At 69.8% G+C, this 57671-nt stretch carries 46 protein-coding genes and 1 pseudogene (1 of these 47 running past the window's edge); 23 read left to right on the top strand and 24 right to left on the bottom strand.

The features are described 5' to 3' along the window. Positions 1-1061, top strand: partial view of a sensor histidine kinase gene (locus ACYVO6_RS42375; RefSeq protein WP_461071073.1) — the 3' portion only. 427 nt of this gene lie to the left of the window's left edge; only the last 1061 of its 1488 coding nucleotides appear in the window; its start codon lies beyond the left edge, outside the window; it ends in the stop codon at positions 1059-1061. Continuing rightward, a complete protein-coding gene (locus ACYVO6_RS42370; RefSeq protein ID WP_461071071.1) occupies positions 1058-1762 on the top strand; it encodes a response regulator in 705 nt (234 codons plus the stop codon). Before ACYVO6_RS42375 ends, ACYVO6_RS42370 begins: the two co-directional genes overlap by 4 nt. A 42-nt stretch (positions 1763-1804) precedes the next feature. Here the strand turns inward: ACYVO6_RS42370 and ACYVO6_RS42365 are convergent, their stop codons facing one another. Both ACYVO6_RS42365 and ACYVO6_RS42360 read right to left on the bottom strand, forming a co-directional pair. Next, entirely contained in the window at positions 1805-2821 is a 1017-nt protein-coding gene (locus tag ACYVO6_RS42365; protein WP_461071069.1) for an aldo/keto reductase, read from the bottom strand. Continuing rightward, on the bottom strand, positions 2821-3291 hold the full coding sequence (locus ACYVO6_RS42360) for a MerR family transcriptional regulator (protein ID WP_461071067.1): 471 nt from the start codon (positions 3289-3291) through the stop codon (positions 2821-2823). The genes ACYVO6_RS42365 and ACYVO6_RS42360 overlap by 1 nt, the downstream gene beginning before the upstream one ends. A 96-nt stretch (positions 3292-3387) precedes the next feature. Between ACYVO6_RS42360 and ACYVO6_RS42355 the strand changes: the two genes are divergently transcribed. From ACYVO6_RS42355 to ACYVO6_RS42345, 3 genes are all read left to right on the top strand, one after another. Further along, on the top strand, positions 3388-3858 hold the full coding sequence (locus ACYVO6_RS42355; RefSeq protein WP_461071065.1) for a GNAT family N-acetyltransferase: 471 nt from the start codon (positions 3388-3390) through the stop codon (positions 3856-3858). A 19-nt stretch (positions 3859-3877) separates the two neighbouring features. After that, positions 3878-4705 carry a serine hydrolase domain-containing protein gene (locus ACYVO6_RS42350; RefSeq protein WP_461071063.1) on the top strand — a complete coding sequence of 276 codons (828 nt, stop codon included), beginning with the start codon at positions 3878-3880 and terminating at the stop codon, positions 4703-4705. Positions 4706-4785: 80 nt separating this feature from the next. After that, positions 4786-6600: a serine/threonine-protein kinase gene (locus tag ACYVO6_RS42345; RefSeq protein ID WP_461071061.1), complete on the top strand. Its 1815-nt coding sequence runs from the start codon at positions 4786-4788 to the stop codon at positions 6598-6600. A gap of 7 nt (positions 6601-6607) precedes the next feature. Here ACYVO6_RS42345 and ACYVO6_RS42340 read toward each other — a convergent pair whose 3' ends face one another. Then, positions 6608-7267, bottom strand: coding sequence for a pirin family protein (locus ACYVO6_RS42340; RefSeq protein ID WP_461071222.1), 660 nt, complete (start codon positions 7265-7267; stop codon positions 6608-6610). An 83-nt stretch (positions 7268-7350) separates the two neighbouring features. Between ACYVO6_RS42340 and fasR the strand changes: the two genes are divergently transcribed. From fasR to ACYVO6_RS42315, 5 genes are all read left to right on the top strand, one after another. Further along, positions 7351-8556, top strand: coding sequence for a fatty acid biosynthesis transcriptional regulator FasR (fasR, locus tag ACYVO6_RS42335; RefSeq protein WP_461071059.1), 1206 nt, complete (start codon positions 7351-7353; stop codon positions 8554-8556). A gap of 89 nt (positions 8557-8645) precedes the next feature. Next, the gene (locus ACYVO6_RS42330; protein WP_461071057.1) at positions 8646-9560 is read left to right on the top strand and encodes an ACP S-malonyltransferase; all 915 of its coding nucleotides are present in this window, start codon (positions 8646-8648) and stop codon (positions 9558-9560) included. Positions 9561-9576: 16 nt separating this feature from the next. Next, a complete protein-coding gene (locus ACYVO6_RS42325) occupies positions 9577-10608 on the top strand; it encodes a beta-ketoacyl-ACP synthase 3 (protein ID WP_461071055.1) in 1032 nt (343 codons plus the stop codon). 103 nt (positions 10609-10711) lie between these two features. Next, complete coding sequence (locus ACYVO6_RS42320) at positions 10712-10960, top strand: acyl carrier protein (protein WP_152775753.1); 249 nt, start codon at positions 10712-10714, stop codon at positions 10958-10960. Positions 10961-11046: 86 nt separating this feature from the next. Next, entirely contained in the window at positions 11047-12318 is a 1272-nt protein-coding gene (locus ACYVO6_RS42315) for a beta-ketoacyl-[acyl-carrier-protein] synthase family protein (RefSeq protein WP_461071053.1), read from the top strand. Between the two features lie 141 nt (positions 12319-12459). On the opposite strand, the gene ACYVO6_RS42310 is transcribed toward ACYVO6_RS42315, so the two are convergent. Beyond that, positions 12460-12954 carry a DUF3145 domain-containing protein gene (locus tag ACYVO6_RS42310; protein ID WP_461071051.1) on the bottom strand — a complete coding sequence of 165 codons (495 nt, stop codon included), beginning with the start codon at positions 12952-12954 and terminating at the stop codon, positions 12460-12462. A 357-nt stretch (positions 12955-13311) separates the two neighbouring features. Between ACYVO6_RS42310 and ACYVO6_RS42305 the strand changes: the two genes are divergently transcribed. Beyond that, positions 13312-14238 (top strand): SGNH/GDSL hydrolase family protein, encoded by a 927-nt coding sequence (locus ACYVO6_RS42305; protein ID WP_461071049.1) that lies wholly within the window; start codon positions 13312-13314, stop codon positions 14236-14238. Between the two features lie 42 nt (positions 14239-14280). On the opposite strand, the gene ACYVO6_RS42300 is transcribed toward ACYVO6_RS42305, so the two are convergent. Beyond that, a complete protein-coding gene (locus ACYVO6_RS42300; protein ID WP_461071047.1) occupies positions 14281-16743 on the bottom strand; it encodes a glycoside hydrolase family 3 protein in 2463 nt (820 codons plus the stop codon). Between the two features lie 113 nt (positions 16744-16856). Between ACYVO6_RS42300 and ACYVO6_RS42295 the strand changes: the two genes are divergently transcribed. Both ACYVO6_RS42295 and ACYVO6_RS42290 read left to right on the top strand, forming a co-directional pair. Next, complete coding sequence (locus ACYVO6_RS42295) at positions 16857-17444, top strand: TetR/AcrR family transcriptional regulator (RefSeq protein ID WP_461071045.1); 588 nt, start codon at positions 16857-16859, stop codon at positions 17442-17444. 111 nt (positions 17445-17555) lie between these two features. Continuing rightward, positions 17556-18812 (top strand): pyroglutamyl peptidase, encoded by a 1257-nt coding sequence (locus ACYVO6_RS42290; protein ID WP_461071043.1) that lies wholly within the window; start codon positions 17556-17558, stop codon positions 18810-18812. Between the two features lie 9 nt (positions 18813-18821). Here the strand turns inward: ACYVO6_RS42290 and ACYVO6_RS42285 are convergent, their stop codons facing one another. The 3 genes from ACYVO6_RS42285 to ACYVO6_RS42275 form a co-directional block, all read right to left on the bottom strand. Beyond that, a complete protein-coding gene (locus ACYVO6_RS42285) occupies positions 18822-19625 on the bottom strand; it encodes an EI24 domain-containing protein (RefSeq protein WP_461071041.1) in 804 nt (267 codons plus the stop codon). Positions 19626-20042: 417 nt separating this feature from the next. After that, the gene (locus tag ACYVO6_RS42280) at positions 20043-20549 is read right to left on the bottom strand and encodes a hypothetical protein (protein WP_461071039.1); all 507 of its coding nucleotides are present in this window, start codon (positions 20547-20549) and stop codon (positions 20043-20045) included. 77 nt (positions 20550-20626) lie between these two features. After that, positions 20627-22801: an RHS repeat-associated core domain-containing protein gene (locus tag ACYVO6_RS42275; protein ID WP_461071037.1), complete on the bottom strand. Its 2175-nt coding sequence runs from the start codon at positions 22799-22801 to the stop codon at positions 20627-20629. A 51-nt stretch (positions 22802-22852) separates the two neighbouring features. On the opposite strand from ACYVO6_RS42275, the gene ACYVO6_RS42270 reads away from it, so the two are divergent. Next, positions 22853-23008, top strand: coding sequence for a hypothetical protein (locus ACYVO6_RS42270; RefSeq protein ID WP_461071035.1), 156 nt, complete (start codon positions 22853-22855; stop codon positions 23006-23008). 285 nt (positions 23009-23293) lie between these two features. After that, on the top strand, positions 23294-23458 hold the full coding sequence (locus ACYVO6_RS42265; RefSeq protein ID WP_461071033.1) for a hypothetical protein: 165 nt from the start codon (positions 23294-23296) through the stop codon (positions 23456-23458). Between the two features lie 112 nt (positions 23459-23570). On the opposite strand, the gene recA is transcribed toward ACYVO6_RS42265, so the two are convergent. From recA to ACYVO6_RS42240, 5 genes are all read right to left on the bottom strand, one after another. Then, positions 23571-24623, bottom strand: a complete 1053-nt coding sequence (gene recA, locus ACYVO6_RS42260) for a recombinase RecA (protein ID WP_461071031.1) — start codon at positions 24621-24623, stop codon at positions 23571-23573. 58 nt (positions 24624-24681) lie between these two features. Further along, positions 24682-25164 (bottom strand): single-stranded DNA-binding protein, encoded by a 483-nt coding sequence (locus tag ACYVO6_RS42255; RefSeq protein ID WP_461071029.1) that lies wholly within the window; start codon positions 25162-25164, stop codon positions 24682-24684. 54 nt (positions 25165-25218) lie between these two features. Next, complete coding sequence (locus tag ACYVO6_RS42250; RefSeq protein WP_461071027.1) at positions 25219-25746, bottom strand: zinc finger domain-containing protein; 528 nt, start codon at positions 25744-25746, stop codon at positions 25219-25221. Between the two features lie 131 nt (positions 25747-25877). Then, entirely contained in the window at positions 25878-26393 is a 516-nt protein-coding gene (locus ACYVO6_RS42245) for a hypothetical protein (protein WP_461071025.1), read from the bottom strand. Next, the gene (locus tag ACYVO6_RS42240; protein WP_461071023.1) at positions 26390-27367 is read right to left on the bottom strand and encodes an ATP-binding protein; all 978 of its coding nucleotides are present in this window, start codon (positions 27365-27367) and stop codon (positions 26390-26392) included. The genes ACYVO6_RS42245 and ACYVO6_RS42240 overlap by 4 nt, the downstream gene beginning before the upstream one ends. Before the next feature lie 334 nt (positions 27368-27701). On the opposite strand from ACYVO6_RS42240, the gene ACYVO6_RS42235 reads away from it, so the two are divergent. After that, the gene (locus ACYVO6_RS42235; RefSeq protein WP_461071021.1) at positions 27702-28658 is read left to right on the top strand and encodes a RecB family exonuclease; all 957 of its coding nucleotides are present in this window, start codon (positions 27702-27704) and stop codon (positions 28656-28658) included. On the opposite strand, the gene ACYVO6_RS42230 is transcribed toward ACYVO6_RS42235, so the two are convergent. Then, positions 28550-29419 carry a hypothetical protein gene (locus ACYVO6_RS42230; protein ID WP_461071019.1) on the bottom strand — a complete coding sequence of 290 codons (870 nt, stop codon included), beginning with the start codon at positions 29417-29419 and terminating at the stop codon, positions 28550-28552. The two genes, ACYVO6_RS42235 and ACYVO6_RS42230, sit on opposite strands and share 109 nt — an antisense overlap. Positions 29420-29573: 154 nt before the next feature. Between ACYVO6_RS42230 and ACYVO6_RS42225 the strand changes: the two genes are divergently transcribed. Together ACYVO6_RS42225 and ACYVO6_RS42220 are read left to right on the top strand one after the other, a co-directional pair. Next, positions 29574-32114: a M14 family zinc carboxypeptidase gene (locus tag ACYVO6_RS42225; RefSeq protein WP_461071017.1), complete on the top strand. Its 2541-nt coding sequence runs from the start codon at positions 29574-29576 to the stop codon at positions 32112-32114. A 41-nt stretch (positions 32115-32155) separates the two neighbouring features. Beyond that, complete coding sequence (locus tag ACYVO6_RS42220; protein ID WP_461071015.1) at positions 32156-33331, top strand: serine hydrolase domain-containing protein; 1176 nt, start codon at positions 32156-32158, stop codon at positions 33329-33331. 141 nt (positions 33332-33472) lie between these two features. Here the strand turns inward: ACYVO6_RS42220 and ACYVO6_RS42215 are convergent. The 3 genes and pseudogenes from ACYVO6_RS42215 to ACYVO6_RS42205 form a co-directional block, all read right to left on the bottom strand. Then, positions 33473-33600 (bottom strand): annotated as a pseudogene (locus ACYVO6_RS42215) (IS701 family transposase); the annotation flags it as partial. Positions 33601-33740: 140 nt separating this feature from the next. Next, a complete protein-coding gene (locus ACYVO6_RS42210) occupies positions 33741-36011 on the bottom strand; it encodes a protein kinase domain-containing protein (RefSeq protein WP_461071013.1) in 2271 nt (756 codons plus the stop codon). Between the two features lie 42 nt (positions 36012-36053). After that, the gene (locus ACYVO6_RS42205) at positions 36054-38186 is read right to left on the bottom strand and encodes an outer membrane protein assembly factor BamB family protein (protein WP_461071011.1); all 2133 of its coding nucleotides are present in this window, start codon (positions 38184-38186) and stop codon (positions 36054-36056) included. Positions 38187-38758: 572 nt separating this feature from the next. On the opposite strand from ACYVO6_RS42205, the gene ACYVO6_RS42200 reads away from it, so the two are divergent. After that, positions 38759-43954: a family 43 glycosylhydrolase gene (locus ACYVO6_RS42200; RefSeq protein WP_461071009.1), complete on the top strand. Its 5196-nt coding sequence runs from the start codon at positions 38759-38761 to the stop codon at positions 43952-43954. Between the two features lie 359 nt (positions 43955-44313). Here the strand turns inward: ACYVO6_RS42200 and yjfF are convergent, their stop codons facing one another. The 6 genes from yjfF to ACYVO6_RS42170 form a co-directional block, all read right to left on the bottom strand. Next, entirely contained in the window at positions 44314-45342 is a 1029-nt protein-coding gene (gene yjfF, locus ACYVO6_RS42195; protein WP_461071007.1) for a galactofuranose ABC transporter, permease protein YjfF, read from the bottom strand. Then, positions 45342-46454: an ABC transporter permease gene (locus ACYVO6_RS42190; protein WP_461071005.1), complete on the bottom strand. Its 1113-nt coding sequence runs from the start codon at positions 46452-46454 to the stop codon at positions 45342-45344. Before ACYVO6_RS42190 ends, yjfF begins: the two co-directional genes overlap by 1 nt. Continuing rightward, entirely contained in the window at positions 46451-47989 is a 1539-nt protein-coding gene (locus ACYVO6_RS42185; RefSeq protein WP_461071003.1) for a sugar ABC transporter ATP-binding protein, read from the bottom strand. Before ACYVO6_RS42185 ends, ACYVO6_RS42190 begins: the two co-directional genes overlap by 4 nt. 108 nt (positions 47990-48097) lie before the next feature. After that, the gene (locus ACYVO6_RS42180) at positions 48098-49105 is read right to left on the bottom strand and encodes an ABC transporter substrate-binding protein (RefSeq protein ID WP_461071001.1); all 1008 of its coding nucleotides are present in this window, start codon (positions 49103-49105) and stop codon (positions 48098-48100) included. 150 nt (positions 49106-49255) lie between these two features. After that, positions 49256-50320 (bottom strand): LacI family DNA-binding transcriptional regulator, encoded by a 1065-nt coding sequence (locus ACYVO6_RS42175; protein ID WP_461070999.1) that lies wholly within the window; start codon positions 50318-50320, stop codon positions 49256-49258. 448 nt (positions 50321-50768) lie between these two features. Beyond that, positions 50769-51767, bottom strand: coding sequence for an NADP-dependent oxidoreductase (locus tag ACYVO6_RS42170; RefSeq protein WP_461070997.1), 999 nt, complete (start codon positions 51765-51767; stop codon positions 50769-50771). 87 nt (positions 51768-51854) lie between these two features. Between ACYVO6_RS42170 and ACYVO6_RS42165 the strand changes: the two genes are divergently transcribed. From ACYVO6_RS42165 to katG, 3 genes are all read left to right on the top strand, one after another. Next, positions 51855-52295 carry a MarR family winged helix-turn-helix transcriptional regulator gene (locus ACYVO6_RS42165; RefSeq protein WP_461070995.1) on the top strand — a complete coding sequence of 147 codons (441 nt, stop codon included), beginning with the start codon at positions 51855-51857 and terminating at the stop codon, positions 52293-52295. 292 nt (positions 52296-52587) lie between these two features. After that, complete coding sequence (locus ACYVO6_RS42160) at positions 52588-53025, top strand: Fur family transcriptional regulator (protein WP_461070993.1); 438 nt, start codon at positions 52588-52590, stop codon at positions 53023-53025. A gap of 41 nt (positions 53026-53066) precedes the next feature. Continuing rightward, a complete protein-coding gene (gene katG, locus ACYVO6_RS42155) occupies positions 53067-55283 on the top strand; it encodes a catalase/peroxidase HPI (protein ID WP_461070991.1) in 2217 nt (738 codons plus the stop codon). 134 nt (positions 55284-55417) lie between these two features. Here katG and ACYVO6_RS42150 read toward each other — a convergent pair whose 3' ends face one another. After that, entirely contained in the window at positions 55418-56137 is a 720-nt protein-coding gene (locus tag ACYVO6_RS42150; protein ID WP_461070989.1) for an SCO2400 family protein, read from the bottom strand. 262 nt (positions 56138-56399) lie between these two features. On the opposite strand from ACYVO6_RS42150, the gene ACYVO6_RS42145 reads away from it, so the two are divergent. Further along, the gene (locus ACYVO6_RS42145; protein WP_461070987.1) at positions 56400-57572 is read left to right on the top strand and encodes a mandelate racemase/muconate lactonizing enzyme family protein; all 1173 of its coding nucleotides are present in this window, start codon (positions 56400-56402) and stop codon (positions 57570-57572) included. Positions 57573-57671 lie beyond the last annotated feature (99 nt).

Raw genomic sequence — 57671 nt, 5'->3', positions numbered from 1 at the left:
CGTTCGTGGTGCTGAACCACGACGACGGCCAGCCGTCTCCCTTCACGCCCATGGTCATCGTGGGCTATCTGGTGCTGTGCCTGGCGCTCTCCCTGCGCGAGCCGCGCCGCACCGTGATCGGCGTGTGGGCGGCCACCGTGGCCGCGAGCCTCGTGCTGGGTGCGCTGCGGTCCGTGAACAGCCAGGACACCAGCGTGCTGATGATCGTCCTCAGCGGTGCCGCACTGCTGCTCGGCACCCTGCTGCGCGAGCGCGGTGAGACCCAGCAGCGGCTCGTCGAGCAGGAGACGATCAGCGAGGCCGAGCGCGCCCGGCGCACGCTGTTGGAGGAACGGGCCCGTATCGCAAGGGAGTTGCACGATGTGGTGGCGCACCACATGACGGTGATCTCGGTCCAGGCGGACTCGGCGCCGTACCGGCTCTCCGGCGTCTCCGACGACGTACGGGGGGAGTTCGAGTCGATAGCCGTCGGCGCCCGGGACTCGCTGGGCGAGATGCGGCGGCTTCTCGAGGTGCTGCGCAGTGAGGACGCGCGGGACGAGCGGGCCCCTCAGCCGGGCCTGGACAAACTGCGCCAGCTCGTCGAGGCGACCAGACGCGGCGGTGTCCCGGTCGAACTGTCGCTGCCGAAGCCGGTTCTCGAGAAGGACGAGCAGGAGTGGTCGAAGGTGTCACCGACCGTGGACCTGTCCGCGTACCGCATCGTGCAGGAGGCCCTGTCGAATGTGGTGCGGCACGCCCCCGGTGCCCCCACCCAGGTGTCGCTGTCCACCGACGGCCGACATCTGACGGTGCTGGTCGTCAACGGGCCCGCGGCGAAGCCGGTTTCGGGGCTGGAGTCGAGCGGCACCGGGCACGGGCTGGTCGGCATGGGCGAGCGCGTCCGGCTGGTCGGCGGCACGCTGGATGTCGGACCGCTGCCCGATGGCGGGTTCCGGGTGGCGGCCCGGCTGCCGGTGGCCGAGCCCTCGTCGTCCGCGGAGGAGCCCGCATCGTCCGCGGGGAAACCCATTGCCCCCATGGCGCCCGTCGATCCCGTAGAGGAGCCCGGCGCTTCATGACCATCCGTGTGATCATCGTCGACGACCAGGCCATGGTCCGCGCCGGTTTCGCGGCCCTGTTGGCAGCGCAGAGCGATATCGACGTGGTGGGCGAGGCGGCGGACGGCAGAAAGGGCGTCGAGCTGGCCCGTGGCACGCGCCCCGACGTCGTCCTCATGGACGTACGGATGCCGGAGATGGACGGCCTGGCCGCGGCGCGCGTACTGCTGGACCCACAGGAGGACCACAAGGACTACGTGGACCACGAGGACGCCGTGAGCCGGCCGAAGGTGCTGATGCTCACCACCTTCGACGCGGACGACTACGTCTACGAGGCGCTGCGCGCCGGAGCCTCCGGGTTCCTTCTCAAGGACGCGCCACCCGCCGATCTGATCGCGGCGGTGCGCGTGGTGGCCGCCGGGGACGCGTTGCTCGCCCCGAAGGTGACGCGCCGTCTGATCGCCGACTTCGCGCAGCAGCGTCCCGCCCCGCGCAGGAGACCCGCCGTTCAGCTGGAGGGCCTGACGCCGCGTGAGACGGAGGTGCTGGAGCTGGTCGCCCGTGGGCTGTCCAACCAGGAGATAGCGGACCACCTGGTGCTGGCCGAGCAGACGGTGAAGACCCACATCGGCCGCGTACTGGCGAAGCTGGACCTCCGCGACCGCGCGCAGGCCGTGATCTTCGCCTATGAGTCGGGGCTGGTCACGCCCGGCGACCGGTAGGGCCGTCGGGACGTGACCAGCGGGTTCACCGCCGGTTCGGGCTCACTCCCGGCCGGCGGAGGTGAACGTCATGTCGGCGTACCGGTTTCCGGCCACCTTGGAGGCGATCGGCTCCAGCAGGGCCATGTCCTCCTCGCCGAGGACGATGCGGGTGGCCGCCACGTTCTCCTCGATGCGGCTGCGCTTGCGGGTGCCCGGGATCGGTACGACCGGCAGCCCGTGCATGGCCGCCTGCTGCTGCACCCACGCCAGCGCGATCTGCCCGAGCGAGGCGCTGTGGGAGTCGGCGACCGCCCGTATCGGCTCAAGGAGGGCGACGTTCGCGGCCGCGTTCTCGCCCGTGAAGCGGGGCTGCATACGGCGGAAGTCGTCGGCCGTCAGGTCCTTCTCGGCGTTGGCGAAGGAGCCCGTGAGGAAGCCGCGGCCCAGCGGCGAGTACGGCACCAGGGCCACGCCCAGCTCACGGGCGGCCGGTACGACACCGGCCTCGATGTCGCGGCTGAACAACGACCACTCCGACTGCACGGCCGCGATCGGATGCACGGCCTGCGCCGCACGCAGCTCGCCGCCCGTGACCTCGCTCAGCCCCAGGTGCTTGACCTTGCCCTCGCGCACCAGCTCGGCCATGACGCCGACGGTCTCCTCGATGGGGACGTTCGGGTCGCGGCGGTGCATGTAGTAGAGGTCGATCACGTCGACGTCCAGGCGCTTCAGGCTCGCCTCCACGGCCTGGCGGATGTACGGCGGATCATTGCGGATGATGCGCTTCGTCGGCTCGTCCGGCGAGATGGCCAGGGCGAACTTCGTCGCGATGACGACCTCGTCGCGGTGGGCCTTGAAGAACGGGGAGAGGAACTTCTCGTTCTCGCCCTGGCCGTAGACATCGGCCGTGTCGTAGTGCGTCACGCCCAGTTCCAGCGCGCGCTCCAGGGTGGCCCGTGCCTCGTCGGCGTCCGTCGGGCCGTACGCGAAGCTCATCCCCATGCAGCCGAGGCCCTGTACACCGACCTCGGGGCCGCCCGTGCCGAGTTCCACCTTCGCGATCTTGCTGTCCGTCATCAGGACCTCTCCGACGCCAGGGCACGCCCGGCGTCCGCGTAGAAATTGATCTTGCGGTCGAGTACCGCGAGCGTGTCCTGCAGTTCGGCGATCCGGGACAGGACGTCCTGTCGGGTCGCCTTCAGGAGTTCGAAGCGGTCGCCATAGGTGTGGTCGCCCTCGCGCACCAGCTCCGCGTACCGCACCATGTCCGCGACCGGCATGCCGGTCAGCCGGAGCTTGCCGACGAGGTCGAGCCAGTCCAGGTCGCGGTTGCTGTAGCGGCGCTGCCCGGTGTGCGAGCGGTCGATGTGCGGCATCAGCCCGATGCGCTCGTACCAGCGCAGGGTGTGCGCCGTCAGACCGGTGAAGGCGACGACCTCGCTGATCGTGTACGTGTCCTGTCCGTCCGGGCGTCGGTCGACCTGCCGCGGGCCGGCGCAACTGTCGGTCCCTGTAGCCGTGGTGTGCGTGGTCTCCATCACCGTCATGGCCCCAACGCTAGAACCTTGGAGCGCACTCCAAGCAAGCGGAATCCGGTGAAATTCCGGCGACGCGGCCAGGCCTCGCTGACTACCGTGCGGCTCATGAGTCTTGTACGCCGTGCGGTGCCCGAGGACGCGGAGGAAGTGCTCCGGCTGCGTCAGGTGATGATCGACTCGGTCTTCGCCGTGGACAGTTCGACCGAGTGGCATGCGCAGTCCCTGCCGACGGTACGCACCAAACTCGCCGACGACGAAGGGGACTTCGCGGCGTTCGTCGTCGACCACCCCGACCGGCCGGGCGCGCTCGCGGCGCTCGTCGCCGGGACCATCGAGTACCGGATCGGGCGGGCGGGCAATCCGCACGGGTGCGTGGGATACGCCTTCAGCGTGGCCACCAACCCGGACGTACGGCGCCGGGGGTACGCGCGCGCATGCATGGAGAGCCTCCTCGACTGGTTCCGCGAGAAGGGCGCAACCCAGGTCGATCTGAACGCGTCCGCCGAGGCCGAGCCGCTGTACGCGTCGATGGGCTTCGTCCGCAAGCCCGACCCCTCGATGCGGCTGACGCTCTGAGCCGCATAACCTCGTACACATGTCCCTGCAGAACCTGGCGTTGATCGAGAACTGGCCGGTGTCCACCGCCGCGGCGGCCGTCGTACGAGCGGACGGCACCGTCCTCGGCTCGTACGGCCCGACCGGGCACCGCTTCCCGCTGGCCTCGGTCACCAAACCGCTCGCCGCGTACGCCGTGCTGGTCGCGTACGAGGAGGGGGCCGTCGACCTGGACGAACCGGCAGGACCGCCCGGCTCCACGGTCCGTCATCTGCTCGCCCACACCTCCGGACTGGCCTTCGACGAGCACCGGGTGACGTCCGCGCCCGGGGAGCGGCGGCTGTACTCCAACGCCGGGTTCGAGACGCTGGGAGATCATGTCGCGAAGGCGGCGGACATCCCGTTCGCGGAGTACGCGCGGCAGGCGGTCCTTGAGCCGCTGGGGATGACGTCGACCGCGCTCGACGGCTCGCCCGCCAAGGACGGCGTCTCGACCGTCGACGACCTGGTCCGCTTCGCGGCCGAGGTGCAGGCCCCGCGACTCCTCGACCCACGGACGGTCGCCGAGGCGATGACGGTCCAGTACCCCGGCACGAAGGGCGTCCTGCCCGGGTACGGCCACCAGAACCCCAACGACTGGGGCCTGGGCTTCGAGATCCGCGACTCCAAGTCCCCCCACTGGACGGGCAGTTCGTCCTCCCCCCGCACCTTCGGCCACTTCGGCCAGTCGGGTACGTTCTTGTGGATCGACCCGGACGCGGGGATCGCCTGCGCGGCTCTCACGGACCGGGCGTTCGGGCCGTGGGCGATCGAGGCGTGGACGCCGTTCACGGACGCGGTGCTGGCCGAGCTCAAGAGCGGTGGTTGAGGCTCCGGTTGAGGCGGTGGCCGATCCGTTCGGCTACTCTCCCCCGTGCACACACGCCGCACAGTTATCGGGGGAGAACAATGGGCGAGGTTCAACGGGGCGGAAAATTCCGCCCGTTGGAGGCCGGCGACCCAAAGATCGTGGCGAGCTACCGGCTCGCGGCACGGCTCGGCTCGGGCGGCATGGGCACCGTGTATCTGTCGTACACGCCGGGCGGGCACCCGATCGCGCTGAAGACGATCCGGCCCGAGCTGAGCGAGGACCCCGAGTTCCGCCGCAGGTTCCGGCAGGAGGTCCAGGCCGCCCAGCGCGTGCAGGGCCTCTACACGGCACCGGTCATCGACTACGACACCGAGGGCACGCAGCCGTGGCTGGCCACCGCCTATGTGCCCGGCCCGTCCCTGCACTCCGCGGTCGCCGAGCACGGCTCGCTGCCGGTGTCCTCCGTCCTGCTGCTGCTCGCGGGGGTGGCGGAGGCGTTGAAGGTCATCCACGCGGCGGGCATCGTCCATCGCGACCTGAAGCCCTCCAACGTGCTGCTCGCCGCCGACGGTCCCCGGGTCATCGACTTCGGCATCGCGCGCGCCGCCGACGCCACCGCCCTGACAGGCACCGGCGTCTCCATCGGCACCCCGGCGTTCATGTCGCCGGAGCAGGCGGCCGGGAAGCCGGTCACGCCCGCGTCGGACGTCTTCGCGCTCGGCCAGGTGGCCGTGTACGCGGCGCGCGGCACCGGAGCCTACGGGGACGGACCCTCGCACGCCGTGCTGTACCGGATTGTCCACGAACAGCCGGACCTCTCCGGCATCCCGGAGGAACTCGGGTTCATCGCGCGCTGCCTGGCGAAGAATCCGGACGACCGGCCCTCGCCCGCCGAGGTCATCTCCCTGTGCCAGGACGCGTCACCCACTCAGCTGCGCCAGTCGGGCTCCTGGCTGCCGGACCCGATCGGCGCCGACATCACGCAGCGGACCTCGGCGTCGGCGGAGCTGCTGGCCGCGCGGAACAAGACGCCGGAGGCACCGACCGCGGCGCCCCCGCCCGTACCGCCCACCGCGCCGGTGACCCAGCCGGACGCACCGGCCGCCGGCCCCGCCACACCGCCGGTGCACGCCGCGCCGACCGTCCACGCCGGCCCGGTCACGCCGCCTCCGCCCATGCCCGCCCCGCAACCGCCGGTGTACACGCAGCCGCCGTACACACAGCAGCCCATGCACCAGGCGCCGTATCCCCAGCAGCACGGCTGGCACCAGCAGCCACAGCCGCACCCATACCCGCTCCCGCCGCCTAAGAACAACGTCGGCAAGTGGATCGGCGTCGGCGTCGCGGTGGTCGCTTCCCTGATATGGGTCGGGGGTTGCGCGTCCATCCTGAAGGACTTGGGTGACTCGTCGGACGACGCCTCGAGCAGCTCCGGCGGTAGCTCCGGTTCCAGCAGCCCGAAGGCGCTGCCCGACCCCAAGCCGGTCAGCTACCCGGGCGTGAACATCCCCAAGGGCTACTACGTCCGGTTCGCCGACTCCCCGCTCAAGCCGCTGTCGGCGGAGGACGCCTCGAACGCTGCCTTCGCCGACAACAGCGACCTGTACTACGACAGAACCTGGTACGTCTCCGACGACGGCTCCCCCGTGCTCGGCAGCAGCAGCGAGAAGGTCGTCCTCCTCAACAACGCGCAGAAGGGCTCCCTCACCACCTGCCGGAACGAAACCCGGTACACCAAGGACGTCTCGCTCGCCCAGATCTCGGAGGGCTCCCAGCTGTGTGTGCACACCGCGTCCGGCCACATCGCCCTGGTCACCTACCGGGGTTCGGCTCCCAGTGGCGACCCCAGCGACTACGTCGCGGTGGACATCACCGTGTGGCGCAACGCGGAGGAGCCCAGCACCGAGAACTGAGCCCCCGTCACCCCGACAACTCCCAGATCAGCACCTCGGCCGGGACGGACCCGGCGACCAGCTCCAGCCCCTTCTCCTCCTCGGCCCGCACCGCGTCCCCGGGCCCCAGCTCATGGGGCCCGACCCGGACGGCACCCCGTACGACGTGCAGATACGTGCGCGGCGCGTCCGGTATGGCGGTCCGCTCCCCCACCGCCCCCAGCCGCCGCACGTGCAGCATCGCCCCGGCTTCCGGAACCGCGTACGGGGTGGAGTCGGCGATGCCGTGCACGATCTCGTACGCCGGGTCACCGCCGGGGTCCAAGGGCGCCAGCCACATCTGCACGAAGGTCAACGGCTCGGCGCCGTCGTTGCGCTCCACGTGCCGTACACCGCCCGCCGAGCTGAGCCGCTGCACATCCCCGGGCCTGACCACCGACTCGTGGCCCGCCGAGTCGCGGTGCGTGAGCTCGCCCGAGACGACCCAGGTCACGATCTCCGTGTGGCTGTGCGGGTGCTCGTCGAAACCTGCGCCGGGCGCGAGCCGCTCCTCGTTGCAGGCGATGACCGCGCCGAAACGGAGGTTGTCGGGGTCGTAGTGGGGTCCGAAGGAGAAGGCGTGCAGGGATTCGATCCCGACCGCCGGGTCGCCTCCGCGGTAGCGCTCAGCAGAGCGCCGTATGTCCATCACGGGCCCACGGTAGACCCGCGGCCGCCCTCATCCGAGACCCGCCGCCGCACACTCCCGTCCGGATAAGGCAGTCTTGTCCCGTGCCCGAACCCGAATCCCACGCCACCAAAGCCGCTGCCCGCGCCGCCCACGCGCACGCCGCGACCCTGAAGCGGCTGGAGAAGTCCTCCGGAAGTCTCGCCGCGCAGGCCATCGCGCGCATGGACGAGACGCTGCCGTGGTACCGGGCGATGCCCCCGGAGAACCGGTCGTGGATCGGGCTTGTCGCCCAGGCCGGTATCGCCGCCTTCACCGAGTGGTTCCGGCATCCGGACGCCCCGCAGGCCATCTCCACCGATGTCTTCGGCACCGCGCCCCGCGAGCTGACCAGGGCGATCACGCTGCGCCAGACCGTGGAGATGGTGCGTACGACCATCGAGGTCATGGAGTCCGCGATCGACGAGGTCGCGGCCCCCGGCGACGAGTCCATCCTGCGCGAGGCCCTCCTCGTGTACGCCCGCGAGATCGCCTTCGCCACCGCCCAGGTGTACGCACAGGCCGCCGAGGCACGCGGTGCCTGGGACGCCCGGCTTGAGTCACTGGTCGTCAACGCCGTGCTGTCCGGCGAGGCCGACGAGGGAGCCGTCAGCCGGGCCGCGGCCCTCGGCTGGAACTCCCCCGAGCATGTGTGCGTAGTGCTGGGCACGGCTCCCGACGGTGACAGCGAACTGACCGTCGAGGCCATCCGGCGGGCCGCCCGGCATGCCAAGCTCCAGGTCCTCACCGGAGTGCTCGGCGACCGGCTCGTCGTGATCGCCGGTGGCAGTGACGATCCGCTGGGGGTCGCCAAGTCGCTGATCGGGCCGTATGCGGCGGGACCGGTGGTGGCGGGGCCCGTCGTGCCCGATCTGCTGGCCGCGACCCGGTCCGCGCAGGCCGCCGCCGCCGGGCTCAAGGCGTGTTTCGCCTGGCAGGACGCCCCGCGGCCGGTACTGGCGGACGATCTGCTGCCGGAGCGCGCGATCGCCGGCGACCCCGCGGCGCGCGACCAACTGGTGGAGGAGATCTACAGACCACTGGAGGAGGCGGGGTCCGCTCTCCTGGAGACCCTGAGCGTCTACCTGGAACAGGCGAGCAGTCTGGAGGGCGCCGCCAGGATGCTCTTCGTTCACCCGAACACCGTGCGCTACCGGCTTCGACGTGTGACTGACGTCACCGGTTGGTCACCCTCCGATGTACGATCCGCCTTCACACTCCGGATCGCGCTGATCCTGGGGCGTCTGGCCGATGGAGATCCCCAGCTCTAGGCTTTTGTCGGGGCTCCACAAAACCCCCTGCTGTTCTTCGTCCCTGTCCCCACGGGCGGCGCTGGCCGTCCACAAGAGAGAGTGTGAGAGTGCTCGTACTCGTCGCTCCCGGCCAGGGCGCCCAGACGCCTGGCTTCCTAACTCCTTGGCTCGAACTCCCCGGCGCCGCCGACCGTCTCGGCACGTGGTCGGACGCCATCGGCCTCGACCTTGCCCACTACGGAACGCAGGCCGACGCGGACGCGATCCGCGACACGGCGGTGGCGCAGCCGCTGCTCGTCGCGGCCGGACTCCTGTCGGCGTCCGCGCTCGGCGAGGTGGCACCGAGTGCCGTCGCGGGGCACAGCGTCGGCGAGATCACGGCCGCCGCCTTCGCGGGCGTCCTGGACGACACGGCCGCCCTGGAACTCGTACGCAAGCGCGGTCTGGCCATGGCCGAGGCCGCCGCGATCACGCAGACCGGTATGTCGGCGCTGCTCGGCGGTGACCCCGAGACGACGATCCCGCACCTGGAGAAGCTCGGCCTGACCCCGGCGAACGTGAACGGCGCCGGCCAGATCGTCGCCGCCGGCACGATGGAGGAGCTGGCGGCTCTGGAGGCCGACAAGCCGGAGGGCGTACGACGCGTCGTGGCCCTCAAGGTCGCGGGCGCCTTCCACACGCACCACATGGCCCCCGCGGTCGCGAGCCTGGAGCAGGCCGCGGCGGAGCTGACCCCGGCCGACCCGAAGATCACGTACGTCTCGAACAAGGACGGCCAGGCCGTCGCGACCGGCCGCGAGGTGCTGTCCCGTCTGGTCGGCCAAGTCGCCAACCCCGTTCGCTGGGACCTGTGCATGGAGACCTTCAAGGAGCTGGGCGTGACCGCGCTCGTCGAGGTGTGCCCCGGCGGCACGCTGACCGGTCTCGCCAAGCGCGCCCTGCCCGGCGTGCAGACGCTGGCGCTCAAGACCCCTGACGACCTCGACGCTGCTCGCGAGCTCATCGCCGAGCACGCTGGCTGACAAGGAGCCCGAGAGCATGTCGAAGATCAGGCCCAGCAAGGGCGCCCCGTACGCCCGGATCATGGGCGTGGGCGGTTACCGTCCCACCCGGGTCGTGCCGAACGAGGTGATTCTCGAGACGATCGACTCCTCCGACGAGTGGATCCGCTCGCGCTCCGGCATCGAGACCCGTCACTGGGCCTCCGACGAGGAGACCGTCGCCGCGATGTCCATCGAGGCCTCCGGCAAGGCGATCGCCGACTCCGGGATCACGGCCGAGCAGATCGGCGCGGTGGTCGTCTCGACCGTCTCGCACTTCAGCCAGACTCCGGCTGTCGCCACCGAGATCGCCGACAAGCTCGGCACGAACAAGGCCGCCGCCTTCGACATCTCGGCGGGCTGCGCGGGCTTCGGCTACGGCCTGACCCTCGCCAAGGGCATGGTCGTCGAGGGTTCGGCGGAGTACGTACTTGTCATCGGCGTCGAGCGCCTGTCCGACCTCACCGACCTGGAGGACCGGGCGACGGCCTTCCTGTTCGGTGACGGCGCGGGCGCGGTCGTCGTCGGCCCCTCCCAGGAGCCGCACATCGGCCCGACCGTCTGGGGCTCCGAGGGCGACAAGGCCGACACGATCAAGCAGACCGTGCCGTGGGACCGTTACCGCATTGGCGACGTCTCCCAACTGCCCCTGGACTCCAAGGGCGAGATCAAGTTCCCTGCGATCACGCAGGAGGGCCAGGCGGTGTTCCGCTGGGCCGTGTTCGAGATGGCGAAGGTCGCTCAGCAGGCGCTGGACGCGGCCGGAATCACCGCGGACGACCTGGACGTCTTCATTCCCCACCAGGCCAACGAGCGGATCATCGACTCGATGGTGAAGACACTCAAGCTGCCGGAGCACGTCACGGTCGCGCGTGACGTGCGCACCACCGGCAACACCTCGGCCGCCTCGATCCCGCTCGCAATGGAGCGGCTCCTGGCGGCCGGCGAGGCGAAGAGCGGCGACACCGCGCTCGTCATCGGCTTCGGGGCGGGTCTCGTGTACGCCGCGACGGTCGTTACCCTCCCCTAGGCACCCCGTGCCAGGTCCCCCTCGGGCCCGGTACGGACAGCAACACCTGCCGCTGACGCGGCGGGCGCCACACCCTCTGGATATCTACGAAGGAGCGCCTCACATGGCCGCCACTCAGGAAGAGATCGTCGCCGGTCTCGCCGACATCGTGAACGAGATCGCCGGGATCCCGGTTGAGGACGTCCAGCTGGACAAGTCCTTCACCGACGACCTGGACGTCGACTCGCTGTCCATGGTCGAGGTCGTCGTCGCCGCCGAAGAGCGCTTCGACGTCAAGATCCCGGACGACGACGTCAAGAACCTCAAGACGGTCGGCGACGCCACCGAGTACATCCTCAAGCACCAGGGCTGAGCAGGCCGCTCGGCCCGGGCGCTGAAAGGCCCCGCCACCCGGCGGTGGCGCCGCTGATCCTCGTAAACGTTGGAGAAAGAATTCCCGTGAGCTCGACCAATCGCACCGTGGTCGTCACCGGTATCGGCGCAACCACACCGCTGGGTGGCGACGCAGCCTCGACTTGGGAGGGTCTGGTCGCCGGTCGTTCCGGCGTCAAGGCCCTGGAGCAGGAGTGGGCCGCCGAGCAGGCGGTCCGTATCGCGGCCCCGGTCGCCGTGGAACCGTCCGAGGTCATCCCCCGGCCGCAGGCCCGCCGCCTCGACCGCTCGGCGCAGTTCGCACTGATCGCGGCCAAGGAGGCCTGGGCGGACGCCGGTTACACCGACAAGGCAGGCGAGGGCGCGGACGTCGACCCGAACAGGCTGGGCGCGGTCATCGCCTCCGGCATCGGCGGCGTCACCACCCTCCTCGACCAGTACGACGTACTGAAGGAGAAGGGCGTACGCCGCGTCTCCCCGCACACCGTCCCGATGCTGATGCCGAATGGCCCGTCCGCCAACGTGGGTCTCCTCGTGGGCGCCCGCGCCGGTGTGCACACCCCGGTCTCCGCCTGCGCGTCGGGCGCCGAGGCCATCGGCTACGGGATCGAGATGATCCGCACCGGCCGTGCCGACGTGGTCGTCGCCGGTGGTACGGAGGCGGCGATCCACCCGCTGCCCATCGCCGCGTTCGGCAACATGATGGCGATGTCCAAGAACAACGACGACCCGCAGGGTGCCTCGCGCCCCTACGACATGGCGCGCGACGGCTTCGTCCTTGGGGAAGGTGCGGGCGTCGTCGTCCTGGAGTCCGCCGAGCACGCCGCGAGGCGCGGTGCCCGCGTCTACGCGGAGGCGGTCGGCCAGGGCATCTCCGCCGACAGCCACGACATCGTGCAGCCGGAGCCCGAGGGCCTCGGCATCTCGCACGCCCTGCAGAACCTGCTCGACAACACCGACCTCAACCCGGCCGAGATCGTGCATGTGAACGCGCACGCCACCTCGACCCCGGCCGGCGACGTCGCCGAGCTGAAGGCGCTGCGCAAGGTCTTCGGCGACGACACCGACCACTTCGCGGTCTCCGGCACCAAGTCGATGACGGGTCACCTCCTCGGTGGCGCGGGCGGCGTGGAGACGGTCGCGACGGTGCTCGCCCTGTACCACCGGGTGGCCCCGCCCACCATCAACATCGACAACATCGACCCGGAGGCCGAGGCCAACGCCGACGTCGTCCGCGGCGAGGCCCGCAAGCTCCCCGTGGAGGGCCGCATCGCCGCGCTGAACGACTCGTTCGGCTTCGGCGGACACAACGTGGTACTGGCGTTCCGAACCGTCTGATCGGCTGATTCCAGCCGCCGGAGAGCGATTTCCGGTCGTACGCGGTGTGATGTGCGTCTACGCGAGAAGGGCCCCACCGTCCGGTGGGGCCCTTCTCGCGTGTATGACCGCGTGTGTGACGAGGACGCAGGTGACGAGCGATCAGACGACTTGGTGCAGCCAGCGCACCGGAGCACCCTCGCCCGCGTACCGGAAGGGCTCCAGCTCGTCGTCCCAGGGCTTGCCGAGGAGCTTGGTGAGTTCGGACTCCAGCTCGGTCTCGCCGCTCTGGGAGCGGACGAGGGCGGCGCGCAGCCGGTCCTCGGGGATCAGGATGTCGCCGTGGATGCCGGTGACGGCGTGGAAGATACCCAGGTCAGGGGTGCAGCTGTAGCGCTCGCCCTCGGCTGTGGCGGACGGCTCGGCGGTGACCTCGAAGCGCAGCATCTGCCAGCCGCGCAGTGCCGAGGCCAGTTTGGAGGCGGTGCCGGCCTCGCCCTGCCAGGAGAACTCGGATCTCCACGTGCCCGGCGCCGCGGGCTGCCGGATCCAGTCGAGGTTGACGCGTGTACCGAGCACGCCCGCGACTGCCCATTCGACGTGTGGGCACAGCGCGCGCGGCGCGGAGTGCACGTAGAGAACTCCACGTGTCGTCACTGGGACCTCCGGGCAGAGCGGGACATCTTGTAACTTGGCGGAACCTCCGTGGCAGGGCAGCCACGTGGCGAGGCTACCGTGCGAGGGCGCAAGGAGTGTGACGTACCGTCGGTCCCAGCGCCCCGAAACACCGAGGTTTCACCCGGCGGGACGCGCGTACGAGCCCCGGCCGGGTCCCGGGGGGGGTGTCCCCCGGGAAAACACAGCTACCCGGCGGGACGCGCGTTCGGAGTCCCGGCGAGGGTCCGGATCGCGACGTAGCCGCAAATGGATTACGCGTCCTCCGGAAAAACACAGTTACCCGGAGGACGCCAGAACGACGGGTTACCGTTGCACGACTAGCGAGGAGATCCGGGAATGCGTAGACGTGGCTACCGATCACGTGCCGTTGCCGCCACAGCGGCAGCGGCACTTCTGGGCATCGTGGGGACGGCCGGCTGCGACGCGGTCGGCGGCAACGAAGCTGCCCCCACCGGTAGTACCTCGCGGTCGAAGCCGTCCACGGAACCCACCACCTGGGACCTCAGCCCGAACTCGATCGCCGCGGTCGGCGACTCCATCACGCGCGCCTTCGACGCCTGCGAGGCGCTGTCCGACTGCCCCAAGGTCTCATGGGCGACCGGCACCGACGCGAAGGTCGACAGCCTCGCGCTGCGGCTGCTCGGGAAGTCCGGGGCCGCCCAGCGGAGCTGGAACTACGCGAAGACCGGCGCCCAGATGGCCGAGCTGGACGACCAGCTGGCTCAGGCAGCGACGAGGAAGCCGGAACTGGTGACGGTGCTGGCCGGTGCCAATGACGCCTGCCAGCCGACGGTGGCCGCCATGACATCGGTGCCGGAGTTCCGCGCCCAGTTCGAGGACGCGATGAACACGCTGCGCGAGGCGTCGCCCAAGACCCAGGTGTTCGTGGCGAGCGTGCCCGATCTGAAGCGGCTGTGGTCGATCGGCCGGACCAACGAGCTCAGCAAGGAGCTGTGGAAGCTGGGCATCTGCCCCTCGATGCTGGCGGACCCGGACGCCCTGGACGCGGCGGCGACGTCGCGGCGCGACAGGGTGCAGGACCGGGTCAAGGAGTACAACGCCGTACTGGAAGACGTGTGCGAGAAGGACAAGCTGTGCCGCTTCGACGGCGGGGCCGTCTACAAGTACCGGTTCGACGCCGCGCAGTTGAGCACCGTGGACTGGTTCCACCCGAGCACGAGCGGCCAGAAACTGCTGGCGGAGATGGCGTATCGCGTGGTGACGGCGCCGAAGCCGGCCGACTTGAAACTGCCGACCGGCTGACGGACGCGGCGCGCGCAGGGGCCCGCAAGGGCCCCTCCACCGTCACACGTCGATCGTCGTCGTGACCCGAAGGTCCGCGATCGACCGCCCCGCCTCCACCTCGTACGAATCCTTCACGAACGCCCATGAGTTCGCGGTCTCGTCCCAGATCTCGAAGGCCCGGCGCGGAAGTTCGACAGCGACCTCGACGCTCTCACCGGGCCCGGCCTCGACGCCCGCGAACCCGGCGAGCCACCTCACCGGCCGCTCGGCGTCGGCCTCCGTCGGCGCAAGGTAGACTTGGACGACCTCGTGGCCCGTGCGCGTACCGGAGTTGGTGACGCGGACCGTGGCCGTGGTGCCCTCGACCTTGACCGACTCGTACGTCCAGTCGGTGTAGCCGAGGCCGTGGCCGAAGGCGTACGAGGGGGTCCTGCTCTCCTTCTGCCAGGCGCGGTAGCCGATGAACACGCCCTCGGTGTAAGGGAGTTCACCGTCCGTCGGAACCACCTGGGTGACGGGGGCGTCCGTCAGCGAGCCCCAGGTGGTAGGCAGCCGGCCGCCCGGTTCGTACGCGCCGGTGAGCACGTCCGCGAGCGCGGCGCCGCCTTCCTGGCCCGGGAACCAGTCGAGCAGTACGGCGGCGACCTCGTCGCGCCAGGGAAGTTCCACCGGAGAGCCGGAGTTGACGACCACGACGGTGTTCGGGTTGGCGGCGGCGACCGCGCGGACGAGGTCGTCCTGGCGGCCGGGGAGCCGCAGGTCCTTCCGGTCGAAGCCCTCCGACTCGACGCGCTCGGTGGTGGCGACCACGACGACGGCGGTGTCGGCGGCGCGGGCGGCTTCGACCGCCTCCGCGATCAGTTCGTCGGGGGCGCGCTGCGGCTCCTGGTGGGCGAGGGTGAAGGCGATGGCCTTCATGGTGCCGCTGTCGGGTATGGCCGGGACGTAGGTGAGAGACACCTCCACCGGCTCGCCCGCCCGCAGTTCGGCCTCGGCGCGCGGCACCGGAGGCGCGAAGAAGGCCTCGAACGGGCCGTCGTCCTCGCCGGGGAGCTGGGGCCCGTCGAAGTGGGTGGTGCCGTCCACCTTCAGCGTGAACTCGCCCAGGCCCCGGACGCCGAACGTGTGCGAGCCGTCCTCCCGCGGGGTGAAGGTGCCGGTCAGCTCGACGCTGTGCAGGGTGTCGTAGGTGACGCCCTCGGGGAGGTCGTTGCCCATCCACTGGAGGTGGCCGCTGGGGGTGGAGGCGGTGCCGATGACGTTGCCGTCGGCGTCCCGGCAGACGGCGCGCAGCTCGAACCCCTTGTCGGCGGCGGCGAGTTCCTCGTTCGGGTCGGCGCCGACCGCGTACGTCAGGCTGCCCTGGGGCAGGGCGGCGGTGAGTCCGTCGAGCGGCGAGACGATCCGGGCGGGAAAGACGACGGCGGACCCGCCGCCGAGGACGCGGGCGTCGCGGGCGGCGGCGCCGATCAGGGCGACCTTGTGCCCTTCGGGCAGCGGAAGGGCGCCTTCATTGCGCACGAGGACGAAGGAGCGGCGGGCGATCTCGCGGGCCAGGGCCTCGCCGTCGACGGTCTCGGGCAGCTCGGTCACAACGGCCTCGGCGCCCTCCAGGATGCCGACGCGAGCGGCGAGCCGCAGCACGTTCCGTACCGCCGTGTCGATCTTGGCCTCCGCGACCAGCCCGTCCCGTACGGCCTGCGCGAGCGCGTCGCCGTACACGGTCTGAGGGCCGGGCATCGCGATGTCCAGACCACCCTCGATGGCCGCGGTGGTCGACCGGGCGGCCGTCCAGTCGGAGACGTTGATGCCGTCGAAACCCCACTCCCCGCGCAGGACTTCGTCGACCAGTCGGCGGTGCTCGGTCATCGTCGTGCCGTTGACCGAGTTGTAGGCGGTCATGACGCCCCAGGGACGGGCGTCGGCGACGATGGCCTCGAAGGGGGCCAAGTAGAGCTCGCGCAGGGCGCGTTCGGAGACCACGTTGTTCACCGTGAAGCGGTCGGTCTCGGCGTCGTTCGCGACGAAGTGCTTGACGGTGGTGCCGACGCCGCCCTCCTGCACACCGGCGACGTACCCGGTTCCGATCCGCCCCGTCAGATACGGGTCCTCGCTGTACGCCTCGAAGTGGCGCCCTCCGAGCGGCGACCGCTGGAGGTTGACGGTGGGCGCGAGAAGGACGTGCACGCCCTTGCGGCGGGCTTCCTGGGCCAGCAACACCCCTGCCCTGCGGGCGAGTTCGGGGTCCCAAGTGGCGGCGAGCGCGGTCGGGGACGGCAGCGCGACGGACGGGTCGTCGGCGGTCCAGCGCACGCCTCGTACGCCGATCGGGCCGTCGGACATGACCAGGGACGGCAGGTCGATCTCGGGCAGCGCGGGCAGCGACCAGGTGTCCTGCCCGGCGAGCAACCGCGCCTTCGCGTCCAGGTCGAGCCTGCCGAGCGCGGCTTCGACCACGGCCTCGCGTGCCTGGTCGGCCGGGTGGTTGCCGTGGTTGCCCTGGTTGCCCTGCGTGCCCGCCATGACGGTGCCTCCTCGTTGACGTCCGGTCCGTCCGTCCATCGTGCACGCGTAACCAGTAGATAGGTAGGTATCGTTATCTTGCAGTTACATGAACCTTCACGTACGTCGTGGGCATGTCGTACGGTGGCCGTATGACGACGACCAGGGCAATCAGGGGCGCCGAGCGGCGCGCGGAGATTCTCCGGGCCGCCCTGGAGGTGATCGCCGAGCGCGGCTACCGGGGGGCGAGCCTGGGTGCGGTCGCCGAGCGGGTGGGGCTCACCCAGCAGGGGCTGCTGCACTACTTCCCGACGAAGGAGGCCATGCTCGTCGCCGTCCTGGAGGAGCGCGACCAGTGGGACGCGATGCCGGACTCCCAGTGGCGGCTCGACCTGCTCGCCTCACTCGTCGACTACAACGCGATGCGCCCCGGCATCGTGCAGACCTTCTCCGCACTGCTCGGCGAGAGCGTCACGGAGGAGCATCCGGCACGCGAGTTCTTCACCGGCCGGTACGAGGCCGTGCGCGCGAACATGGCCGGGGTGCTGCGCTGCGAGTACGGCGAGCGGCTGCCGAGCGGACTCACACCGGAGCGGGCGGCTCCCCTGCTCGTCGCGGTGATGGACGGCCTCCAGTACCAGTGGCTGCTGGCTCCGGAGGAGGTGGACATGCCCGGCGCGTTCCGGGACTTCCTCACGCTGCTTGGTGAGAAAGGGAGTTGACGCCGGAGGCTGGTGGGGTCGGCGACCGCGCCCCCCATGGCCTACGCCCCTTCCGTCACGCGATACTTTCGCCACCCCGGCGTTTCGCGTGACGGAAGGACCTGAACTCCCTTGACCTACATACGTGTTCGGCTCGGCGCCCTCGGACTGGCAGCCGTCCTCGCAGGCCTCGCGACCCCACCCGCCCTGGCCGCGCCCGCCGAGGAGCCCACGGCCGCACTCACCGTGGAGGAACAGCGCCTCGACAGGGCGGCACCCCAGGAGATCCTGCGCCGCTCCGGATTCGACACGGTGGCACCGGAGTTCGCGCGGGCGCTGGGCAAGGCGCGGTCGTACGCGCAGGCCGAGCAGGTGGTCGTACGGCAGGGTGCGGAGCTGTGGCGCCGGGCGGTCGACCGCGCTCAGGGCCGGGGTCCGGCGGGCGGTGACCTCAGCCGGGACGATGACCGGCCGTTGTACTGGGCGCGGCTCGGGATGACCCGAGAAGTACGCCAGTGGCAGCCGGAGTTCGGCCTCACGGACGCTCAACGCACCAAGCTGGTGGGCGCACTTGAGCGAACCTCGCGCGGTCAGGACTCCATCCGTTACCCGCATCGCAAAGGCGTCGAGCGGATCCTGGTGACCGGCTTCGACCCGTTCACGCTGGACCGGGATGTACGGATCTCCAACCCCTCCGGGGCCACCGCCCTCGCCCTGGACGGCACGGTGATCGAGACGGCCGACGGCCCGGCCCGTATCGAGACCGCGCTCTTCCCGGTCCGCTGGCAGGACTTCAGCGACGGAACGGTGGAGCGGACGCTGCGCCCGTACCTCCCCCGCGTCGACCTGTTCACCACGGTCAGCCAGGGTCGCGTGGGCCGCTTCGACGTCGAGCGGACCAACGGCGCCTGGCGGGGCGGTTTCCCGGACAACGAGAACCTCTCGCGCACGGAGACCATCCCGGTGACCGACCCGGCCTCGCAGCCGCAGTGGACGTCAACGACCTTGTCGTACAAGGAGATTGTGGCCGCCGATACAGGCAGCTTTCCCGTGTACGACAACACGGAGGTGACCGAGATCCCGGCGGGTGGCACCGATCCCGTCGTACGCCCCGAAGGCCCGACCGCCGGCTCGACGGCTCGCGAGGGCGGCGGCGGGGACTACCTCTCCAACGAGATCGCCTACCGCGCGACGCTGCTGCGCGACCGGCTCGGGCTGGGCGGCTCGCTGCCCGGCGGGCATGTGCACACGCCGGTGCTCCAGTTCGGCACGGGCAACACGGATCCGGCGACGGGTACGGTCACGGATCCGCAGTTCGTCCAGAACCGGCTGGACATCATCGCGCAGGTCCGCGAGATCGTGAGGGTGGCGGCGGACGCGTCCCGGTAGGTCAGTAGGTCACCAGGCGACGGAGTTGCCCCGGACCTGCCCCTCGCCCTCGCCCTCTTCTTCTCCGGTTTCCTCGCCCAGCAGGTCGCGGGCCATCAGTGTGGCGCCCGCGACCGCGCCGGGCATCAGGAACACGGCGACGAACGGCACGACGAAGGCGAGGGCGAGGGGTGTGCCGAAGCCCCACACCAGGGCTTTGCGGGAGCGCAACAGGCGGAGGCGGTCGCGGAGTTCGACGCGGCGGCGCTGCATCGCGACCGCCGTCAGCTCCTCGGTCAGGAAGAACCCGGTGACGAAGAAGCCGACCACCGGCACGACGGTCTGCCCGACGAACGGAATGAACCCGAGCGCGAAGAGCAACACGCCCCACGCCGCCGCCCTGACGACGATCCGCAGACTGTCCCGCCCCGAGATCACCAACTCCCGCCACAACGACAGCCCCGACTCGGGCGCCGTCCCGTCCGGCGAGACGTCCCGGTCCACCTTCTCGGAGAGGTTCTCGTAGAAGGGCTGCCCGATGAGCAGGGTCACGGCGGTGAAGGTGACGACGGCGAGGAGCAGGGCGAGCGCGAAAAGGACTGCCGTCAGGAACCCTCGGAAGAGGCCCAGCCAGGGGCTCGCCCAGTCATCGGCGAACGGGGTGGCCCAGGCCACGAAGTCCGCACCCCACAAGGCCAGGCCGATGAGCGCTGCCACATACAGCACAAGCGTGATGAGCCCCGGGATCAGCCCGAACCCGAACTGCTTCCCATGCCGGGCAACCCAACGCTGCCCCTGCCCCAAGTAGCCGAACCCCACGCGCAGATCATGCATGGGGGCACCTTATCGGGGTCCTTGTGCCCGGCTCCCCGGAGGTTGGGGCTCCTGCCATCGGGAGGGTGGGAGCGCCCGTCGCGGATGCTTCGGCGAACCGCTACCCGACATCGGCAACGGCATGAGCGGGGCCAGCATGGCCTTGGCACCCTTACGCAGGGCGCGAGCTCGGAGCTTGAGGTATCGATCACAGCACCCCAAGAGTCCTTGCCGACAAGCCCGTTGAGTCCGTCGCTTCCGTCCGGCCCTCCGCGAACCGCACCCCTTGTATGTCATACCCAGACCGGCCGCTGGGTAGAAGGTGCGGGCCTGTGGCGTCATGCGCCGAGACCGAGCGGTACGCCCGCGCACTGAACCACGACCGCAAGGCCCGCCCAGCCGCCATCGGTGCACAGTGAAGGGCGAGTCAGTGCCCGGTCAGCGGTCCTGCCACCGCCGTATCCAATAGGCGACGTCGCGTCGATGCACCATCGGAACCAGCGTGTCTATTCTGGCGCCGGATTCTGTCTCGATAGAGAGGACCTTTCTCTGGTGAAAGGTGACTTGCTTACCTAGGCGCAGCGCCCCTCTCGGACGTCCGGTGAACGTGGAGCGTGGCTGAATGAGCAGGCGCTGGTCGGTCAACACCACAACGAACTCATCAGCAAGCAGGGCGTAGGGCAGTCGCCCAACTCTCCCGCGCACCGCCACCAGCAGCCGCACTTGTTCACCTTGCGGTACTTGCTTCCGGATGTCCCATCGTGCAACGGTCCGTATCAGCAGGAGGTTTACCGCGTAAACAATGGCGACGAAGGATGCGTCCCAGACTACGGACGTGGTGAAGGTCCATCCGGCGATCCATGGGGTGGCGATAATGGCGATAGCTACAACGAGCATCGACAGTCGGGCGGAGCCGATTGCAATGCCTTTGGCGGCGGGGTTCATTCCATTCCCTTGGGTCGGCTGCGCGGACCGGTGTGCTGTGCCTCCCCGAAATTCGGGGAGGCACAGCACGGGGTGCTTCAGTTTATGTAATGGATTGGGCGGAGGGCGGGCACCCACGGTCCGAGGAGGCCGCCGGTGATGCCTCCGGTTAGGCCTTCGACGGGACTTTGGCCCATGGCCTTAGCCATCCCGGCGCCCGCTGCGCCAGTCCAAAGGGCTCCGGTGACGGCGCCCGCAAGGAGGCAAGCGGCTCCCGCAGTTGCTCCGCAGGCGGCTCCGACGGCCATTATTGCCGCAGCGCCGACAGCGACGGTCACAACGGTGCCGACTGCCGCCTTGGCCCAGCCGGGCATGCTCCACAGGCCGTTCGGGTCAATCATGTTGGTGGGGTCGCCAGAGGCGTACAGGTAGGGGTTGGCTTCGAGCCCTGCCGGGTCGGGCTGGGTGAAGCGTCCGATGTTCGGGTCGAGGTAGCGGGCCTTGTTGTGGTACAGCCCGGTCGGGTCCTGGTAGCCGCCCGCGAAACGGTAGGGCTGCGAGACCTGTTCGGTGGCGTCGGTGATGCCGTTCGGGCTGTAGTAGTACCAGTTGACCTTTTCGCCCTGGGAGTTCGCCACGGCCTCGACCGTGCCGAGGGCGTCGGTGAGGTAGTAGTACGTCTCGCCCTTGGTGCGGAAGGAGTGCAGGTTCCCGGACGGCTCGCGGGTGAGGTTCGTGTCCACCCCGGCCTTCGTCTGGGCGGAGAGGCCGACCGGGCCGTGATGGAAGGCCGTGTCGCCGAACTGGGTGCGCTCGGACTGGTCGGTGGACGCGTACCTTCCCTTGTACTCTTCCCCGCCCTGGGTGACGGAGGTGAGCTGGGAGAAGTCGTTCCACTGCCCGCCGGCACGGGCGGTGTCCGCAGTGGGGTTCGCCGCAGTCTCGTTGCCCGCCTTGTCGTAGGACCAGCCCTCGGTGCTGCCGTCGCGGGCGGTGAGCTGGGAGGCGTCGTCGTAGGTGTAGGTGGTGCCTCCGGGGCAGGTGTCCTCGGCCCGGGCCTTGCGGGCGGCCGGGAGGTTGCCGGTCAGCGAGGCGGTGGCGCCGGTGGGCAGTTTCAGGCTGCTGGGGTTGGAGCGGGTGTCCCAGCCGTAGGCAGTGACATTGGCCGGGTCGGAGCCGGCGCCCATGGCGTCCGTGGCCGTCTCCAGGTTCAGGTTGGCGTCGTAGGTGCGCTCCCGGTTCCGGCCGAGAGCGTCAGTGACCTTCGTGACCGAACCGTCCGCGGTATGGGTGTACTTGGTCTGGTTCCCGGCCGGGTCGGTGACGGTGGTGACCCCGGCCTTGCCCGGCGCGTCGGCGGTGTAGGCGTAGGTGTACGTGGGGCCGGTCTCGCCGGAGTCGTTGAAGCCGGTGGCACGCTTCATGGAGGTGACGCGGTTGTTGCTGTCGTAGGTGAAGAACGTCACCCGCCCCTCGGGGGTGGTGATCTTCGTCAGGCGGCGGTCGGCGTCGTATCCGAACTCGGTCGCCTTGCCCTCGGCGTCGGTGGTCTTGGCCATCGGGTTGCTGCGACGGTGCAGTGAGGTCAGCACCCTCATCAGCTCCTGGCTCGTCGGGTGGACGCGGGCCATCTCGGGCGCGACGTCCCAGGCTTCTTCGAGCGACTCGAGAGCGAAGTCACGGTCACCGAGGGCCAGTTGCGACCGGTCAAGGTTCATGTAGAGAGGGCCGACCCTGGTTGCGGGGAGCGTCAGCCCGTTCCGGATGAGGCCTTCGGCGGTGTCCAGCGCCGTGCGGTGCTGCTCCATGTCGGAGGACGTCGAGATCGCGTGCATGGCCGTGTTTTCCGGCCCGAAGTGGATGCCGTGCTCGTCGATGTCCTCGGGGAACTCGTCAGCCGTCCGCCACGCTGCCTCGATGTGCCGGGCGGCGATGGCCTTCTCCTTCAGCCGGCCTGCCAGCGTCAGCCCACGCAGGTGCAGGATGCCGAGGCCGAACGCACGGTCACGTCCCCGCAGCGTCGACTCGGCCTCGACGACGGCCAACCCACCCGCGAAGTCACCGGAGTTCAGGAACGCCCCAGCCTCGTCCCTTGCGGCCGTGACAGCGGAGATCGGGCGCCCTCGCTCGGCAGCCACCCGCTGCTTCATGACAGCCAGCTCGGCGAGGTGCATCCAGCGATGCCGGGCGGCCAGCCAATAGACCACGCTGTACATGTCGGCAACACGGGTCCAGGCGTCCGGCGACTGCGTGGCGTGGGCGTAGTTGGTCACCAGGACGTCCCACTCGATACCAAGCGAGCGGCCCTCATCACACCTGGCGACGTGATCGGCTACGAGGGCGAGTGGCGCACGGTCAAGGAGGCGAGGACCGACATGGGTCCGATGGGCGGGTTGGCCGTGGTGGTTGTGTGGGAGGAAGGCGGCACGGCCCGGTTCCCGGCCGGAGATGAGCTGCTCCTTGGCGAATCCGGCCGGTGACGCGCGATCCGGGCATGCACTCCGCGAAAAGCGTGACACTTTCCCGGAAAGTGTCACGCTTTTCGCACCTGGTACCCCGGCAGAGGGGATTGGCCACAGCATCGCTCGGCTGAGGCGGGGCTACCCTTCTGCGGGCGCGCATCCCGGACCGGCTCCGCGCCTGTGCCAGCTGCCCGGCTCCGGGCGCAGCAGCATCGGCGGCTGTTCCGCCGAAAGCGTGGCGGGGGCAGCGGGCCAGACGTGCACGGCGGTGAGAGCCGGACCAGGAGCAGTAGCTTCGGTTTCATGACCGAGGAGACGATCATCGCGCTGCGGAACTACGACTGGCTCGTCCGCTCTCGAGGGCTTGATGACGTAGTGCTGGACTGGGACTCCGGCACCCTCGTGTACGACGATGGCGGCACCACCATCGACGCACTGGTCGAACGGGGCTTCACTCCCGCCACATAAACGGGGCTTCACCCCTGCTGGATAGCTGCCCACCGTCACTGACCTCCGTGCTTCCCCCGGACGAACTGCCGCGGGTGAACGGGGCGCGGGTCCGAAAGGGAGTGCGCCGGGATCAGAGGTCGAGGGAGGCAGCGGGGACGGTGCCGGGCTCCGTTGCCAGGTCCTCCGGCCGTACCCCGATGCCCAGCTTCTCCTTGATTTTCTTCTCGATCTCGTCGGTGAGGTCGGGGTTGTCCTTCAGGAAGGTGCGGGCGTTCTCCTTGCCCTGGCCCAGCTGATCGCCCTCGTACGTGTACCAGGCGCCGGCCTTGCGGACGAAGCCGTGCTCCATCCCCATGTCGATCAGCTCGCCCTCGCGGCTGATGCCCTGCCCGTAGAGGATGTCGAACTCGGCCTGCTTGAAGGGCGGCGCGATCTTGTTCTTGGCCACCTTGACGCGGGTGCGGTTGCCGACCGGCTCGGCGCCGCGCTTGAGGGTCTCGATCCGGCGGATGTCCAGGCGCACCGAGGCGTAGAACTTCAGCGCCCGGCCACCGGTCGTCGTCTCTGGAGGGCCGAACACGATGCCGATCTTCTCCCGGAGCTGGTTGATGAAGATCATCGTGGTCCTCGACTGGCTGAGCGCGCCGGCGATCTTCCGCAGCGCCTGGCTCATCAGGCGGGCCTGGAGGCCGACGTGGGAGTCGCCCATCTCGCCCTCGATCTCCGCCCTCGGCACGAGCGCGGCGACGGAGTCGATGACGATGAGGTCGACGGCTCCGGAGCGGATCAGCGTGTCGGCGATCTCCAGCGCCTGCTCGCCGGTGTCGGGCTGGCAGGCGATGAGGCCGTCCGTGTCGACGCCGAGTCTTTCCGCGTACTCGATGTCAAGGCCGTACTCGGCGTCGATGAACACCGCGGTCCCGCCGGCCCGCTGCACGTTGGCTATGGCATGCAGCGCGATGGTGGTTTTCCCGCTCATCTCCGGGCCGTAGATCTCCACGACCCGCCCGCGTGGCAGGCCGCCCACGCCGAGGGCGACGTCGAGGGCGATGGAGCCGGTGGGGATGACCTCGATGGGGGCCCAGGGGTCGTCGCCGAGACGCATGACCGAGCCCTGGCCGAACCGCTTCTCGATCTGGGCGAGGGCGAGTTCGAGCGTCTCCTCGCGGTTCTGTACTTTCATGGGGTCCGCCTCGGGGGTAACGGGGGTCAGGATGTGTCATCGCGGCCGACGGACCGGGTCAGAAGGGGAACGTGGGGCTCTTGTCAGGGGTGCTTTTGTCCCCGTCGGGTGCCCTCGGTGCGTCCTTCGACGCGGGAGGCTCGGTGCCGAAGAGGGTGCCTCCAGGGGCGCCCACGCGCGAGGTCTTGCTGACCGTCGCGTCGGCGTAGCGCAGGGAGGGACCGATCTCCATGGCTTCCAGCTCGATGACGGTCCGCTTCTCGCCCTCCTTGGTCTCGTACGCCCGCTGGTGCAGCCGTCCCTGGACGATGACGCGGGTGCCGCGCGTCAGGGACTTGGCGACGTGTTCCGCCATCTGCCGCCAGGCCGAGCAGCGCAGGAACAGCGTGTCGGCGTCCTTCCACTCGTTGCTCTGCCGGTCGAAGGTGCGGGGCGTGGAGGCGACGGTGAAGTGTGTGACCGCGTCGCCGGACGGGGTCATGCGGATTTCGGGGTCGTCGGTCAGGTTGCCGACGACGGTGACGACGGTCTCGCCGACCATGAGAGGTACTCCTAACGCGCGTACGGACGGGGGGAGTTGGTTGCCTTACGTGTCTTACGGCGGATCAGCCGCGGTGAGTCTCGACGCGTGGGCCGGGGCGTTCTTCAACGGAATGCCGAGTCGGCGGACGGTGCACGGATGGCCGGGGGCGGCTTTGCACCACGGGCAGGGCACTCGGAGGGCGCGGACGCGGAGGTCGTTCCTCGATCGGCCGGCGAGGGCGGGGGGCGGCGGGGCCGGGACGGTGGGTGTCCGCTCGACACGCTGTCCCGAGGCGATCGCGGTCACGATCGCGAGGAGTTCCGCGCGGTAGCGGCGCGGGTCGTCCGGGTCCGCGTCCGGGAGCGGCAGCGGGTCGCGGGCGAGCCGCTCCTCCCTGGTCGCGCGCACCTCGTCGCGGATGTCGACGGCGGCGATGTGGTGCCGTCGCCGTCCCAGCCGGATCACGGCCTCATGCGCGTCGGCGGCGTCCAGGTCGGCCAGGAGGGGGTGCCAGTTCTTCGCCGTGGTCTCCTCCAGGTGCATCGACGGGCAGATCGAGGCGATCAGGGCCACCAGCTGGGCCGTCTCGGCCGTTGTCATCCGGGACTCCCTTCCGCGGGAACGCATCCCACCTCCCCGAGACCGCTCAGCTCGTGGGACCGGGAACCACAGGGCGGCGGATGTGTCCCTGCCGGAGGGCGCTGTGGCGGTGGTCATGGTGGGCATGGTGGTCATCGCTTCTCGCCGCCGCCGAGGACGAGTAGCCGACGCAGGTCGATCTCGCCGGTGTGCCAGGCGCGAGCGACCTGTTCCGTTCCGCCGGGAACGGGCCGGAGGCTGAACGAGCGCGGTTCGGACGCCGGAAGCGTCGCCAGTCCGGGGATCACCTCGCCGGTGTGCGGGTCGGTGACCGGGTCGAGGCCGACGAGCCGGGCGAAGAACTCCCGCTGCCAGTGGGGGCGCACCTGGGTGAGCGTCTCCACCTCGTCGGGGTGGTTCTCGGCCACCCAGGTGAGGAAGGCGTGCTCGTCGGCGACCACGACCGTCGGCTGGGGGTCGATGAGCGTGATGGTGGCGATCGGGGTGCCGTCCGGCAGGGTCACCCGGATCGACTTGAGGCCGAGCTCGGCGCGGGCCGCACGCAACCCGTCGAGGACCGCCCGGCGCGTGGCCCGGTACTCGGCCTCCACCACGTCGCGCAGCACCCTGAGCACGGCGACCCGGGTGGCATGGTCCCTGAGGCTCATGCGGCCTCGTCCTTCCTCCGCCCGGTTCCGTCCCGCGACCCGGTCCCGTGCCTCGCCTCGGTCCCGTCCCGGGACTCGATGTCCTGGGCGACCCGGTTCTTCGCCGCCTCGGTGCCGCGGCGCACGATCAGCTCGCCGAGCGTGCGGGTCTCCCCGTCGTCCAGGACTGCGGAGCCGAGCAGGTTGTGCCGGCGGGCCTCCTCGTAGAGGGTGCGCAGGCCGTCATAGGTGGCGTCCGGTGCGGTGGCCTCCGTGATGTAGTCGGACACGGACTTGGCGGGCTTGCCGGTCTTGAGCCAGCCGAGGATGGCCTCGGCGAACTCCGCGCCGGGCTTGTGGAGCACCATCCCGGACAGCGGCTTCGCCCGGGACTTGGAGATCACCAGGGTGTTCTCGTGGTCGAGGTCGCCGACGATGTCGAATTCGTACTCGATGCCCTCCCGCTGCTCGGGCTTGAGCCCGACCTTGCGCGGTACCTTGCGCCCGCGCTCGTCGGCCTCGACGACGTACTCGGTCTTGGTGCGCATGGTGACGATGAGTTGACCGGGATAGGCGAGGAGGGCGTCGATCATCGCCCGCTCCAGGGGGCGGGCCTCCTTCCAGCCGGCGAAGCTGCTCCCCGACCCGGTGCGCTTCGCCGCGTTGTCGACCTGCTCCAGCATCCCGCCCGTGCCGGACCAGAAGTGCGAGAGCGAGTCAACGATCACGACGTCGTAGCCCTCGTGGGCGGCCACCGCGAGCGCCTCGACGAGCGCGGGGGGCTCGAACGTCGTGAGCGGGAGGGTGTCGAAGACGAATTCGTCGGCGTACTTGGAAGCGCTGCCGTGCTCGGTGTCGATCAGGGCGATCCGGTCGCCGAGCCCGGTGCCGATGACGAGCGCGGTGTAGGTCTTGCCCGAGCCGGTGGGCCCGGTGAGCGCGATGCGGGCCTTGGCCTGCTCCTTGGTGGCTGGGGTGAAGGTGAAGCTGCTCACGCCGTTCTCCTCTGGCGCATCCGACGGCGGTTCGGGGTGGGCTTGGGGAGGGACGGGACATGGTCCTCACCTGGCAAGACGTGCACCCACGCGGCCGTCACTTGCTCGAATGTCAGTTCGAAACTGCCTGAAACCACACGTTAGGCATGCACGGAGGGGAAAATCAACACTTTTCTCCAGAAAAATAATCAATGCCCTTGATGTCCGTATCGGCCGGAGCGAGTGCGCCTGCGCCGCGACGCGGGTGGGCACACGGTCGTAGTCGGAACTGGTTCGGAACCGTCCGGTGGATTCGGGAAGGGCCCTGCGCAGGTCCCCGGCGTAGGGTCGGAGTATGTCCCTGTCCGGGAGCTCCGCCGCATCGGACGCGGCCCCGCCCGCGGCACCCCGGCCCGCCCCGAGGACGCCGTCGTCGCTGTCGCCGTCGCGCGCGGACGACTTCATGACCTGCCCGCTGCGCTACCGGCTCCGGGTGATCGACAGGCTGCCGGAGCCACCGAACCCGGCGGCGGCCCGGGGCGCCGTGGTGCACGCGGTGCTGGAGCGGCTCTTCGACGTGCCGGCCGGGCAGCGCACCCCGGACCGTGCCCGTGCGTTGCTGCGCCCGGAATGGGAGCGACTGCTGGACAAACGGCCCGAACTGGCCGCCCTCTTCCCAAAGGACACGGACGGCGCGGTACTGGCCGCCTGGCTGGCCGAGGCGGAACAGCTGCTGGAGCAGTACTTCCGGATGGAGGATCCGACCCGGTTGGAGCCCGCCGGGCGGGAGCTGTTCGTGGAGACCACGCTGGAGTCCGGGCTGAGGCTGCGCGGGATCATCGACCGGGTGGACGTCGCCCCGACCGGCGAGGTCCGCGTGGTGGACTACAAGACCGGTAAGGCGCCCCCGCCGGACTTCGAGCACCGGGCCATGTTCCAGATGATGTTCTACGCCCTGGTGCTGTGGCGGCGGCGCGGGGTGGTCCCGCGCCGCCTCCAACTGGTCTATCTGGGCAGCGGCGACATGGTGACGTACGACCCGGACGAGGCGGACCTGCGTGCGGTGGAGCGGAAGCTGCGGGCGCTGTGGGCGGCGATCCAGCGGGCGGTGACGACGGGCGAGTGGCAGCCCAGCCCGAGCCGCTTCTGTGACTGGTGCGGCTACCGGGACCTCTGCCCCGCGTTCGGCGGCACCCCGCCGCCCTATCCCCTGGCCGGCGACACCGCCACCACCACCCCCGGCTCCGCCGCGGGCGACACCGCCGCCGACACCCGTACCGCCGCCGCCCGGGCAACCCGCCCCGCCCGATAGGCGGACGCCAGGAGCAACGGCTGGAGGTGTTCCAGGCCGGAGACGACGAACTCCTCGCCGGCGACCAGCAACGGGCGGCCCGCCTTGATGCCGGCGGCCGCCGCCTCCGTCAGGTCCGCCAGGGGCGGAAGCGTCGCGCGCACGACGCCCGCCCCCGCGGCAGCGGCCCGTTCCGCCAACGCCACCTGCAAGGGCAGGAGCGGAGCCAGCGCAGCCGTCAACGCGTCGGCGATGCGGCGGAGTTCGGGGGACGAGTCGCGCAGTACGTCCGCCGCGGCCCGGATCAGAGGAGCCAGGGCGAGGAGCACGCCCGCCATCACCCCCGCCGCCGCGGGCAGCAGCGGCGACGTGGCCTCCACCAGCTCCCCCAACGCCTCCGCCGCCTCCTCCACGGCCGGCTCCACCGCGTCGAGTACGGGCAGCAGGCTGTCACCGAGCGCGGTCAGCAACGCCTGCGCGGGCTCGCTGACGGGGTGGGTGGCGAGCGGCGCGCCGCTCGTGCCGAGGCGCGTCAGCGTGTCCACGATGCGGTAGAAGGCCTCCTGCGCCTGTGGTGAGGCGCTCGCCTCGGCCAGTTCGGCGGTGGTTTCGCGCAGTACTCGCAGCGCCTCCGCTCCCGAGCCGTCCCGCGGATCAAAGGTGTTGATGGCGATACGGGTGATATTGCCCGCGGTGTCCAGAAGTTGGCCGGTGATGTCGGTGGTGTTCCGTGCGATACGCGCCACGTCATCCCTGCTGGGGAGCGACGGAATCGTTGCCATGGACTGCTCCTCGCCTCACGCACTGCGCTCCAGCGTCTGACCCCCGTCGCGCCGACGCCCACCCTCAGCATGCCCGCTCCGCCACGCCAACGCCCTCTTGTTGCAGGGGAATCGAACCGGTACACCTCCCCGTACCGATTAACAGGAGGTACGCGTGCGTCTGCCGAGACCCGTCCTGCTCGCCACCGCCACAGCCACCGCGGCGGCAACGCTCCTGCTCAGCCCGTACGGCGCCGTAGCCGACCCGACGCCCCAGCCCCCGACCCGTGAGAGGGAGACCGGAGCCGCCGCAGGCGGAGCCGCAAGAGCGCCCGAGAGCACCACCGACCGAGCCCTCACCTCCCCCGCCCCGGACCTCGCCACAGACCCCCGCGGCTACCCCCGCGAACAGACCCTCACCCCGGACCCGCAGAACCCCGCGGACAAGTCCATCAAGCTCGGCCTCACCCCGTACCACGCCATCGCCCCGAAGCTGAACGCCCTCCAACAGCTCGGCGACCGCGTCAGCGTGGAGATCGCGGGCCGCTCGGCGGGCGGCCACCGCCTCTACCTGGTCACCGTCACCGCGCCGGAATCGTCGAAGCAGGCCCGCGCCCAGGAACGTATGCGCGAACTCATCGAGAACGCACCCCAGGCAGCCGCCAAGGACCCCACCCTCAAAGCCGCGTACAAAACCCCCGTCTTCTTCAACAGCAACATTCACGGCAACGAATGGGAGGGCACCGACGCCGCCCTCAAGCTCATCGAGCGGCTCGCGAAGGCGAAGGACAAGGACACCACGGGCCTCCTCGCCCGCAACCGCCTCTACTTCAACATCACCGCGAACCCCGACGGCCGTATCGCCGGCACCCGCGCCAACGCCAACGGCTTCGACATGAACCGCGACTTCATCACCGCCTCGCAGCCCGAAGTCCGCGCGATGCGGCAGATCGAGATCGATAAGCAACCGGCCGTCATGCTCGATCTCCACGGCTACGTCAACGGCACCCTCATCGAGCCCACCACTCCCCCGCACGGCGAGAACTACGAATACGACCTCTTCCTCAAGAACACCTACGCCAACGCCCTCGGTATGGAGTCCGCCGTCAACGGCCTCGGCTACACACCCGAGAAGGACGGCGTGGAGCCCGCCCAGATCCCCTTCCGCGACCAGGAGGAGGGCTGGGACGACTGGCCGCCGATCTTCACTCCGCAGTACGCGGCCTTCCACGGCACCGTCGCCGCGCACACGATCGAGATCCCGCTCGCGGTGAACAACGAGGAGTACGACGAGCTGCCGGTCACCGAGCTGCGCCGCCGTGCGGCGATCAACGTGGACGTGGCGGGCGCGGCGATGGACGCCACCCTCAACTTCGCCCAGAAACACCGTACTTCCCTCATCGACGACCAGATCGAGGTCTTCCGCCGGGGCGCGACGGGTGCCGCGCAAACATCCATCTCGCCCGAAACGGTGCCGGGTGTTCCGGGCATCGGACCTGAGGACGTCTACACGACCGACTTCCCGCGCGCGTACGTCATTCCGTCCGACCGCGACCAGCGATCAACCACCGCCGCGGCCCGCCTCGTCGACCACCTGCTCGCCAACGATGTCCAAGTCCAGCGCGCCACAAAGGACTTCAGGCTCGGCGGCAAGTCGTACACGCGGGGCTCGTACGTCATCGACATGCACCAGCCCAAGCGCGGTCTCGCCAATGTGATGCTGGCGGACGGCCGGGACATCAGCGACAAGGTGTCGACGATGTACGACATCTCCGGCTGGAGCCTGGGCCGCCTGTGGGGCGCGACGGTCGACTCCATACGGACACCCGGGCTCTCCGTCCCGTCCCGTACGGTCCACGAGGCCGCCCGCGTCGGCTACGTCGCCCCGTACGGCAACCTCCGCCTGCGCCTGGACGACGCCCGCGAGATCGCGGCGCTCAACTCCCTTCTGGCGGACGGGGTTTCGGTACGCCAGTCGGCCGATGGCGGCAGCGCGATCGTTCCCGCGTCGGCCCGGACGAAGGCGGCAGCACTCGCCAAGAAGTACGACGTCGCCTTCGACGCGACGAAGGCCACCGGCGGCACCCCGCTCCACCGCGTACGCGTCGCCGCGGCCGTCACCCCCGGCGAGCTCTTCGCCCTCCGCGAGATGAACTTCGACGTCACCCCGGTGTCCACGGCGATCCTCAACGCGGGCTTCGACTGGTCGAAGGCGGACGTCCTGTTCGCATCGGCCGGGCTCGACCACGAGGAACTCAGCGCGGCGGCCCGTACCGCCCTGGACCGCTTCCTCGCCCGCGAGGGCCTCGTCGGCCGCGGAGCCACCGGAGCCGCGCTCAACGCCGCCGCGGACCTGCTCGCCGTCAAGCCGGTCGAGGGCAATGGGGACGCCAACGGCGTTGTACGCGTGGTGAATTCAGGCGGCGGCATCACGCAGGGCACTCCGGACCACAGCTTCGTGTACGCCCCCATGTGGTTCACGGACCTGGGCTCCTCAGTCCGTGTGGAGCAGTCGTACGCGACCGGAAATCCCCTGGTCTCCGGCCACTGGCGCGCGTTGGATGACGGCACCGGCGGCCCCGACCAGGCGGCGGGCCGGGCCTCGGTCGTCAGCGGCCCGCACGCCGTCCTGTTCGGCACGGAACCGCTCTTCCGCGCCCACCCGAAGGGGGAATTCCCCCAGGTCGCACGGGCCTTGTTGACGGTGTCCCACTGACACCCTGAGGCACGGCAGGCACGACGACTCGAGGAGTACGGATGACCCCGGAGATCCACGGCACCGTCGCCGACGGCTACGAGGCGGTACGCGAGGAGTTCGCGGCCTTCGTGACCGCCGAACGGCCGGACTACGCGGGCCAGTTGAGCGCGTACGTGCACGGGCGGCGGGTCGTCGATCTCTGGGCCGGTGCGGAGACGGACGGCGAGACGCTGTTCGGTGTCTTCTCGTCCACGAAGGGGGCGGCCCACCTGGTGGTCGCCCTCCTCGTGCAGGAGGGGACGCTGGAGCTGGACCGTGAAGTGGCGTACTACTGGCCCCAGTTCGCGGTCGAGGGCAAGTCGGCGATCACCCTGCGCGAGCTGCTCGCGCATCGCGCGGGCGTGGTCGGCTCCGACGCGGGCTTCACGGACGACGAGCTCGCCGACGACCGTGCGGTCGCCGAACGGCTCGCGGGCCAGCGCCCGTTCTGGCGGCCGGGCACCGCCTTCGGCTACCACGCGCTCGTGATCGGCGCGCTGACGGGCGAGGTCGTACGGCGGGCCACGGGCCGTACGCTCCAGGAGGTGTACGAGGAGCGGATCCGTGCCCCGTACGGACTGGGCTTCTTCCTGGGGCTGCCCGAGGCGGAGGAGCCCCGCTTCCGTTCCGTACAGCCGATGGCGCCGACGGCCGCCGAGCAGTCCGTACTGGACGCGGCGCCCACCGGCCCGCACACGCTCACGTCGATCGCGTTCAACGAGCATGTGCCGGAGCCCGGAACGCTGGAGGGCTTCGCCAACTCCCGTACCGTGCGCGCCAAGGGCCAGGCGTCGGCGGGCGGCGTCGCCTCCGCGCGCGGGCTCGCCGGGATGTACGCGGCGGCGATCAGCCGGGTGGACGGCCAGGCGCCGCTGCTGAAGCCGGACACGATCGCGGAGGTCGGGCAGGTCCACTCGATCGGCTTCGACCTGGTGATGCGCGCCCACAAGGCGTACGGGCTCGGCTTCCAGGCCACGGCGGAGAACTGGTACCCGTTCCTGGGCGCCGGGGCCTTCGGCCACAGCGGCGCGGGCGGCTGCCAGGCCTTCGCCGACCCGCGCAGCGGCCTGGCCTACGGCTACACACGGCGCCGGATGTCGTTCCCGGGCGGAGCGGCTCCGGAGAACGAGCGGCTGGTGCGGGCGGTGTACCGGGCGGCTCTCACCTGGGTCAAGCCATATTCACCTACCTATTGACGGTGGCCCGTTGAAGTCCCTGGTCATCCGAGATGCCGCACCGGCACCTCGCCCTGGTAGTCGAACTGCGCTACCGCAGGGTCTGCAGCACCTGCTCTCCCGCGCCCGCTGCCGTCCGGGGTGGCGTGGCCAGCGTGTTCGGTGTTCGGCCAGTTGCCAGCTGTTCTTGCGGGCCACGGGGGCGAGCAGTCCGCGTACGTAGTCCCGCATGCGGCGACGGGGTTAGACGCGGCCGAAGTGATGTCCTAGGTGGTGAAGAGGGCGTCCAGGTCGTGGTCCCAGGTCCCTACTGTCTGCTCGGTGATCACGATCTGAGGCTTCCCCTGCCCGGGACGCCCTCGCCGTCGGGGCCGCTCCTTCGAGGGGCGGGCGGGCAGAACCCGCCCGTGACCACGGCACGCCGCGTTGCTCAGCCGTCGGTGAGGGAGATCCTGCCCGCGTGCAGGCGTCCGTCGCCGCCGTCGAAGTACACCCGGTCGCCGGCGACGGCCGCGTCGGGGTCGCCGGACGACAGGCGCGTCTCGGCCGGAGACGCGCCTGTCCGGGCATCCGCAGCGTGCAGTGTGCCGGCTCTGGTGCTGAAGAGCAGCGAGCCGTCCAGCAGACCGTGCAGCTCGGGTTCGCGTTCGGTGGGCTCGGTCCAGAGCGGTCTTCCGGAGTCGGCCGCGACCGCGTGCACGGTTCCGGATCCGTAGTCGCTGGTGGCGTCTCCGGTCCCGCCGTAGACGACGCCGTCGGTGACCATGAGCGGTTCGAGCCACTCCTCCACACTCTCCACGTCAGGTTCGTAGGTCCACAGCTTCGTGCCCCGCCGGGCGTCGACGGCGTGGAGGACACTGCGGCTGTCGCCGAAGTAGACGGTGCCGCCCGACACCGTGATCGCCGTCGCCTCGCCCGCGTAGTTCCGGCTCGCGCTCGCGTGGTACCGCCACAGCTGATCCCCGGTGTCCGCGTCCAGGGCGTGGAAGTAGGTGCCGTCCCTCTCCCGCACCCCGCCGTAGACGACCCCGTCCACAACCGCGAGTGCGTCGGACAGATCGTGCTCGATCGTCCGGGTCCACTTCAGCCGGCCGGTGGCGGTGTCCAGCGCCGACACGGCGTATGTGCCGTAGCGCTCGGACTCCTCGGGCAGGCGGTACATGGCGTTCATGTAGACGGTTCCGTCGGCCACGACGATGCGCATGTGGACAGCCCATGTCGTGCCGGGCGCCGTGTGTGCCTCGGCGGCCACGCTCCAGACTCGTTTTCCGCTGTCCAGGGCGATGCCCTGGATCGTGCCCTTCTCCCTGCTGGAGGCCACCACCAGTCCGTCGCTCACGCCCTCGAAGGACGACGCGCTCGGATCGTCGTACGTCCACACGGCGTCGCCGCTGCCGGCATCCACCGCGTGCAGCGCGCCGTCCTGGCCCTGGCCGACCACCTTGCCGTCGGCGACCACCGGCTGCCAGAAGTCCTCGTCGGACGACCACTGTTCCCGCACCGCCAGCTGTTTCGCGACGGGCGTGGGGCTGCCGGAGCTTCCGGTGCCGTTGCCCCGGCCCGACGAGCCGGAGAAGGCGCGGGGCAGGAGCAGGCCGGCGACAACGGCCAGGACGACGAGGGTGCCCGCTGCGGCGAGGACCGCCGTACGTCGCTGCCGGGCCGCCCCGCGCAGCCGGGCGGCGAACGAAGGCCGCGCGGGCGGCGCGCCGAGCCGCGCTGTGGCGACGGCGGTCTGCGCCGCCACGGTGACCGTCGGCAGGTCCGCGTCCGCCGTTGCCGTGGCGGCCTCCTCCGGCAGCGGGACCGCGCACAGCGCGGTGACGTCGGCGGCGACCGGTGCGGGCAGCCATGCGGCGCGGGTGAACGTGCCCCGGGTCCCGTCGGCCCCCTCCCACCGGCCCAGTTCCTCGACGAGTTCCGGCACCCCGGGCCGTAGCAGCGGGTCCTTGGCCAGGCACCGGGCGACCACGTCGGCGAGTCCGTCCGGCACGCCCTCCAGGTCGGGATCCTCGTGGACGACGCGGTAGTTGACGCCATACGCGGGTCCGCCCCCGAACGGGCCGGTCCCGGTAGCCGCGTACGCCAGCAGCGCGCCCAGCGCGAACACGTCACCGGCGGGCCCCACCTCGCGACCGACCAGTTGCTCCGGCGGAATGTAGCCGGGGCTGCCGACCACGGCCCCTGTGGTCGTGAGCTTGGTGTCGTCGGCGGCCACCGAGATCCCGAAGTCGATCACCCGCGGGCCGTCCTGTGCCAGCAGCACGTTCGACGGCTTCAGGTCACGGTGCACCACCTGGGCCCGGTGGATCGCCTCCAGCGCCTCCGCCAACCCCGATCCCAGGGCCCGTACGGACCGCTCGGGCCAGGCGCCGTGCGTCGTGACCGCCGTGCCCAGCGCAACGCCGGGCACGTGGGCGGTGGCCAGCCACGGCAGGTCCGCTTCCGGATCCGCGTCGACCACGGGCGCGGTGAACGGCCCCGTCACCCTCCGTGCCGCCGCCACCTCCCGCCCGAACCGTCTGCGGAAGGCGGCGTCCTCGGCCAGTTCCTCGTGCACCACCTTCACCGCGGTCGTCCGGCCGCCCGGCGACCTGGCCAGGTACACGCGGCCCATCCCGCCCGAGCCCAGCCTCCCGACGATCCGGTACGGGCCGACCTGCTCGGGGTCGCCCGCCTCCAGCGGTGTGAACACCTGCACGCCGCCTCTCCTCCTTGTGGTGCCGTGGTGTGCGGATACGGATCAGGTCGCGGCCCGGTAGGCGGTCAGTCGGCCCTCGCGTTCGACGAGCAGGATGCTCCCGATGACCATGGTGTGCGAGTCGCCGTCGACGTCGAGCGATTCCCGCCATCTGGGCTTTCCGCTGCGGGCGTCCAGCGCGTGCAGGTCCCCGTCCGAGCCGTGGACGAGGACGGTGTCGTCCACCACGTTCAGGGACGTCGACTCCTCGGAGTCCTGCTTGTGCCGCCACAGCGGCCGGCCGCTGTCCGCGTCGAAGGCGGACACATAGCCGTCGTTCTCGAAGTACACGGTTCCGTCGACCACTTCGGGCAGACCGGCTCCCTCGCCGAGCCTGCCGTCCCACAGTTCACCCTCGAAGGTACGGCGCCACACCTCGGAGCCCGAGGCGGCGTCGACGGCGTACAGTGCGCCGTCCCGGGTGCCGAAGTAGACCTTGCCGTCAGCCACGACGGGGGCCGTCTCCGCGTCGCTCGCGGCCTGGTGGGTCCACTTCTCCTTGTGCGTGCCGGTGTCGACGGCGATCAGCTTCCTCCCGCTGTGCACGAGGAGCGCGTCACCAGTGACCGCGACGTTGCCGGACGTATTGGTGTCGTACGCGTACTCCCACAGCTTGCGCCCCGTTCGCGTGTCGAGGACATAGAAGAACGCCGTCATGTCCGCGTAGGCGGCGTTGCCCACGGTGACCGGGGAGGGATGGAAGGAACTGTCCTGGTATCTCCAGCGGTGGTCACCGCTGTCCGCGTCCACCGCGAACAGGTGGTCGCTGCTGCCGTAGTACAGGAGGCCGCCCGAGACGGCGGTGACCTCGATGTCGTCGCCCTTGTCCTTCAGGTAGTCGATGTCCTCACGGACGTCGGCCACCTGGACTCGACGGCCCCAGCGCTGCGAGCCGTCGATGACGTCCAGGGCGGTGATCTCGTGACGGTCCTTGTGCTCGAGGTAGATCATCTCCTCCGAGACCTCGGCCAGTCTCTGTCCGTCGGCCAGGGTGTGGGACCAGAGTTCCTCGACGTTCGGAGGGCTGGAGGGCCCGGCGTCGTCCTCACTGGCGGCCACCCTCCACAGGACGGCGCCGGTCACGGTGACGGCCAGGGCGGTCGCCGCGGCGAGGGCCGTCCGCAGGCGGCGGCGCCGGGTGCGGGGAGGGGCGGCGGGCGGGGGCTCCGGCGTACCGTCCCCCGCCCGGGGCAGGGGCTCGGTGGGCACCTCGGCCCGCAGCCGTGTGGCCGAGTCGACGACCGGGCCGGGCATCCATCCGACCGTCGCGATGCCCCCGTCCGGTGCCGGAGTGCCCTGGCGCGCATGCCGGTCGTCGTCGGCGGCGGGGTCCGGGTGTCCCAGTTCGTCCAGCAGCCACGCCACCGTGGGCCGCTCCCCCGGGTCCTTCGCCAGGCACCGGGCCACCACGTCCGCGAGTGCGGGCGCCAGGCCCCGCAGGTCGGGGTCCTGGTGCACGACCCGGTAGTTGACCGCGTGGGACGCGCCGCCGCCGAACGGGCCGACGCCCGCGGCCGCGTACGCCAGCACCGCCCCCAGGGCGAACACGTCACCGGCCGGTCCGGAGGTCTCGTGTCGCAGTTGCTCGGGAGGGATGAAACCGGGGGTGCCGATCACCATCCCGGCCTCGGTGAGCGCGGTGTCGCCGGCCGCCGCCGAGATGCCGAAGTCGATCACCCGGGGACCGTCCGGCGCCAGCAGGACGTTCGACGGCTTCAGGTCGCGGTGCACCAGGTCCGCCGCGTGCACGGCGGCGAGAGCCTCGGCCAGGGCGGCGCCGAGGCCCCGCACCGCCTGCTGCCGCCACACCCCGTGCCGGGCCACCGCGTCCTGGAGGGACAGTCCAGGGACGTACTCCGTGGCCAGCCAGGCCGGGTTCCCCTCCGGATCGGCGTCGACCACCGCGGCAGTGAAGAAGCCCGTCACCCGCCGTGCCGCCTCGACCTCGCGTACGAAGCGCCGCCGGAACCCCTCGTCCCGCAGCAGCGCGTCCCGCACCACCTTCACCGCCACTGCACGCCCGCCGGGCGAGCGCCCCAGGTACACCCGTCCCATGCCGCCCTGGCCCAGCCGGGCCAGCAGCCGGTACCGGGCCACCCGCACAGGATCCCCCGCCGTCAACGGTACCGACGCCACTGTCCCGCTCCCCTGCCCACTCGCGGCCCCATGCCGGCCCGCCACCTCAACGGGCCCTCCCTGCACCGGACTCCCGGCACCACCCCCACGGTTCCCACTCCGCACGTCCGCCACCACCCTTACGGCGAACCCTCCCCGGAAACCTCACGATCGCGGGGTACCAGGTGGGCTGGAGGTTGGGTCCCGCCATCTCGGCGTTCAACAAGAAGGTCGAGCGGTTGCGTGAGCATGCCGTCGCGCTCGGGCGGGTCCGTTCTGCCGCATATCCGGCGCGGCCATCTGCGCACCTTCCTCCACGGGCCTCGCAAGATGTGGAGGAAGGTCCGGTGGGCGACCCCGGGGACCGTGGGACCTTCATCGAGGAGAGCAGACACGGGAGCACCCTGTCCGACTGGTCGGACATTGTTCGAAACCTATTGACGGTCTCGTGTGCACCGGCTGACACTCTCGCAACACGACGTCACGCGGACGAAACAGCAGGGTGCCCAGGCGTCAGGGCCCGCCACCCACTCTCCCTTCGTTCTCCCGTCGTCCCTTGAGCGATGAGCGACGTCTCAACGAGGAGACTTGACATGCCGCAGACCGACCGGCCTCGCAGCCGCGCGAGACGTTGGGCGGGCCATCTCGCCGGGCTGACCGCCGCGTCACTGTTCCTGGGTCTCGCCGGACCCGTCGCCCCCGTACAGGCGGCGGAGATCACCGACGGCCTGGCCCTCTGGTACAAGCTCGACGCCACCTCGGGCACCGTGGCGGCCGACGCCTCCGGAAACGGCCGGAACGGCACCGTCAGCGGCACCGCCAACTGGTCCGGCAGCGGCGAGGGACTCGCCTTCAACGGCTCCGACACCTACATCAAGGTGCCGGACGACATCATGAAGGGCATGGACTCGATCTCCGTCTCGATGGACGTACGGATCGACTCCACCCAGGCCACCCCGTACTTCCTCTATGGCTTCGGCAACACCAGCGGCACCGCCGGCAACGGCTACCTCTTCACCACGGGCGACAGCTTCCGGACTTCCATAGCCACCGGCAACTGGTCGACGGAACAGACCACCAGGCCGTCCGCCTCCGGCAACCTGACCCGCTCCGTCTGGAAGCAGGTCACGTACACCCAGACCGGCAACACGGGTGTGCTGTACGAGGACGGCGTGGAGGTGGCCCGCAACACGTCGGTCACCATCACCCCGGGCGCCATCGGCTCCGGCATCACGACCGCCAACTACGTCGGCAAGTCCGTGTACCCGGGCGACAAGCTCTTCAAGGGCAGGATCCGCGATTTCCGAGTCTACGACCGGGCACTCGGCGGCTCGGAGGTCGAGGAGCTCTCCCTCCCCGTCGCCACCCAGGGTGTCGCCGACGACAAGGCCGCTCTCACCCTCGGCGACACCAGCGCCGTCGTCTCCGACCTGACTCTGCCCACCACGGGCACCGCCGGCGGATCGAAGATCAGCTGGGCGAGCGACAACCCCGACGTCGTCTCCGCCACCGGCAAGGTCACCCGCCCCCCGGCCGGTGAGCCGGACGGCCGCGCCACGCTCACGGCGACCCTGAAGAAGGGCACCGTGACCGACACCAAGAGCTTCGACATCACGGTCCCCGCCGCCTTCGACGACGCCACGGCCACGCAGCAGGCCGCCGAGGCGCTGTCCGTCCACAACCTCGACGACGTACGCGGCAACCTGACCCTGCCCGCGACCGGTGACTACGGCACGAAGGTCGCCTGGTCGTCCGCGAAGCCGGACGTCATCGACGCCGACGGCCTGGTGAAGCGCCCCGCGCACGGCGACGGCGACACCACCGTGGAGCTGACCGCCACCGTCACCAAGGGAGATGCCAAGGCGACCCGGGCGTTCACCGCGAAGGTGCCCGAGCTCCCCGCCAAGGCCGCCCTCAAGGGCTATATGTTCAGCTACTTCACCGGCGAGGGCACCTCGGACGGCGAGCAGCTCTACGCCGCCCTCAGCAAGGGCAACGACCCGCTGAACTGGCGGGAGTTGAACGACGGCAAGCCCGTCCTGACCTCCACGCTCGGTGAGAAGGGTCTGCGCGACCCGTTCATCATCCGCTCCCCCGAGGGCGACAAGTTCTACCAGATCGCCACCGACCTGCGGATCTACGGCAACGGCAACTGGGACGCGTCCCAGCGCACCGGCAGCAAGTCCATCATGGTCTGGGAGTCCACCGACCTGGTGAACTGGACGAACCAGCGCCTGGTCAAGGTCTCCCCGGACTCGGCGGGCAACACCTGGGCCCCGGAGGCCTATTACGACGAGAAGCTCGGCGAGTACGTCGTCTTCTGGGCGTCGAAGCTGTACGACAACGAGGCGCACACGGGCGACACGTACAACCGCATGATGTACGCCACCACCCGCGACTTCCACACCTTCAGCGAGCCCAAGGTCTGGATCGACCGCGGCTACTCGGTCATCGACTCCACGATGATCAAGCACGACGGCACGTACCACCGCCTGTCCAAGGACGAGCGGAACAACACCTCCTCCACTCCGAACAGCAAGTTCATCTTCCACGAGAAGAGCGACTCGATCCTCGACCCCTCCTACGACTTCGTCGCCGAGGGCATCGGCAAAGGTGTGATGAGCGCCGCCGAGGGACCGCTGGTCTTCAAGTCCAACACCGAGGAGAAGTGGTACGCGTTCCTCGACGAGTTCGGCGGCCGCGGCTACATCCCGTTCGAGACGACGGACCTCGCCTCCGGCAACTGGACCCCGTCCACGGGCTATGACCTGCCGTCAAAGCCCCGCCACGGCACGGTACTTCCGGTCACGCAGGCCGAGTACGACCGGCTGCTGAAGGCCTACCAGTCGGACCAGCTCGTCCAGTCGGTCGAGGACGTCAAGGTGACGACGGGCATCGGTGACGCACCGGTCCTGCCGGGCACCGTGATCGCCGAGTACGCGGACGGCGCCAAGCGGCCCGTCTCCGTCACCTGGGACGACGTCCCGGCCTCGGCGTACGCGCAGGCCGGCACCTTCACGGTGGAGGGCAGCCTGCCCGACGGCGCCGCGCTCAAGGCCAGGGCCGAGGTCACGGTCTCGGCTCAGGGCCCCGAGGTGCCCGCCGACCTGCTGCTGCGCTACGACTTCGACGAGACCGGCGGCAACATCGCCCGTGACTCCAGCGGGCACGGCTACCACGGCACGTACGTCCGTACGCCCGACTTCGGAACGGGGGTCAAGGACGGCTCCTTCAAGATGTCCGGCGGTTCCAGCTCCTCCACCACCTCCCCGTACGTCAGCATCCCGAACGGCGTCCTGAAGGGCGCTGACAGCGTCACCGTCTCCACCCACGTGAAGTGGAAGGGCGGGGACAACTTCCAGTGGCTCTTCGGGCTGGGCCCGGACAGCGACAAGTACCTCTTCGCCACCCCGTCGAACGGCGGCGGCAAGGTCTTCTCCGCGATCACCAAGGCCACTTGGTCGGGCGAGAAGCAGATGGTCGGCGGCTCGCAGCTCACTCCCGGTGAGTGGAAGCACGTCACCGTCACGGTGAACAGCGCGACCGAGACGGCGGTCCTCTACGTCGACGGCGCCGAGGCGGCCCGGGCGACCGGTGTCACCATCAAGCCGTCCGAGATGTACGACGCGTCGAAGGGCTACTCCGGCTACATCGGCAGGTCCATGTACGCCCCCGACCCGTACTTCGGCGGCGAGGTCGACGACTTCCGGATCTACAACCGGGCGCTGTCACCCGCCGAGATCCTGGAGCTCAGCGGGAACACCACAGGTATCGCCTCGGCGACCCACCCCGCGCTGAAGGTCGACGCGATCATCGACGACGCGGACAGCAGGATCACGCTCCCGCTGACCGCGGGCAGTGATGTGACCGCCCTGGCACCGGAGTTCGGCCTCGCCAACGGCGCGACCATCAGCCCCGCGTCCGGCACCCTGCGCGACTTCACCGAGCCGGTGACGTACGAGGTGACCGGCTCGGACGGCAGGAAGCGCACCTGGACGGTCCGGGCCCTGGAGATGAAGAGCCCGGTCCTGCCGGGGCTCAACGCCGACCCGAACATCGTGCGGTTCGGCGACACCTTCTACATCTACCCGACCACCGACGGCTTCCCCGGCTGGAGCGGCACGCAGTTCAAGGCGTACTCCTCCAAGGACCTGGTGCACTGGGAGGACCACGGAGTCATCCTCGACCTGGGCCCGGACGTGGCGTGGGCCGACAGCAGGGCCTGGGCGCCGACGATGGAGGAGAAGAACGGGAAGTACTACTTCTACTTCTCCGCCGACGCGAACATCGGCGTCGCGGTCTCCGACTCGCCCACCGGCCCGTTCAAGGAGCCTCTGGGCAAGCCGCTGATCGCCGCCGGCGCCTTCACGGGCCAGATGATCGACCCGGCGGTCTTCACGGACGACGACGGCCAGTCGTATCTCTACTGGGGCAACGGCAGGGCGTACGTCGTCCCGCTCAACGACGACATGGTCTCCTTCGACTCCTCGAAGGTCACCAACATCACCCCGAGCGGCTACAACGAGGGCACCTTCGTCATCAAGCGCAAGGGCACCTACTACTTCATGTGGTCGGAGAACGACACGCGCGACGAGAACTACCGCGTCGCCTACGCGACCGGGTCCTCGCCCACCGGTCCCTGGACCAAGAAGGGCATGATCCTGGAGAAGGACCTCTCGCTCGGTATCAAGGGCCCCGGCCACCACTCGGTGGTGAAGGTGCCGAACACCGACGACTGGTACATCGCCTACCACCGTTTCGCCATCCCCGGCGGTGACGGCACCCACCGCGAAACCACTATCGACAAGCTGGAGTTCGACTCCGACGGCCTGATCAAGAAGGTCGTCCCGACGCTGACGAGCATCGACCCGGTCACGATCGTGCGCGCCGGGCCCGACGCCGCCGGCACCGAGGGCGGCGCGATCTCCCTCACCGGCACGGTCTCCGGGGCCGGTGGCCCGAAGTGGACGGTGGAGGACGGAGCGCCCTGCGCCTTCTCCGACTCCTCCGCCATCCTGACCACGATCACCTGCGACGACGACGGCACGTACGAGGTCACGCTGACCGGCGGCCGCAGCAGCGACACGCTCACCGTGACCGTGGACAACGCGGCGCCGGTGATCACGGCGGGTACGGGCCCGAAGGACCCGGTGGCGGCGGGCAAGAGCGCGGTCGTCACGGCCGACTTCACCGACCTCGGCTCCGGCGACACCCAGACCTGCCGGGTCGACTGGAAGGACGGCACCGAACCGACCGCCGGAAAGGTCAGCGGCTCCCGCTGCGAAGCCACCCACACCTACACCAAGGCGGGCATTCACCGGCCGGAGATCACGGTCACGGACGACGACGGCGGCTCGGACAACACCAAGCTCGCCGAACTGATCGTGTACGACCGGGCAGCCGGGCCGATCGCGGGCGTCGGCGTGATCTCCTCGCCGGCCGGCGCCTACCCCGCCAAGCCCACCTTGACCGGTCCGGCGGCCTTCTCCTTCGGCGCCAAGTACAAGAAGGGCGCCACCGTCCCGAGCGGCAATGCCACCTTCACCTACGGCGTCGGCAAGCTGAAGTTCCGCTCCACCTCCTCCGACTGGCTGGTGGTCACCGGCTCCGAAGCCCAGTACCAGGGCTCCGGCACGGTCAACGGCACCAGTGGCTACGGCTTCCGTATCACCGTCACCAACGCCCCGGACACGTACCGCATCAAGATCTGGAAGAAGTCCACGGGAGACGTCGTCTACGACAACCTCACGGGCAGCAAGGCCTACGGCATCATCTTCGGCGACGCCTGACACCTGACGGCAGGGCCGCAAGGCCCTCGTAACCACCCCAAGGAGCGGCGCCCGGGACCCCGGGCGNNNCCGGACCCCCGGTCCTCAAACGCCGGACGGGCTGATTTCAGCCCGTCCGGGGGCACCTCTGGGGGCACCCCAGCGGTAGCTGGGGGAGTTTGAGGACGAGGCCGTCAGGCCGATACGGGGGTCTGGGGGCAGAGCCCCGGGATGGGACGGGTAGGGGCGGCGGGGGCGAAAACACACCTGGCGCCTCCTCCCGCCCACCTGCGGCCGGTTAACCGCACAACGAACAGCAAGGGGCCACCTCCCACGAGGTGGCCCCTTGCTGTGCCGCGGACGCGGATCGTACGTCCGGCTCAGGTCTTCTTACGAGCCGTCATCGCCCGCTGGATCAAGATGAACGCACACAGCAGCACACCCGTGGCGATCTTCGTCCACCAGGAGCTGAGCGTGCCCTCGAACTGGATGATGCTCTTGATCAGGCCCAGCACCAGCACACCGAACAGGGTGCCGATCACATAGCCGGAGCCGCCCGTGAGCAGCGTGCCGCCGATGACGACCGCGGCGATCGCGTCGAGTTCCATGCCGGTGGCGTGCAGGGGGTCACCGGACTGGATGTAGAGGGTGAACAGCAGTCCGGCGAGCGCCGAGCAGAAGCCGCTGATCGTGTAGACGGCGATCTTCGTGCCGCCCTGCGGAAGGCCCATCAGCAGGGCCGACTGCTCGTTGCCGCCGACGGCGTACACCCGGCGTCCGAAGCGCGTGTAGTGCAGGACGTAGAACGCCACGGCGAGCACGACCAGCGCGACGATCGCACCGATCGAGAGGAAACCCGCCCCCAGCGACACCTGCGCCCCGGCCATGCTGCTCACCGAGGAGTCGCCGATGGAGATCGACTCCTTGCTGATGACCAGGCACAGACCCCGGAAGAGGAAGAGGCCGGCCAGGGTCACGATGAAGGGCTGGATCTCGAAGTTGTGGATCACATAGCCCATCAGGAAGCCACCGAAGGCGCCCACGGCCAGCGCCATGGGGATGACGACCAGGATCGGCAGGCCCTGACGCTCCACCAGCCATGCCGTGAACATGGTCGTGAAACCGATCACGGAGCCCACGGACAGGTCGATGCCGCCGGACAGGATGACGAAGGTGACCCCGACGGCGGCGACCAGCAGATAGCCGTTGTCGATGAACAGGTTCATGAAGACCTGCGGTTCGCCGAACCCGTAGTTCTGGTACCGGCTCAGGCCCGCCACGTACATCGCGAGGAAGAGCCCGGCCGTCACCAGGACGGGCAGCCGCCGGTCGCCGAGCAGCTGCGCGGCCTTGGACGGAGTACGGCTGTCCGGGGCCGTGGGGCGCTTGGTGGTCGTGGTCGTGCTCATCACGACACCTCCATCTTGGGAGCGGCCTCGGTCGCCGCGGCGGGCTCCGCCTGGGCCGCGACGGGCTTGCCGGTGCCGCCCTTCGAGCCGAACCCGGTACCGGACTTGGCGCCGAAGACCTTGGCGCGGAACTTCGGGGACTGCAGCAGGCAGACGACGATGACGACGGCGGCCTTGAAGACCAGGTTGGTCTGGGTCGGCACGCCGATGGTGTAGATCGTGGTGGTCAGGGTCTGGATGACGAGGGCGCCGATCACCGTGCCGCCGATGGAGAACCGGCCGCCCAGCAGCGAGGTGCCGCCGATCACCACGGCGAGGATCGCGTCGAGTTCGATCCACAGGCCGGCGTTGTTGCCGTCCGCGGCCGAGGTGTTGGAGCTGATCATCAGGCCCGCGATGCCCGCGCACAGCGCGCAGAACACGTACACCATGATCTTGATACGCCGGGAGCGGATGCCCACCAGGCGGCTGGCCTCCGCGTTGCCGCCGACCGACTCGACGAGCAGGCCGAGCGCCGTGCGGCGGGTCAGCGCCACGGTGACGGCCACGACCACGGCCACCACGAAGATGGAGAAGGGCAGCGTCAGCCAGTAGCCGCCGCCGATCAGCTTGTACGGCTCGCTGTTGATGGTGATGATCTGGCCGTCGGTGACCAGCTGGGCGACACCGCGTCCGGCGACCATGATGATCAGCGTGGCGATGATCGGCTGGATGCCCATACGGGCGACCAGGAAGCCGTTCCACAGTCCGCAGACGACCGCGGCCAGCAGTCCGATGCCCATGGCCAGGAACACCCCGGACAGGGCGCTCTGGTCGGACTGGTCACTGATGTACGAACAGGTCAGGGCCCCGGTGATGGCGACCACGGCGCCGACGGAGAGGTCGATGCCGCCGGTGGCGATGACCAGGGTCATGCCGACCGCCACCAGGATGAGGGGCGAGCCGAACAGCACGATCGAGACGAGGCTGCCGTGGAGGTGGCCGTCCGTCATGCGGATCGAGAAGAAGTCGGGTGTGAAGGGAACGTTGACGAGCAGCAGCACGACCAGGACCACGACCGGCCAGAACAGGTTGTGGTGCGTCAGCGCTCGCCATCGGGAAGTGGTGGTCACTGGTGCTCTCCGCTCGCGATGGTCTCCAGGATCCGGCTGGGAGTGATCTCGGGCCCGTTGGCCATCTGCGCGACGAGCTTGCGGTCACGCAGCACTCCGATGGTGTGACTGAGCCGGAGTACCTCCTCCAGCTCGGCCGCGATGTACAGCACTGCCATGCCGTCCTCGGAGAGCGAGACCACCAGCTTCTGGATCTCCGCCTTCGCGCCGACATCGATGCCGCGCGTCGGCTCGTCCAGGATCAGCAGCTTCGGCTGGGTGATCAGCCAGCGGGCGAGCAGTACCTTCTGCTGGTTGCCGCCGCTGAGCTGGCCGACGCGGGCCTCCGGGTTGGCGGGGCGGATGTCCAGCGCCTTGATGTACTTGGCGACGAGTTCGTCACGCTGGGAGGCGGGGATGGGCCGGGTCCAGCCGCGGGCCGCCTGGAGGGCGAGGATGATGTTCTCGCGCACCGTCAGATCCGGTACGAGGCCCTCGCTCTTGCGGTTCTCCGAGCAGAACGCGACACCCGCGCCGATCGCGTCGTTCGGGGCGCTCATCGAGACCTGCTTGCCGCCGATGGACACCTTGCCGCTGTCGGGCTGGTCGGCGCCGAAGAGAAGCCGGGCGAGTTCGGTACGGCCCGAGCCGAGCAGGCCGGCCAGTCCGAGGACCTCGCCCTTCTTGATCTCCAGGTCGAAGGGGGCGATGCCGCCCGTCCTGCCGAGGCCGTCCGCCTGGACCAGCGTCTCGCCGACATCGGAGCGCAGCTGGTGCTCTTGGAGCTCCTCCAGCTGGTCCAGGGCCTTGCCGATCATGAGCTGGATCAGTCCGACCTGGTCGAGCTCGCTCACCATGTGCTCGCCGACGAGAGTGCCGTTGCGCAGCACGGTCATCCGGTCGCAGATCTCGTAGATCTGGTCGAGGAAGTGGGAGACGAACAGGATCGCGACGCCCTCGTCCCTCAACTGCCGCATCAGGCGGAACAGTTCGAGGACCTCGTCGCGGTCGAGGCTGGAGGTCGGCTCGTCCAGGACCAGCACCTTGGTGCCGGCTCCCGCGCCGTCGCTGTCGCCGGTGCCCACGGACCGTACGATCGCGACCAGTTGCTGGACGGCCAGCGGGTACGAGGACAAGGGCGCGGTCACGTCGATGTCGAGGCCGAGCCGGTCGACCAGCTCCGCCGCTTCCTTGCGCATGCGGTTCCACTGGATGCGGCCGAAGCGGGTGGGTTCACGGCCGATGAAGATGTTCTCCGCCACCGACAGGTTGGGGCAGAGGTTCACCTCCTGGTAGACCGTGCTGATCCCGGCCTGCTGCGCCTGCAGCGGGCTGTCGATCTGCACGGACTGCCCGTCGAGGGTAATCGTGCCGTCATCCAGCGAGTAGACGCCGGTCAGCACCTTGATGAGGGTGGACTTCCCGGCCCCGTTCTCGCCCATCAGGGCGTGGATCTCGCCGGGGAAGAGCCGGAAGTCGACACCGGACAGAGCCCGTACCCCCGGAAACTCCTTGACTATGCCCGTCATCTCCAGGACGGGCTGCGGCTCTGCCATGGCAGCGCTCCTCATGAATTTCGTTCAGGCCCGCAGGGAGCCTCCTGGCCAGCCCTCTGGACGGAGGGCTCGGTCGGGCGGAGGCTCCCTGCCGGTGGGTGCGGTCGGTCAGTACTTGCGGGTCGGGAGCGCTTCCTTGGCCTGGTCCTGCATGAAGTCGCTCTCCTTGGTCTTGATCCAGCGCTCGACCGTCTCGCCGTCCTTGACCTTCTGCACGACCTCCATCAGCTGGGGGCCGAGCAGCGGGTTGCACTCGACGATGGCGTTGATCTTGCCCTCGGACATGGCGACGAAGCCGTCCTTCACGCCGTCGACCGTGACGATCAGGATGTCCTTGCCGGGCTTCTTGCCGGCCGCCTCGATGGCCTGGATGGCGCCGATGCCCATGTCGTCGTTGTGCGCGAACAGCACGTCGATGTCCGGGTTGGACTGCAGGAAGGCCGCCATGACCTGCTTGCCGCCGGCGCGGGTGAAGTCACCGGTCTGGCTGACGACGATCTTCCAGTCGTCCTTGTGGTCCGCGTCCATGACCTCCTTGAAGCCCTTGGCACGCTCGATCGCGGGGGCGGCACCGGTGGTGCCCTCCAGCTGTGCGATCTTCACGGCGCCCTTGTGGCCGGCCTTCTCGAGGACCTTCTCCAGGATCCTGGCCGCGCGCCGGCCCTCGTCCGTGAAGTCCGAGCCGACGAGCGTGACGTACAGGGACTCGTCGGAGGTCTCGACGGAGCGGTCGGTGAGGACCACGGGGATCTTCTTGGCCTTGGCCTCCTTGAGCACCGCGTCCCAGCCGGTGACGACCACCGGCGAGAAGGCTATGACGTCCACGCCCTGGGTGATGTAGCTGCGGATCGCGGAGATCTGGTTCTCCTGCTTCTGCTGCGCGTCGGAGAACTTGAGGGTGTAACCCGCCTCCTTGGCCGCCGACTTCACCGAGTCGCTGTTGGCGGTGCGCCAGCCGCTCTCCGAGCCGACCTGGGAGAAGCCGAGGGTGAGCTTCTTGCTGCCGCCGCCGGAGGAGGAGCTGGAGGAGCCCTCGTCCTCCTTGGCGCAGGCCGCCAGGCCGCCCGCAGCTGCCACGCCGACCGCCGCGGTGAGGAAGTTCCGTCTGTTGAGCATGTCTTCTCCTTTGAAGTGCCGGCCCGGCGAGGGACCCGCTGGTACTCGGTGGTGCTGGTGGAACGGCCGGCCGTACTACGTCCAGCCTGTCGATCATTGTTCGAAATGTCGGTCGCACTGGTACGTGCAGAGCGACCGGTTGCGTCCGCGTCAGTCGGGAACGTTCCCCGGTTGAGGGCCGTACGGAGGTTGAGGGCCGTACGGAAAGGTACTGGCGCGGACGACGAGTTGGGGTTCGATGGCGATCCGGGCCGGCCCGGAAGGAGCCCGGCCCTCCATGAGATCGAGGAGGAGGGCGATGCTCCGTTCGCCCACCGTCGAGAAGTCCTGCCGGACGGTGGTGAGCGGCGGAGCGAAGAACTCCGACTCCGGGATGTCGTCGAAGCCGACCACCGCCACGTCCTGGGGAGTTCGCACACCCGCCTCACGCAGGGCCCGCAGCACCCCCAGTGCCATCTGGTCGTTGGCGACGAAGACGGCGGTCAGCCCCCGGCCCACCCAGCCGGCCAGTTCCTGGCCGGCACGGTAGCCCGACAGCGGACTCCAGTCACCCCTCAGCGGCAACGGCGGTTCGACACCCGCCTCTTCGAGAGTGGCCCGCCAGCCGGCGACCCGGTCGGCCGCCTCCTGCCAGTCCTCGGGCCCGGCGAGATGCCAGACCCTGCGGTGGCCGGCGGCGAGCAGATGGCCGGTGGCCAGCCGCGCGCCCAGCTGCTGGTCCACGTTGACGTTGGGGACCTCCGCGCCGGACCCGGTGCCCACGGCCACCACCGGGAAGGGGTGGCGGAGTTCGGCAAGGGCCTCGACCGCCGACCGCTGCGGGGCGATGGCGATGACGCCCTCCACCCCGCCCTCGCTGAGGCGGTCCAGGGCCTCGGACAGCGTCTCCACCGTCAGCCTGCGCAGACTGACCGTCGAGACGAGATACCCCTCGGCACGCGCCGCCTCCTCCAGCGCGAACAACGTGCTGGCCGGTCCGTAGAGGGTGGTGTTGGAGGCGACCACACCCAGGGTCCGGGTGCGCCGGGTCGCCAGCGCCCGCGCGGAGAAGTTGCGGCGGTAGCCCATCTCCTCGATCGCGCGCAGCACCTTGGCCCGTGTCTCGTCCCGCACATTGGGGTGGTCCCCCAGTACGCGGGACACGGTCTGGTGGGACACCCCTGCCAGTCGTGCGACGTCCGCCATGGTGGGCGGCCGAAGCTGTGCGTGTGTCACGGCCGCGCCTCCTTGGATGCCGTTGAACGCCGTTGGACGGCGATGGACGCCGACCGGTGAGTGCGGACGTCATTGTGAGCGCTAACAATCCACGGTGGTCAAGAGGGCTGCAAGGAGAAGGCGTCACGGTTGAATAACACGGCGGACGGCAAGGGCCGAGGCGGCGGCCGGCTGCGGCGGCGGAGCCGCTCCGAGGCGAAAGCCCCGGCCACGAGGTATTGACGTGCGGTTCTTCACGGTCGTATATCGATTTGGCCGCATATCAATGTGGGAGCGGGGTCGACCAGTCTGCTGGCGTGCGCCAGACCTTGGACAACGTTGTTAACGCCCGTCCACCGACAGCTCGACGACGGCCGCCGTACGCACGAGAAGCCGTACGCACCGAAGAGGCCGCACCCACCGGCATGGGTGCGGCCTCTCTCCTGCCGTCCGAGGAGGCCGGCAGTCGTCAGAGCTTGACGATCATCTTCCCGGTGTTGTCGCCGCGCAGGACGCCGAGGAACGCCTCCAGGTTGTTCTCGATGCCCTCGACGACCGTCTCGCGGTACTTCAGTTCGCCGGAGCGGACCCAGGGACCGACCTCCTGGACGAACTCGGGCTGGAGGTCGTAGTGGTCGCCGACCAGAACACCCTCGACGCGGAGCCGGTTCTGCAGGATCTTGACCATGTTGCGCGGGCCGGGAGTCGGCTCGGTCGCGTTGTACTGCGAGATCATGCCGCAGATCACGGCCCGGCCCCGCAGGTTGAGCGCGCCGATCGCGGCCTCGAGGTGCTCGCCGCCGACGTTGTCGAAGTAGATGTCGATGCCGTCCGGGGCAGCCTCCTTGAGCTGCTCCCAGACCGGGCCGTTCTTGTAGTTGAAGGCGGCGTCGAAGCCGTACTCCTCGACGAGGAGCTTGACCTTGTCGTCGGAGCCGGCGGAGCCGATGACCCGCGAGGCGCCCTTGAGCCTGGCGATCTGGCCGACCTGGCTGCCGACGGCACCGGCCGCGCCGGAGACGAAGACCGCGTCGCCCTCCTTGAAGGCGCCGACGCGCAGCAGACCCGCGTACGCGGTCAGGCCCGTCATGCCGAGCACGCCAAGGTACGTGCTCAGCGGTGCCGCCTCGGGGTCGACCTTGACCGCCTGCTTGGCGTCCACGACGGCGTACTCCCGCCAGCCGAGGAAGTGCAGGACGTGGTCGCCGACCGCGATGCCCTCGGCGTTGGAGGCGATGACCTCGCCGACGGCGCCGCCCTGCATGGGCTTGCCGAGTTCGTAGGGCGCGACGTACGACTTCGCGGCGCTCATACGGCCGCGCATGTACGGGTCCACGCTGAGGTACTGGTTGCGTACCAGCACCTGGCCCGGACCCGGCTGCTCGACCTCGGTCTCGACGAGGGAGAAGTCCTCGGGCTTGGGCCAGCCGACGGGGCGGCTGAGGAGGTGCCATTCGCGGTTGATCATGAGAGCCTTTCCATTTACTTCAGTACCTGAAACAAGCATGCGCCCGAATATTTCAGGTTGTCAAGTAATGGGGGTACGCTGGAGCCCATGGCCGCTCCACAGAAGACCCGCCCCGATGCCCTGACCCTGGAGGTCGTCGACCTCATCGGCACGGTGGTGGCCCGCTATCACGAGGAGTACGACGACGCTGCCGCCGAGCATGCGCTGACAGGGGCGCAGGCGCGGCTGCTGAGCCTGCTCTCGCTGGAGCCGTTGCCCATGCGGCGGCTGGCCCAGAAGCTCAAGTGCGAGCCGTCGAACGTGACCGGGATAGTGGACCGGCTGGAGTCACGTGGACTGGTCGAGCGGCGGCCCGATCCGGGCGACCGTCGCGTGAAGCTGGCGGCGGTGACGGACGAAGGGCGCCGGATCGCCCGGAGCCTTCGCGACTCACTGCACTTCGCGCGCGAGCCGCTGGCGGGGCTGTCGCGGGATGAGCGGTTGGCCCTGCGGAACCTGCTGCTGCGGATGCTTGGGACTCCGTCCTGAGCTGGGGCGCCTACGGAGTGGGGGGTTCGGGATCGAGTGCGGGTTGCGGTGAGTTGCTCGCGCCCACGCGGCGGAGCCGCAAATGCCACAGCCCCGCGCCCCTTTGGGGCACGCAGCCCGAACTGTGACGCACCTGAGAGCACCGTCCGACACCCCGCCCAACACCCCCTCCTGCCACCGAACAGTGGGGACAGAAAGTGCCATAACGGGACAAGTAACGCACGACGCGGCACAAAATTAGAACCATTCTTTTTCTTGAACCGTTCGTGTTTATCGAGGTAGGTTGGGCGCCATGACCGCCTCCCAGTCCCCGACCACCGCCGAGGAGCTGCGCGGTGTCGGCCTCCGGGTGACGGCCGCCCGTGTCGCGCTGCTCGAGACCGTCCGGCACGGTGACCACCTCGGAGTCGAGGCGATCGCCTCCGGGGTGCGCGAGCGTGTGGGCCAGGTCTCCCTGCAGGCCGTGTACGAGGGCCTGCACGCGCTCGCCGCGACGGGACTCGTACGCCGTATCGAACCGCTCGGCCACCCGGCCCGGTTCGAGGGGCGCGTCGGGGACAACCACCACCACCTCGTGTGCCGGTCGTGCGGCGTCCTCGCCGACGTCGACTGCGCGGTCGGCCACGCCCCCTGCCTCACCGCATCCGACGACCGCGGCTTCTCAGTCGACGAGGCCGAGGTCATCTACTGGGGCCTGTGCCCCGACTGTTCCACCCCCCGCGGTACCTGATGAGCACCGTGATCCACTAGTAGTTCGGAAGGATTTCCCCCATGGCCGAGAACCCCGACGCAATCGTCACCGATCCCAAGACGGAGGGCGCGGGCGGCTGCCCGGTCGCGCACGGGCGTGCCCTGCACCCGACGCAGGGTGGCGGCAACCGCCAGTGGTGGCCTGAGCGGCTCAACCTGAAGATCCTTGCCAAGAACCCCGCCGTGGCCAACCCGCTGGGCGAGGAGTTCGACTACGCCGAGGCGTTCAAGAACCTCGACCTGGCCGCGGTGAAACAGGACATCGCCGAGGTGCTCTCCACCTCGCAGGACTGGTGGCCCGCCGACTTCGGCAACTACGGCCCGCTGATGATCCGTATGGCCTGGCACAGCGCCGGTACGTACCGGATCAGCGACGGCCGCGGCGGCGCCGGGGCCGGGCAGCAGCGTTTCGCCCCGCTCAACAGCTGGCCGGACAACGGCAACCTGGACAAGGCGCGCCGTCTGCTGTGGCCGGTCAAGAAGAAGTACGGCCAGAACATCTCCTGGGCCGACCTCATGATCCTCACCGGCAATGTCGCCCTGGAGCAGATGGGCTTCGAGACCTTCGGCTTCGCCGGCGGCCGTGAGGACGTCTGGGAGCCCGAGGAGGACGTCTACTGGGGTCCCGAGACCACCTGGCTCGACGACCAGCGCTACACCGGCGACCGCGAGCTGGAGAACCCGCTCGGCGCGGTCCAGATGGGTCTCATCTACGTCAACCCGGAGGGCCCGAACGGCAACCCGGACCCGATCGCCGCGGCCCGCGACATCCGTGAGACGTTCCGCCGGATGGCGATGAACGACGAGGAGACGGTCGCCCTGATCGCGGGCGGTCACACCTTCGGCAAGACGCACGGTGCGGGCCCGGCGGACGCCGTCGGCAACGACCCCGAGGCCGCCTCCATGGAGGAGCAGGGCCTGGGCTGGAAGAGCACCCACGGCACCGGCAAGGGCGGCGACGCCATCACCTCCGGCCTGGAGGTGACGTGGACGGAGACGCCCACGCAGTGGAGCAACAACTTCTTCAAGAACCTCTTCGAGTACGAGTACGAGCTCACCCAGAGCCCGGCCGGCGCGAACCAGTGGGTGGCGAAGAACGCCGAGGCGATCATCCCCGACGCACACGACGCGTCGAAGACGAAGCTCCCGATGATGCTCACCACCGACCTGTCGCTGCGCTTCGACCCGATCTACGAGCCGATCGCCCGCCGCTTCTACGAGAACCCGGCGGAGTTCGCGGACGCCTTCGCCCGCGCCTGGTACAAGCTGACCCACCGTGACATGGGCCCGAAGTCGCTGTACCTCGGCCCGGAGGTCCCGGAGGAGACCCTGCTCTGGCAGGACCCGCTGCCGGAGGCGGAGGGTGAGGCCATCGACGCCGCGGACATCGCGTCCCTCAAGGCCAAGCTCCTCGACTCGGGCCTGACCGTCTCGCAGCTGGTCAGCACCGCGTGGGCGTCGGCCTCGACGTTCCGCGGCAGCGACAAGCGCGGCGGCGCCAACGGTGCGCGCATCCGCCTGGAGCCGCAGCGCAGCTGGGAGGCCAACGACCCCGACCAGCTCGCGACGGTCCTGCGCACCCTGGAGGGCATTCAGCAGGAGTTCAACTCCGGCGCCAAGAAGGTCTCCCTGGCCGACCTGATCGTGCTCGGCGGCTCGGCGGCCGTGGAGAAGGCCGCCAAGGACGCGGGCGTCGACGTCGAGGTGCCCTTCACCCCGGGCCGCGTCGACGCGACCGAGGAGCACACCGACGCCGAGTCGTTCGCCGCCCTTGAGCCGTCCGCCGACGGCTTCCGCAACTACCACGGCAAGGGCAACCGGCTGCCGGCCGAGTACCTGCTGCTCGACCGCGCCAACCTGCTCACGCTGAGCGCCCCCGAGCTGACGGCCCTCGTCGGTGGCCTGCGCGTCCTGGGCGCGAACCACCAGCAGTCGTCGCTCGGTGTGCTCACCGAGACGCCCGGCAAGCTGACGAACGACTTCTTCGTCAACCTGCTCGACCTGGGTACGACGTGGAAGGCGACGTCCGCCGACCAGACCACGTTCGAGGGGCGCGACGCCGCCACGGGCGAGGTCAAGTGGACGGGCACCCGTGCCGACCTCGTCTTCGGCTCGAACTCCGAGCTGCGTGCGCTCGCGGAGGTCTACGCGAGCGATGACGCCAAGGAGAAGTTCGTGAAGGACTTCGTCGGGGCGTGGGACAAGGTCATGAACCTGGACCGGTTCGACCTCGTCTGATCGCTCCGATCGTTCTGAGGACCTGAGTACGTCGTCCGGGCCGGCCCGCTGGGGCCGGCCCGGACGTCGTCGGTCCCAGCGGGCCGGACGTTCTCAGTTCCGGCCGACGGGACGGGCAAGATCGGCGCGCGAAGCTACGAGCACCAGAACAAAACCCGCTTGCACGTCTCCGAAGGCGTCGGCTCCGGGGACGGAGGCTTCGTCGTCGGCTGGGGATCCGGTGTGTCGGGGGCCGACGGGGCGGTGGTCGGGTCCGGGGCCTCAGGCGTGGGGTCCTCCGACGACTGCGTAGGCGAGGGCTTCTCGGTCCTGCCCTCGTCCTTGCCCTTGTCCTTCGGCTTCTTCGATCCCGAAGGCGAGGGAGAAACCGACGCTTGTGGCGACTCCGTGTCCGTCACGGCGGAGCCCGCTGCCCCGCCCTCCGACGAGCCCGGCGACCCGTCGTCCGACACTCCCGTACCCGAGCCCTCGTCGTCCGGGGCGCTGTTCGGCTGCCCCGAGGGCGCCTCCCTGCCCAGCTCCGCCAGGCTCAGCCCGCCCGCGGCGAGCAGCAGCCCCGCCCCGATCAGCAGCGCCCGCTGCCGACGACGCCGATGCAGCGCGGCCCGCCTGTCCCGTCGAGTCTCCCGCGCCCCACGATGGGACCGTTTCCTGGACCGGCGTCCACCGGCATCCGCGGAGTCGCCGGAGTCGTCCTCGTACGCGTCGTCACCCGAGGAGGCACCTGCCCCGTCCCGCGCGCTTGGAGCGTCCAGCGACTCGGCATACACCCGGCAGGCTTCGGCCGGTGTGCCGCACCCTGGGCAGGCGAGAGCGCCGTTGAGGTGCCGTTGGCACGGGTGGCAATAGTCCATGACGCCGGAAGACTAGATTCCGGACGGGTAACGTTCCTAGTCAGTGCTGTGAAGGTTGTGTAGGAACCGCCCGATCCGGTGCGCCGGCCGGAGGACTCTCTGGACCATTTCCCGCCATCCCACCGCCATCGCGCCGAAACCGTTACGCGTTCGACCGCTCGACCCATTGACACTCCGACCGCGATTTCCTTACTGTCGCGTCAGCATTTCGAACGAGTGACGAAATCTCGAACAGAGCCGAAGAGCACAGGGAGCGACTGCCGTGCGCATCACTGGAATCAGCACGCACGTGGTAGGGACGCCATGGCGGAACCTGACCTACGTTCAGGTGCACACCGACGAAGGACTCACCGGAGTCGGCGAGACCCGCATGCTGGGCCATACCGACGCGCTGCTGGGCTATCTGCGGGAGGCAGAGGCCAACCACATTCTCGGGTCGGACCCGCTCGCTGTCGAGGACCTGGTCCGCCGCATGAAGTACGGCGACTACGGACGGGCCGGCGAGATCGTGATGTCCGGCATCGCCGTGATCGAGATGGCCTGCTGGGACATCAAGGGCAAGGCCCTCGGCGTCCCCGTCTGGCAGCTGCTCGGCGGCAAGGTCACCGACAAGGTCAAGGCGTACGCCAACGGCTGGTACACCACCGAGCGGACCCCGGAGGCGTACCACAAGGCTGCGCAGGCGGTCATGGCGCGCGGCTACAAGGCCCTCAAGATCGACCCCTTCGGGACCGGGCACTTCGAGCTCGACCACGAGGCGACGCTCTACTCCGTCTCCCTCATCGAGGCCGTACGGGACGCGATCGGGCCCGAGGCCGAGCTGATGCTGGAGATGCACGGCCGCTTCTCCCCCGCCACCGCCGTCCGGCTCGCCAAGGAGCTCGCGCCCTTCAAGCCGGCCTGGCTGGAGGAGCCGGTTCCGCCGGAGAACCTCAAGGCGCTGGAGAAGGTGGCGGCGAAGGTGGACATCCCGGTCGCGACCGGTGAGCGCATCCACGACCGCATCGAGTTCCGCGAGCTCTTCGAGAGCCAGGCCGTGGACATCATCCAGCCCGACGTCGGCCACATAGGCGGCATCTGGGAGACGCGGAAGCTGGCCGCGACCGCCGAGGCCCACTACGTGCTCGTCGCCCCGCACAACGTGGGTGGCCCGGTCCTCACCGCCGCCTCCCTCCAGGTCGGCTTCAGCTCCCCGAACTTCAAGATCCTCGAGCACTTCAACGACTTCGCGGACGCGGAGATCAAGAAGGTCGTCAAGGGCGCACCCCAGGTCGACCCGGAGACGGGCTGCTTCCACCTCTCCGACGCCCCCGGCCTCGGCGTCGAGCTGGACACGGACGCGGCAGCCGAGTTCCCCCAGCAGCAGGCCCGCTTCGACCTGTGGGCGGACGGCTGGGAGCAGCGCAAGCCCTCCTCGCAGGGCGGTGCCAAGTGACGGCGCCCGGCACCGGCACGGGCCGCGGGCCGCGCCCCGCTCGGCACCGCCGACCGGCGCCGCGGTGGTCACGCGCCGCCGCGGCGGTCCGAAGGGGCG

The sequence above is a fragment of the Streptomyces pseudoechinosporeus genome, from assembly GCF_054783935.1.
Note: the sequence above shows the minus strand (reverse complement) of the source record. Positions and strands in the feature narration are given on the sequence as shown.

Bases quoted from the DNA above. Each gene is read 5' to 3' on its own strand.
- ACYVO6_RS42370 (WP_461071071.1), top strand. From the start codon at position 1,058: ATGACCATCCGTGTGATCATCGTCGACGACCAGGCCATGGTCCGCGCC.
- ACYVO6_RS42365 (WP_461071069.1), bottom strand. From the start codon at position 2,821: ATGACGGACAGCAAGATCGCGAAGGTGGAACTCGGCACGGGCGGCCCC.
- ACYVO6_RS42360 (WP_461071067.1), bottom strand. From the start codon at position 3,291: ATGACGGTGATGGAGACCACGCACACCACGGCTACAGGGACCGACAGT.
- ACYVO6_RS42355 (WP_461071065.1), top strand. From the start codon at position 3,388: ATGAGTCTTGTACGCCGTGCGGTGCCCGAGGACGCGGAGGAAGTGCTC.
- ACYVO6_RS42350 (WP_461071063.1), top strand. From the start codon at position 3,878: ATGTCCCTGCAGAACCTGGCGTTGATCGAGAACTGGCCGGTGTCCACC.
- ACYVO6_RS42345 (WP_461071061.1), top strand. From the start codon at position 4,786: ATGGGCGAGGTTCAACGGGGCGGAAAATTCCGCCCGTTGGAGGCCGGC.
- ACYVO6_RS42340 (WP_461071222.1), bottom strand. From the start codon at position 7,267: ATGGACATACGGCGCTCTGCTGAGCGCTACCGCGGAGGCGACCCGGCG.
- ACYVO6_RS42325 (WP_461071055.1), top strand. From the start codon at position 9,577: ATGTCGAAGATCAGGCCCAGCAAGGGCGCCCCGTACGCCCGGATCATG.
- ACYVO6_RS42320 (WP_152775753.1), top strand. From the start codon at position 10,712: ATGGCCGCCACTCAGGAAGAGATCGTCGCCGGTCTCGCCGACATCGTG.
- ACYVO6_RS42305 (WP_461071049.1), top strand. From the start codon at position 13,312: ATGCGTAGACGTGGCTACCGATCACGTGCCGTTGCCGCCACAGCGGCA.
- ACYVO6_RS42300 (WP_461071047.1), bottom strand. From the start codon at position 16,743: ATGGCGGGCACGCAGGGCAACCAGGGCAACCACGGCAACCACCCGGCC.
- ACYVO6_RS42295 (WP_461071045.1), top strand. From the start codon at position 16,857: ATGTCGTACGGTGGCCGTATGACGACGACCAGGGCAATCAGGGGCGCC.
- ACYVO6_RS42285 (WP_461071041.1), bottom strand. From the start codon at position 19,625: ATGCATGATCTGCGCGTGGGGTTCGGCTACTTGGGGCAGGGGCAGCGT.
- ACYVO6_RS42280 (WP_461071039.1), bottom strand. From the start codon at position 20,549: ATGAACCCCGCCGCCAAAGGCATTGCAATCGGCTCCGCCCGACTGTCG.
- ACYVO6_RS42265 (WP_461071033.1), top strand. From the start codon at position 23,294: ATGACCGAGGAGACGATCATCGCGCTGCGGAACTACGACTGGCTCGTC.
- recA (WP_461071031.1), bottom strand. From the start codon at position 24,623: ATGAAAGTACAGAACCGCGAGGAGACGCTCGAACTCGCCCTCGCCCAG.
- ACYVO6_RS42255 (WP_461071029.1), bottom strand. From the start codon at position 25,164: ATGGTCGGCGAGACCGTCGTCACCGTCGTCGGCAACCTGACCGACGAC.
- ACYVO6_RS42250 (WP_461071027.1), bottom strand. From the start codon at position 25,746: ATGACAACGGCCGAGACGGCCCAGCTGGTGGCCCTGATCGCCTCGATC.
- ACYVO6_RS42245 (WP_461071025.1), bottom strand. From the start codon at position 26,393: ATGAGCCTCAGGGACCATGCCACCCGGGTCGCCGTGCTCAGGGTGCTG.
- ACYVO6_RS42235 (WP_461071021.1), top strand. From the start codon at position 27,702: ATGTCCCTGTCCGGGAGCTCCGCCGCATCGGACGCGGCCCCGCCCGCG.
- ACYVO6_RS42230 (WP_461071019.1), bottom strand. From the start codon at position 29,419: ATGGCAACGATTCCGTCGCTCCCCAGCAGGGATGACGTGGCGCGTATC.
- ACYVO6_RS42220 (WP_461071015.1), top strand. From the start codon at position 32,156: ATGACCCCGGAGATCCACGGCACCGTCGCCGACGGCTACGAGGCGGTA.
- ACYVO6_RS42200 (WP_461071009.1), top strand. From the start codon at position 38,759: ATGCCGCAGACCGACCGGCCTCGCAGCCGCGCGAGACGTTGGGCGGGC.
- yjfF (WP_461071007.1), bottom strand. From the start codon at position 45,342: ATGAGCACGACCACGACCACCAAGCGCCCCACGGCCCCGGACAGCCGT.
- ACYVO6_RS42185 (WP_461071003.1), bottom strand. From the start codon at position 47,989: ATGGCAGAGCCGCAGCCCGTCCTGGAGATGACGGGCATAGTCAAGGAG.
- ACYVO6_RS42180 (WP_461071001.1), bottom strand. From the start codon at position 49,105: ATGCTCAACAGACGGAACTTCCTCACCGCGGCGGTCGGCGTGGCAGCT.
- ACYVO6_RS42170 (WP_461070997.1), bottom strand. From the start codon at position 51,767: ATGATCAACCGCGAATGGCACCTCCTCAGCCGCCCCGTCGGCTGGCCC.
- ACYVO6_RS42165 (WP_461070995.1), top strand. From the start codon at position 51,855: ATGGCCGCTCCACAGAAGACCCGCCCCGATGCCCTGACCCTGGAGGTC.
- ACYVO6_RS42160 (WP_461070993.1), top strand. From the start codon at position 52,588: ATGACCGCCTCCCAGTCCCCGACCACCGCCGAGGAGCTGCGCGGTGTC.
- katG (WP_461070991.1), top strand. From the start codon at position 53,067: ATGGCCGAGAACCCCGACGCAATCGTCACCGATCCCAAGACGGAGGGC.
- ACYVO6_RS42150 (WP_461070989.1), bottom strand. From the start codon at position 56,137: ATGGACTATTGCCACCCGTGCCAACGGCACCTCAACGGCGCTCTCGCC.